The sequence below is a fragment of the Aeromonas sobria genome (assembly GCF_000820145.1).
Taxonomy (GTDB): domain Bacteria; phylum Pseudomonadota; class Gammaproteobacteria; order Enterobacterales; family Aeromonadaceae; genus Aeromonas; species Aeromonas sobria.
Genome location: NZ_CDBW01000022.1, coordinates 1 through 57,671, shown reverse-complemented (window position 1 = coordinate 57,671; position 57,671 = coordinate 1). Strand labels below are relative to the sequence as shown.

At 58.7% G+C, this 57,671-nt stretch carries 48 protein-coding genes, 2 pseudogenes and 1 riboswitch (1 of these 51 running past the window's edge); of the genes and pseudogenes, 23 read left to right on the top strand and 27 right to left on the bottom strand.

Annotated elements, in window-relative coordinates; translation table 11 throughout:
• Nucleotides 1-25, bottom strand: a riboswitch (cyclic di-GMP riboswitch); it reaches 60 nt to the left of the window's first position.
• Nucleotides 26-484: 459 nt separating this feature from the next.
• From prlC to BN1135_RS11255, 3 genes are all read left to right on the top strand, one after another.
• On the top strand, nt 485-2,527 hold the full coding sequence (gene prlC / locus BN1135_RS11265; RefSeq protein WP_042021122.1) for an oligopeptidase A: 2,043 nt from the start codon (nt 485-487) through the stop codon (nt 2,525-2,527).
• Nucleotides 2,528-2,733: 206 nt separating this feature from the next.
• Nucleotides 2,734-5,283: a putative bifunctional diguanylate cyclase/phosphodiesterase gene (locus tag BN1135_RS11260; RefSeq protein WP_042021119.1), complete on the top strand. Its 2,550-nt coding sequence runs from the start codon at nt 2,734-2,736 to the stop codon at nt 5,281-5,283.
• Between the two features lie 54 nt (nt 5,284-5,337).
• Entirely contained in the window at nt 5,338-6,099 is a 762-nt protein-coding gene (locus BN1135_RS11255) for a class I SAM-dependent methyltransferase (RefSeq protein WP_244830759.1), read from the top strand.
• Between the two features lie 67 nt (nt 6,100-6,166).
• On the opposite strand, the gene BN1135_RS11250 is transcribed toward BN1135_RS11255, so the two are convergent.
• From BN1135_RS11250 to rhlB, 3 genes are read right to left on the bottom strand one after another with little or no spacing between them, the layout of a single operon-like run.
• Nucleotides 6,167-6,421, bottom strand: a complete 255-nt coding sequence (locus tag BN1135_RS11250) for a Rho-binding antiterminator (RefSeq protein ID WP_042021118.1) — start codon at nt 6,419-6,421, stop codon at nt 6,167-6,169.
• Between the two features lie 30 nt (nt 6,422-6,451).
• Complete coding sequence (gene gppA, locus BN1135_RS11245; protein WP_042021116.1) at nt 6,452-7,942, bottom strand: guanosine-5'-triphosphate,3'-diphosphate diphosphatase; 1,491 nt, start codon at nt 7,940-7,942, stop codon at nt 6,452-6,454.
• Nucleotides 7,943-7,955: 13 nt separating this feature from the next.
• Nucleotides 7,956-9,248 (bottom strand): ATP-dependent RNA helicase RhlB, encoded by a 1,293-nt coding sequence (gene rhlB / locus BN1135_RS11240; RefSeq protein ID WP_042021114.1) that lies wholly within the window; start codon nt 9,246-9,248, stop codon nt 7,956-7,958.
• A gap of 113 nt (nt 9,249-9,361) precedes the next feature.
• Between rhlB and trxA the strand changes: the two genes are divergently transcribed.
• The 6 genes from trxA (at nt 9,362) to BN1135_RS11210 (ending at nt 15,864) form a co-directional block, all read left to right on the top strand.
• Nucleotides 9,362-9,688, top strand: coding sequence for a thioredoxin TrxA (trxA, locus tag BN1135_RS11235; RefSeq protein ID WP_005339416.1), 327 nt, complete (start codon nt 9,362-9,364; stop codon nt 9,686-9,688).
• A 209-nt stretch (nt 9,689-9,897) separates the two neighbouring features.
• On the top strand, nt 9,898-11,163 hold the full coding sequence (gene rho, locus BN1135_RS11230) for a transcription termination factor Rho (protein WP_042021112.1): 1,266 nt from the start codon (nt 9,898-9,900) through the stop codon (nt 11,161-11,163).
• A gap of 108 nt (nt 11,164-11,271) precedes the next feature.
• Nucleotides 11,272-12,270, top strand: a complete 999-nt coding sequence (locus BN1135_RS11225) for a hypothetical protein (protein ID WP_042021111.1) — start codon at nt 11,272-11,274, stop codon at nt 12,268-12,270.
• Between the two features lie 33 nt (nt 12,271-12,303).
• A complete protein-coding gene (ubiD, locus tag BN1135_RS11220) occupies nt 12,304-13,773 on the top strand; it encodes a 4-hydroxy-3-polyprenylbenzoate decarboxylase (RefSeq protein ID WP_042021108.1) in 1,470 nt (489 codons plus the stop codon).
• Nucleotides 13,774-13,928: 155 nt separating this feature from the next.
• Nucleotides 13,929-14,627, top strand: coding sequence for an NAD(P)H-flavin reductase (gene fre, locus BN1135_RS11215; RefSeq protein WP_033135871.1), 699 nt, complete (start codon nt 13,929-13,931; stop codon nt 14,625-14,627).
• Between the two features lie 205 nt (nt 14,628-14,832).
• Nucleotides 14,833-15,864, top strand: a complete 1,032-nt coding sequence (locus BN1135_RS11210) for a sensor domain-containing diguanylate cyclase (RefSeq protein ID WP_223290125.1) — start codon at nt 14,833-14,835, stop codon at nt 15,862-15,864.
• A gap of 57 nt (nt 15,865-15,921) precedes the next feature.
• Here BN1135_RS11210 and ubiK read toward each other — a convergent pair whose 3' ends face one another.
• A complete protein-coding gene (gene ubiK, locus BN1135_RS11205) occupies nt 15,922-16,179 on the bottom strand; it encodes a ubiquinone biosynthesis accessory factor UbiK (RefSeq protein WP_042021104.1) in 258 nt (85 codons plus the stop codon).
• A gap of 297 nt (nt 16,180-16,476) precedes the next feature.
• Between ubiK and BN1135_RS11200 the strand changes: the two genes are divergently transcribed.
• Nucleotides 16,477-18,912, top strand: a complete 2,436-nt coding sequence (locus tag BN1135_RS11200; RefSeq protein WP_042021102.1) for a VolA/Pla-1 family phospholipase — start codon at nt 16,477-16,479, stop codon at nt 18,910-18,912.
• 69 nt (nt 18,913-18,981) lie between these two features.
• Here the strand turns inward: BN1135_RS11200 and glpG are convergent, their stop codons facing one another.
• From glpG to BN1135_RS11165, 7 genes are all read right to left on the bottom strand, one after another.
• Complete coding sequence (gene glpG / locus BN1135_RS11195; RefSeq protein ID WP_042021100.1) at nt 18,982-19,827, bottom strand: rhomboid family intramembrane serine protease GlpG; 846 nt, start codon at nt 19,825-19,827, stop codon at nt 18,982-18,984.
• Nucleotides 19,824-20,147, bottom strand: a complete 324-nt coding sequence (gene glpE / locus BN1135_RS11190) for a thiosulfate sulfurtransferase GlpE (RefSeq protein ID WP_042021099.1) — start codon at nt 20,145-20,147, stop codon at nt 19,824-19,826. The genes glpG and glpE overlap by 4 nt, the downstream gene beginning before the upstream one ends.
• 122 nt (nt 20,148-20,269) lie before the next feature.
• A complete protein-coding gene (locus BN1135_RS11185) occupies nt 20,270-20,971 on the bottom strand; it encodes an ABC transporter ATP-binding protein (protein WP_042021096.1) in 702 nt (233 codons plus the stop codon).
• A 21-nt stretch (nt 20,972-20,992) separates the two neighbouring features.
• On the bottom strand, nt 20,993-21,766 hold the full coding sequence (gene livG / locus BN1135_RS11180) for a high-affinity branched-chain amino acid ABC transporter ATP-binding protein LivG (RefSeq protein ID WP_042021094.1): 774 nt from the start codon (nt 21,764-21,766) through the stop codon (nt 20,993-20,995).
• Nucleotides 21,767-21,866: 100 nt separating this feature from the next.
• Complete coding sequence (locus BN1135_RS11175) at nt 21,867-23,135, bottom strand: high-affinity branched-chain amino acid ABC transporter permease LivM (protein ID WP_042021092.1); 1,269 nt, start codon at nt 23,133-23,135, stop codon at nt 21,867-21,869.
• A gap of 100 nt (nt 23,136-23,235) precedes the next feature.
• Nucleotides 23,236-24,162 (bottom strand): high-affinity branched-chain amino acid ABC transporter permease LivH, encoded by a 927-nt coding sequence (gene livH, locus BN1135_RS11170; RefSeq protein ID WP_042021090.1) that lies wholly within the window; start codon nt 24,160-24,162, stop codon nt 23,236-23,238.
• Nucleotides 24,163-24,230: 68 nt separating this feature from the next.
• Nucleotides 24,231-25,352 (bottom strand): branched-chain amino acid ABC transporter substrate-binding protein, encoded by a 1,122-nt coding sequence (locus tag BN1135_RS11165; RefSeq protein ID WP_042021088.1) that lies wholly within the window; start codon nt 25,350-25,352, stop codon nt 24,231-24,233.
• A 434-nt stretch (nt 25,353-25,786) separates the two neighbouring features.
• Here BN1135_RS11165 and BN1135_RS11160 point away from each other — a divergent pair, with 434 nt between their 5' ends.
• Nucleotides 25,787-26,791, top strand: a complete 1,005-nt coding sequence (locus BN1135_RS11160; RefSeq protein ID WP_042021087.1) for a substrate-binding domain-containing protein — start codon at nt 25,787-25,789, stop codon at nt 26,789-26,791.
• Between the two features lie 65 nt (nt 26,792-26,856).
• Here the strand turns inward: BN1135_RS11160 and BN1135_RS11155 are convergent, their stop codons facing one another.
• Nucleotides 26,857-28,182 (bottom strand): 6-phospho-alpha-glucosidase, encoded by a 1,326-nt coding sequence (locus BN1135_RS11155; RefSeq protein ID WP_213391093.1) that lies wholly within the window; start codon nt 28,180-28,182, stop codon nt 26,857-26,859.
• Nucleotides 28,179-29,768 carry an alpha-glucoside-specific PTS transporter subunit IIBC gene (locus tag BN1135_RS11150; RefSeq protein ID WP_042021084.1) on the bottom strand — a complete coding sequence of 530 codons (1,590 nt, stop codon included), beginning with the start codon at nt 29,766-29,768 and terminating at the stop codon, nt 28,179-28,181. Before BN1135_RS11150 ends, BN1135_RS11155 begins: the two co-directional genes overlap by 4 nt.
• 282 nt (nt 29,769-30,050) lie before the next feature.
• Between BN1135_RS11150 and BN1135_RS11145 the strand changes: the two genes are divergently transcribed.
• From BN1135_RS11145 to BN1135_RS11140, 3 genes and pseudogenes are all read left to right on the top strand, one after another.
• Nucleotides 30,051-30,755, top strand: coding sequence for a GntR family transcriptional regulator (locus BN1135_RS11145; protein WP_042021082.1), 705 nt, complete (start codon nt 30,051-30,053; stop codon nt 30,753-30,755).
• Between the two features lie 109 nt (nt 30,756-30,864).
• Nucleotides 30,865-31,296: pseudogene (locus tag BN1135_RS22555) on the top strand (cache domain-containing protein); the annotation flags it as partial.
• A gap of 54 nt (nt 31,297-31,350) precedes the next feature.
• Complete coding sequence (locus tag BN1135_RS11140) at nt 31,351-32,775, top strand: methyl-accepting chemotaxis protein (protein ID WP_317624013.1); 1,425 nt, start codon at nt 31,351-31,353, stop codon at nt 32,773-32,775.
• Between the two features lie 76 nt (nt 32,776-32,851).
• On the opposite strand, the gene BN1135_RS11135 is transcribed toward BN1135_RS11140, so the two are convergent.
• Nucleotides 32,852-33,346 (bottom strand): DM13 domain-containing protein, encoded by a 495-nt coding sequence (locus BN1135_RS11135; protein WP_042021081.1) that lies wholly within the window; start codon nt 33,344-33,346, stop codon nt 32,852-32,854.
• A gap of 241 nt (nt 33,347-33,587) precedes the next feature.
• On the opposite strand from BN1135_RS11135, the gene BN1135_RS11130 reads away from it, so the two are divergent.
• Nucleotides 33,588-34,301 carry a hypothetical protein gene (locus BN1135_RS11130; protein ID WP_042021080.1) on the top strand — a complete coding sequence of 238 codons (714 nt, stop codon included), beginning with the start codon at nt 33,588-33,590 and terminating at the stop codon, nt 34,299-34,301.
• 296 nt (nt 34,302-34,597) lie between these two features.
• Here the strand turns inward: BN1135_RS11130 and BN1135_RS11125 are convergent, their stop codons facing one another.
• From BN1135_RS11125 to glyQ, 3 genes are all read right to left on the bottom strand, one after another.
• Nucleotides 34,598-35,458 carry a restriction endonuclease gene (locus BN1135_RS11125; RefSeq protein ID WP_042021146.1) on the bottom strand — a complete coding sequence of 287 codons (861 nt, stop codon included), beginning with the start codon at nt 35,456-35,458 and terminating at the stop codon, nt 34,598-34,600.
• A gap of 107 nt (nt 35,459-35,565) precedes the next feature.
• On the bottom strand, nt 35,566-37,635 hold the full coding sequence (glyS, locus tag BN1135_RS11120) for a glycine--tRNA ligase subunit beta (RefSeq protein ID WP_042021078.1): 2,070 nt from the start codon (nt 37,633-37,635) through the stop codon (nt 35,566-35,568).
• A gap of 9 nt (nt 37,636-37,644) precedes the next feature.
• Nucleotides 37,645-38,595 carry a glycine--tRNA ligase subunit alpha gene (gene glyQ, locus BN1135_RS11115; RefSeq protein WP_042021076.1) on the bottom strand — a complete coding sequence of 317 codons (951 nt, stop codon included), beginning with the start codon at nt 38,593-38,595 and terminating at the stop codon, nt 37,645-37,647.
• 236 nt (nt 38,596-38,831) lie between these two features.
• Here glyQ and BN1135_RS11110 point away from each other — a divergent pair, with 236 nt between their 5' ends.
• Both BN1135_RS11110 and BN1135_RS11105 read left to right on the top strand, forming a co-directional pair.
• Nucleotides 38,832-39,407: a DNA-3-methyladenine glycosylase I gene (locus BN1135_RS11110; protein ID WP_042021144.1), complete on the top strand. Its 576-nt coding sequence runs from the start codon at nt 38,832-38,834 to the stop codon at nt 39,405-39,407.
• A gap of 78 nt (nt 39,408-39,485) precedes the next feature.
• Nucleotides 39,486-39,824: a hypothetical protein gene (locus BN1135_RS11105; protein ID WP_042021073.1), complete on the top strand. Its 339-nt coding sequence runs from the start codon at nt 39,486-39,488 to the stop codon at nt 39,822-39,824.
• A gap of 116 nt (nt 39,825-39,940) precedes the next feature.
• On the opposite strand, the gene BN1135_RS11100 is transcribed toward BN1135_RS11105, so the two are convergent.
• A complete protein-coding gene (locus tag BN1135_RS11100; RefSeq protein WP_042021072.1) occupies nt 39,941-41,977 on the bottom strand; it encodes a bacteriohemerythrin in 2,037 nt (678 codons plus the stop codon).
• Between the two features lie 254 nt (nt 41,978-42,231).
• Between BN1135_RS11100 and BN1135_RS11095 the strand changes: the two genes are divergently transcribed.
• On the top strand, nt 42,232-42,888 hold the full coding sequence (locus tag BN1135_RS11095) for an OmpA family lipoprotein (protein ID WP_042021071.1): 657 nt from the start codon (nt 42,232-42,234) through the stop codon (nt 42,886-42,888).
• Between the two features lie 141 nt (nt 42,889-43,029).
• Here BN1135_RS11095 and BN1135_RS11090 read toward each other — a convergent pair.
• The 3 genes and pseudogenes from BN1135_RS11090 to tusA form a co-directional block, all read right to left on the bottom strand.
• A pseudogene (locus tag BN1135_RS11090) lies at nt 43,030-43,119 on the bottom strand (endoribonuclease L-PSP); the annotation flags it as partial.
• Between the two features lie 28 nt (nt 43,120-43,147).
• Complete coding sequence (locus tag BN1135_RS11085; RefSeq protein ID WP_042021067.1) at nt 43,148-43,495, bottom strand: RidA family protein; 348 nt, start codon at nt 43,493-43,495, stop codon at nt 43,148-43,150.
• A 21-nt stretch (nt 43,496-43,516) separates the two neighbouring features.
• Entirely contained in the window at nt 43,517-43,762 is a 246-nt protein-coding gene (tusA, locus tag BN1135_RS11080) for a sulfurtransferase TusA (RefSeq protein WP_042021065.1), read from the bottom strand.
• A gap of 169 nt (nt 43,763-43,931) precedes the next feature.
• On the opposite strand from tusA, the gene BN1135_RS11075 reads away from it, so the two are divergent.
• On the top strand, nt 43,932-44,123 hold the full coding sequence (locus tag BN1135_RS11075) for a hypothetical protein (RefSeq protein WP_005339471.1): 192 nt from the start codon (nt 43,932-43,934) through the stop codon (nt 44,121-44,123).
• A gap of 75 nt (nt 44,124-44,198) precedes the next feature.
• Here the strand turns inward: BN1135_RS11075 and BN1135_RS11070 are convergent, their stop codons facing one another.
• The 6 genes from BN1135_RS11070 to BN1135_RS11045 form a co-directional block, all read right to left on the bottom strand.
• On the bottom strand, nt 44,199-45,437 hold the full coding sequence (locus tag BN1135_RS11070; protein ID WP_042021063.1) for an ABC transporter substrate-binding protein: 1,239 nt from the start codon (nt 45,435-45,437) through the stop codon (nt 44,199-44,201).
• Nucleotides 45,438-45,443: 6 nt separating this feature from the next.
• Entirely contained in the window at nt 45,444-46,886 is a 1,443-nt protein-coding gene (locus tag BN1135_RS11065) for an ATP-binding protein (protein ID WP_042021062.1), read from the bottom strand.
• Complete coding sequence (locus BN1135_RS11060; protein ID WP_042021059.1) at nt 46,883-47,605, bottom strand: response regulator; 723 nt, start codon at nt 47,603-47,605, stop codon at nt 46,883-46,885. Before BN1135_RS11060 ends, BN1135_RS11065 begins: the two co-directional genes overlap by 4 nt.
• Before the next feature lie 278 nt (nt 47,606-47,883).
• Entirely contained in the window at nt 47,884-49,047 is a 1,164-nt protein-coding gene (fadA, locus tag BN1135_RS11055; RefSeq protein ID WP_042021058.1) for an acetyl-CoA C-acyltransferase FadA, read from the bottom strand.
• Between the two features lie 21 nt (nt 49,048-49,068).
• A complete protein-coding gene (fadB, locus tag BN1135_RS11050) occupies nt 49,069-51,216 on the bottom strand; it encodes a fatty acid oxidation complex subunit alpha FadB (RefSeq protein WP_042021057.1) in 2,148 nt (715 codons plus the stop codon).
• 204 nt (nt 51,217-51,420) lie between these two features.
• The gene (locus tag BN1135_RS11045; RefSeq protein WP_042021056.1) at nt 51,421-53,358 is read right to left on the bottom strand and encodes an acetoacetate--CoA ligase; all 1,938 of its coding nucleotides are present in this window, start codon (nt 53,356-53,358) and stop codon (nt 51,421-51,423) included.
• A gap of 190 nt (nt 53,359-53,548) precedes the next feature.
• On the opposite strand from BN1135_RS11045, the gene pepQ reads away from it, so the two are divergent.
• Genes pepQ through hemG form a run of 4 tightly spaced genes read left to right on the top strand, consistent with a single transcriptional unit; the run spans nt 53,549 to nt 57,514 of the window.
• A complete protein-coding gene (gene pepQ, locus BN1135_RS11040) occupies nt 53,549-54,871 on the top strand; it encodes a Xaa-Pro dipeptidase (RefSeq protein ID WP_042021055.1) in 1,323 nt (440 codons plus the stop codon).
• Nucleotides 54,871-55,488: a YigZ family protein gene (locus BN1135_RS11035; protein WP_042021054.1), complete on the top strand. Its 618-nt coding sequence runs from the start codon at nt 54,871-54,873 to the stop codon at nt 55,486-55,488. Before pepQ ends, BN1135_RS11035 begins: the two co-directional genes overlap by 1 nt.
• 36 nt (nt 55,489-55,524) lie before the next feature.
• The gene (locus BN1135_RS11030; protein ID WP_042021053.1) at nt 55,525-56,982 is read left to right on the top strand and encodes a TrkH family potassium uptake protein; all 1,458 of its coding nucleotides are present in this window, start codon (nt 55,525-55,527) and stop codon (nt 56,980-56,982) included.
• A 7-nt stretch (nt 56,983-56,989) separates the two neighbouring features.
• On the top strand, nt 56,990-57,514 hold the full coding sequence (gene hemG, locus BN1135_RS11025; RefSeq protein WP_042021052.1) for a menaquinone-dependent protoporphyrinogen IX dehydrogenase: 525 nt from the start codon (nt 56,990-56,992) through the stop codon (nt 57,512-57,514).
• Nucleotides 57,515-57,671: the final 157 nt, after the last annotated feature.

Genomic DNA, 57,671 nt, shown 5'->3' with positions numbered 1-57,671 from the left:
TCGAGCCACTTTGCCTTTTTCACCCGACCTCTGTGTGGCACAGACAATCAAGTGGCCCCCTAAATTAGCCGCATATGGTAGGAGGGGGAAGATAAATTAATCAACGCGCTCTCCTGTATGTCACATTTTGGAAAAAGTTAATAATTCAAAGTGTTCCAGAGGGTCTTTGTTTAAATAACAGGATGTTCGAAGAGGAGGAAAGCCTGATGGCCACAGGGTTGGTGAGGAATTTACCCTGAGGATCGCCACGGGGGGCATGCCTAGCAGTAGCACGGGAATGATGGGGAACAAGGGCTGCGACCTGTGTCATTAGCTGACGCGAGGTGGCCCCGGCTGGCTGGCGGCACTCCGGTTGTGAGACGGATGGCAAAAAGGGGGCTGGAGTGTGATTCCAGCTTGATTATTGCATGGGTTGCCCACATGTTAGAAAACCATACAGAGCTGATAAAGCGGTCTGTTCAAGACCTAACAAGAGGTAACCGGGATGAATAACCCTTTGCTGACAATGGATGCACTGCCCCCTTTCAGCCAGATCCAGCCAGAGCAGGTGCAACCTGCCGTGGTACAGGCGATCGCTGACTGCAAGCAGAAGATCAGCGATGTGCTGGCCCAGAATGAAACCCACACCTGGGATAGCCTGATTGCCCCGCTGGAAGAGGTCAATGACCGTCTGGCTCGGATCTGGTCACCGGTCAGCCACCTTAATTCCGTCCTTAACAGCGAAGCGCTACGAGTGGCACATGATGCCTGCCTGCCGCTGCTCTCTGAGTTCCAGACTTATGTCGGCCAGCATGAAGGGCTCTATCAAGCCTATCTTGGCCTCTCCCAAAGCGATGACTTCCCGCTGCTGAGCGGTGCCCAGCGCAAGGAAATCCTCAACACCCTGCGCGACTTCCGCCTCTCCGGTATCGGTCTGCCTGCCGAGGCGCAGCAGCGTTACGGCGAAATTCAGGCCCGCCTCTCCGAGCTGGCCTCCCGCTTCAGCAACAATGTGCTGGATGCCACCCAGGGCTGGCACAAGCCGGTGACCGAGGAAGTCGAACTGGCCGGTCTGCCCGATAGCGTGCGGGCCGCTGCCCGCCAGATGGCCGAGCTCAAGGGCAAGGAGGGGTGGCTGTTCACCCTGGATATCCCTTCCTATTTGCCGGTGATGATGTACTCGGACAACCGCGAACTGCGTGCGGAGATGTATCAGGCCTTCACCACTCGTGCCTCGGATCAGGGCCCCAATGCGGGCAAGTGGGATAACTCCGCCATCATGAGCGAGCTGCTCACCCTGCGCCGCGAACTGGCCCAGTTGCTTGGTTTTGCCAACTATGCCGAGCTGTCGCTGGCGACCAAGATGGCGGACAAGACCGAACAGGTGGTGAGCTTCCTCACCGATCTGGCGGCCAAATCCCTGCCGCAAGGCAAAGCCGAGCTGGAGGAGATCCGCGCCTTCGCCACCGAACAACATGGTCAGGGCGAGCTGGCCGCCTGGGATCTCGCTTATTACGCCGAGAAGCTCAAGCAGCACAAATTCTCCATCTCCGACGAGCAATTGCGCCCCTACTTCCCCGCCAGCAAGGTGGTGAAGGGGCTGTTTGAAGTGGTTAAGCGGGTGTTTGGCATGAAGGTGCGCGAGCGCCTTGGTATCGACACCTGGCACCCAGACGTGCGCTTCTACGACATCTTCGATGCCGAAGACGAGCTGCGTGGCAGCTTCTACCTCGATCTCTACGCCCGCGAACACAAGCAGGGCGGCGCCTGGATGGATGTGTGCCTGGGTCGTCGTTACCGTCAGGATGGCTCGCTGCAAAAGCCGGTGGCCTACCTGACCTGCAACTTCAACGGCCCGGTGGATGGCAAGCCAGCGCTGTTTACCCACAACGAAGTGGTCACCCTGTTCCACGAGTTCGGTCACGGTATTCATCATATGCTGACCCGCATCGACGTGGCCGGTGTCGCCGGTATCAATGGCGTGGCCTGGGATGCGGTGGAGCTGCCGAGCCAGTTCCTCGAGAACTGGTGCTGGGAGTCCGAGGCGCTGGCCTTTATCTCTGGCCATCATGAGACCGGCGAGCCGCTGCCTGCCGATCTGCTGGAGAAGATGCTGACGGCCCGCAACTTCCAGGCGGCGATGCAGATGCTGCGCCAGCTGGAGTTTTCTCTGTTCGACTTCCGGTTGCATCAGACATTTGACCCGGCCAACCCGGATCAGATCCCGAGCCTGCTGGCCGAAGTGCGCAGTCAGGTGGCCGTGATGACGCCACCAGAGTTCAACCGCTTCCAGCACAGCTTCTCCCACATTTTTGCAGGTGGCTATGCGGCGGGTTACTACAGCTACAAGTGGGCTGAAGTGCTCTCTGCTGACGCCTTCTCCCGCTTCGAGGAGGAGGGGATTTTCAATCCGGTCACCGGCCAATCCTTCCTGAAGCACATTCTGGAGAAGGGCGGCTCGAAAGAGCCAATGGAGCTGTTCCGTGCCTTCCGTGGCCGCGAGCCCAAGGTGGATGCCCTGCTGCGCCACAGCGGGATCGCTGCGTGATATCTCCCCTCCAGCGGCGGGGTGAGCTTCAAGCAGGTACATATTTGTGACCTTGCAGGGTCAACTTGTGACGGGTGCGACAAAAAGGGACCTTATGGTCCCTTTTTTCAAGGCTTTTTAATATCTTGCTGATTGCATATTTGCACTGCCTGCGGCTCTTCAGTAGAGTCGTGTTCTAATCAGTCAAGGTGAGAAAGCCACTTGCCATGAGGCGAGCTCTCGATTCCGTCTATCAAATCATCTCCAGTCTGGCTCATTCGAGCGGGCGGGGATATTTCGATACTTTTGTGAGTGAAATCGCCGCTGCTGTGATGGCTGATGTCGTCCTGATCTCCAGCGGGGCGCTCAATGACACCTACTTGACGGTGCAGGCGGCCTACCCCTCCTCCCTTGACCCGGATATCCTGACGCTGCCACTGACTGACTCTCCTGATGCCATTACCTGGCAGGAGGGGGAAGCCTGGTTCAGCGATCGTCTGCTACAGCTCTTCCCCGAGATGCCACTTGCCCGGCAGTGGCAAGCCCGGGCGTATGTCGGGATTGCCCTCAAGAATGCTGACGGCGAGACCATAGGTGTCTGCAGTTTGCTCTATCGCCAGCCCCAGGCTGATATGGGTCGGGTGATGGGCTTGCTCAGGTTGCTGGGGCCACTGGCGGGTCGCGAGCTGGCGTTGCTGTTGCAGCGACAGCTGCCGCAGCCTGTGCCTGATGCACCCCATGTTTTGCAGAGCATGCTTTTTGAGGTTCCGGTGGGGATCGGCAAGCTCGATCTCACTGGCCGGATCCTCTGGGCCAATCCGGCCATTGAAAAGATGTTGGGTTATTCCCTCGACGAGCTGCTGCAGCGATCCATCTCTGACATCAATCACCCCGAGGATTGGCAACGCAGTCTCGAGTGCTACCAGCAAATTCACCGCGGTGAGTGCAGTCGTTTTACGCTGGAGAAGCGCTACCTGCGCAAAGGGGGGGAAATCCTGTGGGGGCGGGTCACGGTTACCCTCATCAATGACGAGCAACAACAGCCGGACTACCTGATGGTGCTGCTGGAGAATATCGATCCCCTCAAGCGTCATGCCGAACAGCTTAAACTTTCGCACCGGGTCTATGACAACCTCTCTGAGGCCATTCTGGTGTGTGATGCCGATAGCCGCATCATCTCGGTCAACCCGGCATTCGAGCAGATCACCGGTTACAGTGGTGACGAGGCCCGTGGCCAGCGTCCCAGCCTCCTCAAATCCGGGCTACACGATCAGACCTTCTATGCCGACATGTACCATGCGCTGGAGCGGGTGGGGGTGTGGCGCGGCGAGGTGTGGAACAAACGCAAGAACGGCAAACTCTATCCCCAGCAGCTGATGATAAGTACCCTGCGTGAAGCGGGGAAAATACAGCAATATATCGCCATTTTCAGCGATCTTTCCCAAACCAAGCAGGCTGAGCAGAAGATCGCCGCCCAGGCAAACTATGACACTCTCACCAGCCTGCCCAACCGCTGGTTGTTTAGCCGCTGCTTGACCCGTTTTTGCGAGCGGGGCGAACGCTTTTCCCTGATGGTGCTCGATCTTAATAACTTCAAGGCGGTCAACAACAGCATGGATCACCAGGCCGGTGATGCCCTGTTGCGGGAAGTATCGGATCGACTGGTGAGCCGGGTGCGTACCGAAGATATGGTGGCCCGTATCGGCGGCGACGAGTTTGCTTTTCTGGTGCCCGGTATCGTCACCCGCCGTCAGGCAGAGGTGTTTGCCAAGCAGGTGATCGGCAGCTTTGCTCGCCCCTTCATGCTGGCCAACCAGCAGCTCTATGTCACCGCGACCATCGGCATGACCCTTTGTCCGGTAGATGGCAGCGAGAGCGACGAGCTGCTGCGCAACGCCGAGCAGGCGCTGTTTGCGGCCAAGCGGCAGGGACGGTTGCTCGGCACCTACTGTGCGACCATGCGGGAAGAGGTGCGTCAGCGCCACCAGATGCAGCAGGATCTGGCCGAAGCGATCAAGCTGGAGCAGTTGACCATGGCTTACCAGCCCATCTGGGATAACCGCAGTGGACGGGTCGCCAAGCTGGAAGCGCTGGTGCGCTGGTATCACCCCCAATGGGGACAGGTCTCCCCCGCCGAGTTCATTCCGCTGGCGGAAGAGGCGGGCCTGATTCAGGGGCTGGGGGCGCTGGTGTTGTGGCAGTCGTGCCGGGATCTGGCGCGCTTGCAGCAATCCGGTTTCCCGCAGATGCAGATGTCGATCAACCGCTCGACTCTGGAGTTCCAGACCATAGATCCGGAGGCGAGTGAGTGGCTCAAGGTGATTGAGCACTACGGGCTTGATCCTGCCGACATCGTCATCGAAATTACCGAATCCTTGCTGATGGAGAGTAGCGATCAGCACAGGGTGCGGATCGATGCGTTGCGTGCAGCGGGATGCCTGCTGGCTATCGATGATTTCGGCACCGGCTACTCGGCGCTCAACTACTTGCGTACCTTCCCGGTGGATCTGGTCAAGATCGACCGCTCTTTCGTGCGCCATATCCCCTTCAACGAGCAGGATAGACTGCTGCTGGATGGCATCATCAACATAGTGCACAACCTCGGCATGGAGGTGGTGATCGAAGGGGTGGAAACCCGTGAGCAGCTCAACTTCCTCTGTCAGAAGGGGTGTGCCTTCACTCAGGGCTACCTGCTCAGCCGCCCGCTGGCCTATGACGACCTGACCGATTACCTCGCCCTCAACCGTCAGGGGATGAACCTCACTGTCGTGAGCTGATCCACCGCTTCTGTTATCATGGCCGCTTCTGTACGTGCCATGAGTCTGCCTCCTATGCCCCATATTCAGGTTTTCAGTGAAGTACCCGCCCGTGATGGCGAGCTCGACGCCCTGCGTTTACGCCTTGCCGACGTGGAGTTTGTGGCCCCGTTTGCGCTGGTACTGACTGAAGAGAGACTGGAGCTGCGCAAGCTGGATGAACCCAAGCTGGGTGCCGTCTATGTGGATTTTGTGGAAGGGGCGGTGGCTCACCGGCGCAAGTTTGGCGGCGGCCGTGGCCAGTCTATCGCCAAGGCGGTGGGGCTCAAGGCTGGAGCCACTCCGACCGTGGTGGATGCCACCGCGGGACTGGGGCGTGATGCCTTCGTGCTCGCTTCCCTCGGTTGCAAGGTGACCCTGATCGAGCGTAGCCCTGTGGTGGCAGCCCTGTTACAGGATGGGTTGGCGCGGGCGGCGCAGGATCCCGAGATTGGCCCCTGGGTCAGCGAGCGGATGCAACTGCTGCAAGGCCCGGCGGTGGATAACCTGCTGGCGTTGACCGAGCGGCCTGATGTCATCTATCTCGATCCCATGTTCCCCCACAAGCAGAAGTCGGCGCTGGTGAAAAAAGAGATGCGGGTGTTCCAGTCGCTGGTGGGGCCGGATCTCGATGCGGATGCCCTGCTGCCGGCGGCGCTCAAGATGGCGAACAAGCGGGTGGTGGTAAAGCGCCCGGCCTATGCTGGCTGGCTCAATGAACACAAACCCAGCATGGCCATCGAGACCAAGGGTAACCGCTTCGATGTCTATGTGATGGCGGCGCTGGCGACGGGTTAACTGTCGCTTTGAATGCTGGATGAAAAAAAGAGGGCCAACCTGGGTTGGCCCTCTTTTTTTAATTGATTCAGTTGGTTGAAGCGAAGCGGATCAGCTTATCTTCCCCTTGCCAGTTCAGGCGCAGGGTCGCCAGCTCTGCCAGACTGAGCCGTTCTCCACTGTGTAGCAGCAGATATTCGACCCCTTCACAGGCCTCTATGGTGCGGATCTTGTCATCCCGCTGACGACCATCGCGACTGGTGAGCGTCACCGGCAGTTGCCAGCTGGCGGCAATTTCGAGCCAGTCGTAGAGATCGCAGCTGATGGGTTGATAATCCGGCATGATCGACTCCAAAGCAGGCAGGTTGCTGAGTCAGGCTTCCCGCAGGCGGGTTGGCCAGCCCATCTTTTGCTGGCGTTCCACTTCCAGACGCAGCTCGCTGGCGCGCAGGTAGTGTTCATCCATCCAGCCCTTGGGCAGGGTCAGGGTCAGTGACTCTTCTTCGGCCTGCAGGGTGAAGCTGGGCACCGTGCCCTGGGTGCGGCGCATGCAGAGGATCAGCGATATGCGCAGGATGCGGGCCAGCCGGATCGCCTGACGAGCGGTGACTGCGCCCTGTTTTTCCAGGGTTTCCAGCTTGAATTCGTCCCGCTGGTTGAACAGCAGGGCCGACAACAGCTTCTTTTGTGCAGGGGTAAAACCCGGCATATCGATGTTGTCGATGATGTAGGCAGCGTGTTGCGGTGCTTTCTTGTACTCGATACAGAGACCCAGTTCGTGCAGCAAAGCGGCATAACGAAGGATGGGGCGACCATAACGTTTGGATAGACGCCAGCTTGGTTGCAGCTGGGTGAATGCTTCGACGGCGGTATCGCGCACCCGCTCGGCGTGCTCTTTATCCAGCTGATAGCGGCTGATCAGGCTGTCGGCGGTGCGATCCCTAGCATCACAGTCGTGATTGTTGCCCAGCAGACCGTAGATCAAGCCTTCACGCAGAGCACCACCCGCCAGGGTCATGCTCTCGATATTCAGGGTTTCAAAGATGGCGATCAGGATGGCGAGGCCGGAGGGGAACACAGTCAGCCGTTCGGCCGCCAGCCCTTCCAGCTGCAACCGATCCAGCTTGCCACAGGCGATGGCCTGACCCATCAGCTCCTGCAATTTCGGCAGGGTAACCCGCTCGCTCTTTCCTTGTGCCAGCATGATCTCTTGCAGCGCCTGCACCGTGCCAGAGGCGCCGACGCAGGTGCGCCAGCCGAGGGTGCGGTAATCTTCCGCCACCTTCTCCAGCACCGCTTTGGCGGCGGCAATCGCCTGCTCGAAACGCGTGGCACTCAGCTCGCCATCACCGAAGTGGTTGTTGAGCCAGGTGACACAGCCCATGTGCAGGCTGTTGAGCAGTTTCGCTTCACTATGCTCGCCAATCACCAGTTCGGTACTGGCTCCGCCAATGTCGATCACCAGCCGATTGCCCTCTCCGGCAGAGGTCCAGGAGACCCCTTCGTAGATGGTTTTGGCCTCTTCCTCACCCGAGATAATCTCGATGTTGTGGTTGAGTAACCGTTCCGCTTCGCTGAGGAACTCGTCGACGTTGGTGGCAAGGCGCAGGGTTGCGGTGCCTACCACCCGGATGTTGTCGGCCGGAATATCCTGCAACTGCTCGGAGAACAGTCGCAGACAGTCCCAGCCCCGCTCCATGGCGGCACGGCTGAGGTGAAATTCCGGATCGAGCCCGGCAGCGAGGCGAACCTTGCGCTTGACCTTGGTGACGGTGCGCAGGGCACCGGCGACCTCGCGCACCACCAGCATATGAAAGCTGTTGGAGCCGAGGTCGATGGCGGCATAGAGCGGCGAGTTGTGCAACTGGGCCTGTCCTTTAGCTCTTGCGCGGCGGACGACGACGGTTGTTGCTGTTGTTGCTGCCACCCTGACGGTCACGCATGTTGCGGTTGACCGGCTGGCGGTTGCGAACAACACGTTTCGGCGCAGTCACATCATCCAGCAGTGCTTCACGATCATATTTGCTGACCGGGATAGCGTGGTGGATGTACTCCTCGATGGCTGGCAGGTTGAAGGCATAGTCTTCACAGGCCAGGCTGATGGAGTGGCCGCTCTTGCCGGCACGACCGGTACGACCGATACGGTGCACATAGTCTTCGGCGTCGTCGGGCAGGTCATAGTTGAAGACGTGGGTCACGTCAGGGATGTGCAGACCACGGGCAGCCACGTCGGTAGCGACCAGGATGTCCAGCGTCCCTTTGGTGAAGTCTTCCAGGATCTTCATCCGCTTCTTCTGCGGCACGTCGCCAGTCAACAGACCTGCGCGGTGGCCGTCATTCTCCAGCCACGCCTGCACGTCTTCACAGATATGCTTGGTGTTGGCGAACACGATGGCTTTTTCTGGCCACTCCTCTTCCATCAGAGAGAGCAATAGCAGCATCTTGTCTTCATTGGAGGGGTAGAACAGCTCTTCCTGAATGCGTACGCCGGTCATCTGCTCCGGCTCTACCTGCACGTGTTCCGGGTGGTTCATGTGCTCGTAGGCCAGCTCCTGCACGCGCAGGGAGAGGGTCGCGGAGAACAGCATGCTCAGGCGCTCGGTCGGGGCAGGCATGCGACGAAACAGGAAGCGGATGTCCTTGATGAAGCCCAGATCGAACATGCGATCGGCCTCATCCAGTACCACGACCTGAATATTGCTCAGATCGATCACCTTGGACTTGAAGTAGTCGATGATGCGACCTGTGGTGCCGATCAGGATGTCGACACCCTGCTCCAGCACAGCCAACTGCTTGTCGTAACCTTCGCCACCGTAGGCGAGGCCGAGTTTCAGGCCGGTAGAGGCAGCGATGCTGTCGGCATCGTTGTAAATCTGTACTGCCAGTTCCCGGGTGGGCGCCATGATGATGGCTCTGGGTTGATTAACCAGACGGGGAGTGGTCAGTGGGTGAGTCAGCAAATAGTTGAAGGTGGCGGCCAGGAAGGCGATGGTCTTGCCGGTTCCTGTCTGAGCCTGACCAGCGAGGTCATGACCTTCTACCAGCAGTGGCAGAGACAGTGCCTGGATGGGGGTGCAATAGTGAAATCCCTTTGATTCCAGACCAGCCAGAACTTCGGGTTCGAGGCCCATTTGGGCGAATTTTTCGGTCGTTAAGTGTGTTTTGCTCATGGCGGTAGGTTATCAGGTTAGGCTTGCATTAATAAACAGGATCATTTCAAATAGGGCAACTATTGCCTTTGTTGACGTATCAATAAAGCCTTATTTACTGACTGGAGTTGGAGATGAGTGACAAGATTGTTCAGCTGAGCGATGCCAGCTTCGAGGCAGATGTAATCAAAGCCGATGGCGCCGTCCTGGTCGACTTCTGGGCCGAATGGTGTGGTCCGTGCAAGATGATTGCCCCGATCCTGGAAGAAGTTGCCCAAGAGTACGAAGGTCGCGTGACCGTGGCCAAACTGAACATCGACCATAACTCTGATACTCCGCCCAAGTACGGCATTCGTGGTATCCCGACCCTCTTGCTGTTCAAGAATGGCGAAGTGGCAGCGACCAAGGTCGGTGCACTGTCCAAGACTCAGTTGAAAGAGTTTCTGGACGGCAACCTGTAATAACCTAAGGGGAGCGCATTGCAATAATGCGCTCCTTCTGTTTTATCACCTAGACGCTCATCCCGATTAGTGCTAATTTATCGCTCGTTTGCTAACCTTTTTGTCAGACCCGCTTTTGCAAAAGTCGGCTGGCAAGTCAAATCTGAACAGCACCAATCCAGCAGACTGTCTCCTCCCATTTCAATCCTTGCTTACAGACTTTCACCACTATGAATCTGACTGAATTAAAGAACACTCCTGTGTCCGAGCTGGTCAAGCTTGGCGAATCCATGGGGTTGGAAAATCTGGCTCGGGCGCACAAGAAAGATATTATTTTCGCGATCCTCAAGGCGCACGCCAAGGGTGGTGAGGATATCTTTGGCGACGGTGTGCTGGAAATCCTGACCGATGGTTTTGGCTTCCTGCGTAGTGCAGATGGCTCCTATCTGGCTGGCCCGGACGATATCTACGTCTCCCCGAGCCAAATTCGCCGCTTCAACCTGCGTACTGGCGATACCGTTTCCGGCAAAATCCGACCACCGAAAGAGGGCGAACGTTATTTCGCACTGCTCAAGGTCAACGAGGTCAACTATGACCGTCCGGAAAACGTCCGCAACAAGATCCTGTTTGAAAACCTGACTCCGCTGCATGCCAACGAACGTCTGCGCATGGAACGGGGTAACGGTTCTACCGAAGACATCACTGCCCGTGTACTGGATTTGGCATCCCCCATCGGTAAAGGCCAGCGTGGTCTGATCGTGGCACCGCCCAAGGCCGGTAAGACCATGCTGCTGCAGAACATCGCCCAGAGCATCGCCTACAACCACCCGGACTGTGAACTGATCGTCCTGCTGATCGACGAGCGTCCGGAAGAAGTGACCGAGATGCAGCGCATGGTGAAAGGTGAAGTGATCGCTTCTACCTTTGACGAGCCTGCTTCCCGCCACGTTCAGGTTGCCGATATGGTGATCGAAAAGGCCAAGCGTCTGGTCGAGCACAAGAAGGACGTGGTGATCCTGCTGGACTCCATCACCCGTCTGGCGCGCGCCTACAACACCGTCATCCCGTCATCGGGCAAAGTACTGACCGGTGGTGTGGATGCCAACGCCCTGCACCGTCCCAAGCGCTTCTTCGGCGCCGCGCGTAATGTGGAAGAGGGCGGTAGCCTGACCATCATCGCGACCGCGCTGGTGGATACCGGATCCAAAATGGACGAGGTTATCTACGAAGAGTTCAAGGGTACCGGTAACATGGAACTGCACCTCTCGCGCAAGATTGCCGAGAAGCGCATCTACCCGGCCATCGACATCACCCGTTCTGGCACCCGTAAGGAAGAGCTGCTGACAGCGCCTGACGAGCTGCAGAAGATGTGGATCCTGCGCAAGATCATTCACCCCATGGGCGAGATCGATAGCATCGAGTTCCTGATCGACAAGTTGGCAGGCACCAAGACCAACGACGAGTTCTTTGACGCCATGCGGCGCCAGCAGAAGTAAGTCCGGTCACAAAATGACGAAACCGCGGCCCTGGTCGCGGTTTTTGTTTATCTGTTTTCCGGTCGCCCTAGTAGTATGAAATCCCGATGTCACAAGGATAGAGACGTCATGAAACCCATTTTTTGGTTCTGGCTTGGGTTGCTGTTCGCAATGCCGCTCCATGCCCAAGTGGCATCAGCCTCATTGCCGGTGACCGTTGAGACTCTGCAAACGCACCAGCGCTATCTGGCGAGCCGTCTGCAACAGGGGCAATTTGCTGCCATCGACACCCTGCTGGCAACCCTGAGCCGTGAGCAGCGGGAGTTCCTACTGTTGCAACTGCTGCGAGATATTCCTGTTACCGCCCCTGTGTCCCCCGAGTTGCAACAGTGGGTCGAGGCTCAGGCCGATAAGGCCCCCGAGTGGCTACTGGAGCAGCAGGTAGACGGTTTTCTGGTGCAGCAACCTGCCTACGATTTTTCCGCCCGCGCCCGCCAGTTGCTTGGTCAATGGCAACTCCAGCGGCTGGTGGTGAGCTATCACCAGCAGCTTGCCCAGGGGAGCTTTGCGCTAAAATCCATTTACTACAGCCGTAACCCCGACCTTGCCATGCAGCAGCAAGCCCTGTTGCTGGCCCTTGCCCAAGTGCCGCCGTCGATCTGGGGTCGGGAGGCCCGCCAGCTGGCGGGCCAGAATATCTATCTGCCCGACAACCAGTTGTTGCGCTATCTGCTGGAACGTACCGGCGAGCTAGCACTCTATGCCCGATTGTGGCGCCAGCCGGCGGATCAGGATGCGTTGATGGCGCTGTCCACCATCAGTCACTTCCATCAAGGCGCGGCGGCCAGTGATCTATTGATTGCGGCCAGTGTTAACCCGGATTTGAAAGAGCCCGCCCTGCGCCAGTTGAGCGCGCTATCTCCCTTGCCGCAGCAGGCCCAAAGCTATCTGCTGGCGGAACTCTCCAACCGCCAATACGGTGCGCTGGTGGCGGGTTTATTGATGGAAGTGGACGAGCCGCTGTTGCTCTCTGCACTGGTCAGGCGTCTGGGACAGCGTGACCCCCCTCCCATCGCCCCGAGTCTGTTACCCGATACGGGTACAACCGATGTGCGGCCAGGGTTATAATGCACAACCTCCTGAACCCGGTTGGGAACTTGCATGAAATACAAGGATTTGCGTGATTTCATCGCGCAGCTGGAACAAAACGGACAACTCAAGCGCATCACTCGCGAGATAGATCCCTATCTGGAGATGACCGAGATCAGCGATCGCACCCTGCGTGCAGGTGGCCCGGCTCTGCTGTTCGAAAATCCCAAAGGCTACACCATGCCGGTGCTGACCAACCTGTTCGGTACCCCGGATCGGGTGGCCATGGGCATGGGCCAGCCGAATGTGGGTGCCCTGCGTCAGGTCGGGGTTTGGCTCTCTTATCTCAAGGAGCCTGAGCCGCCCCGTGGTCTCAAGGAGCTGATGGAGAAGCTGCCGATCTTCAAGCAGGTTCTCAACATGCCGACCAAGCGGCTCTCTTCTGCCCCCTGCCAGCAGGTGGTGCAGGAGGGGGATGCGGTCGATCTCGACCAGATCCCGATCCAGCATTGCTGGCCTGGCGATGTGGCGCCGCTGGTTACCTGGGGCCTTACCATTACCCGTGGCCCCTACAAGAAGCGACAGAACCTCGGTATCTACCGCCAGCAGAAGATCGGCAAGAACAAGCTGATCATGCGTTGGCTCGATCACCGCGGCGGCGCCATCGATTTTCGCGAATGGCAAGAGGCCCATCCGGGTGAGCGATTCCCGGTGGTGGTGGCGCTCGGTGCCGATCCGGCAACCATTCTCGGCGCTGTGACGCCGGTGCCGGATACCCTCTCCGAGTATGCCTTTGCCGGTCTGCTGCGCGGTAGCCGTACCGAAGTGGTGAAAGCGATAAGCTGTGATCTGGAGGTGCCCTCCAGCGCCGAGATCGTGCTGGAAGGCTATCTGGAACCGGGTGAAATGGCGCCGGAAGGGCCTTATGGCGACCACACCGGCTACTACAACGAGGTGGACGAGTTCCCGGTCTTTACCATTACCCATATGACCAAGCGGCGGGATGCCATCTACCACAGCACCTACACCGGTCGTCCGCCCGATGAGCCCGCAGTGCTGGGGCTGGCGCTGAACGAGGTGTTCGTACCGCTGCTGCAAAAACAGTTCCCCGAGATTGTGGACTTCTATCTGCCACCGGAAGGGTGCTCCTACCGGATGGCGGTGGTGACCATCAAGAAGCGCTACCCGGGCCATGCCAAGCGCGTCATGCTGGGGGTCTGGTCCTTCCTGCGCCAGTTCATGTATACCAAGTTCGTGATTGTCTGCGATGACGACATCAATGCCCGCGACTGGAACGATGTGATTTGGGCCATCACCACCCGAATGGACCCGGCACGGGACACCACCCTGATCGAAAACACCCCGATCGACTACCTGGATTTCGCCTCACCGGTCTCCGGGCTCGGCTCCAAAATGGGGCTGGATGCCACCAATAAGTGGCCGGGTGAGACCAGTCGTGAGTGGGGTCAGCCCATCGTGCAGGACGAGGCGGTGAAGCAGAAGATCGATACCATTTGGGATGAGCTAAATATCCTCAGCTGAGCCAAAGATGGCCACTTTGCGGCATTTGCTGCAAAAAGTGATGCGATCCGCACTGATTTGAGTATTCTCGACTGACGGGACCAGGGCTGCTGGTCGTCATTCCATAGTGAAACAATGAGCGAAGCGGGCCGAGCGAGCCCGCCACAAGGACAAGAATGCAACGTATCAAATGCCGCGTAGAGGAACTGCGCGAATATGTCGACACCATCTGGCATGTGGCCCTGACGCCGCAGCAAGAGATCAGCTTCAAGCCGGGCCAGTATCTGCTGGTGGTGATGAGCGATTCGGACAAGCGCCCCTTCTCCATCGCCAACTCGCCGACCCGCCCGGGTGTGCTGGAGCTGCAAATTGGTGCCACTCCCGAAAATGCCTACGCCGGTCAGGTGCTGGCCCGGATGCGCGAGCAGGGTGAGATCGAGGTCGAATTGCCGGCTGGCAAGGCGTTCCTGCGTGATGAGTCCCCCCGTCCGCTGATCCTGATGGCGGGTGGCACCGGCTTCTCTTACGCCCGCTCCATTCTGGAATATCTGATCGACACAGGCAGCAAGCGCCCGGTGTTCTTCTACTGGGGGGTGCGTCAGGCTCATTGGCTCTACGAGCTGGAGCAGATGCAGCAGTGGGAGCGTGACTACGCACCGCTCACCTTCATCCCGGTGGTGCAGGAGCCGGAGGCTGATTGGACTGGCAAGAGTGGGCTGGTGCACAAGGCGATCATGGATGACTTCGTCAGTCTGCACGACTACGACATCTATGTCGCCGGTCGTTTCGAGATGGCGGGTGCGGCGCGGGAGGAGTTCAAGATCCTCGGTGCCGAGCCGGAGCGCATCTTCGGTGATGCCTACGAATTTATCTGACCAACAGCAGGGTTGGCTGATGCAGCCCCCGGTGTGACCGGGGGCTGTTGTGTTTTCGGGGTTGTTATCGTGAGCGGGCGTGGCGCGACGAACGCGGTGTTATCCCATGATTTTTCGTCATTTTTGAGATGAATGGCTACTAATTAGCCGTGGCTGGTGGCATCTTGGTCGGTGATGATCAGCAGGCTGGATAAGGATATCCGAAGTGATAGCACAAGGAGGGGTAGCGTTGAGTGAAGAGGGCCGGGTATCGGCAGAGGATGTCGCGGGTGAGGCCCGTCGTGCTGAATGGGCCGCGACGCCAAACCCGCCTCTTCATGGTGGTGAACGTGCCCGTTTGCAGGCTGAAATAGCTGCCCTGAAGCGTGACAATAACCTGCTGCAAGAGAAGCTCAATGCCGCCCTCGATGGCACCGGTATCTGCCTCTGGCAGGGCTCCATTCCCACCGGTGAGCTGCGGGTATTCAATCTGCAGAACTTCCAGGCCGGAGATATGGCCCCTCATTTCGATCTGTGGAGCGCCAAGCTCCATCCTGATGATCGTAGCCACACCCTGACCCACTACCATAACCACCTGCAGGGGCTGACTCCCTGCTATGAAGCCGAATATCGCACCGTCAGCCCGGAGGGCGAGATTACCTGGCTGTGGGATCGGGGGCGAGTCGTCGATTGGGATGGTGACGGCAAGCCGCTGCGGATCATGGGTTCCCACATCGATATCACCCAGCGCAAGGCGTATGAGCTACAGCTGGCAGAGCGAGCCAACAGCGATGCCCTGACCGGGTTGCTCAACCGGCAGGGATTTGGCAAGGCCTTCAAGCAGTTAAAGCCGCAGGGGCCAAGGGCTTTGCTGTTTATCGATCTGGATGATTTTAAAGGGATCAATGACCAGCTGGGTCACGCCTGTGGCGACCGGGTGCTGCAGCAGATCGCGCAGTGGTTGCGGCGCATCATGCCGACGTCGGCACTGTGTGGCCGCTACGGTGGCGATGAATTTGTGGTCCATCTGCATCATGAGGTATCGAGTCACACCTCGGCCCAGTTGGCCGATGTCCTGATCAGCGAGATACAGCGTTATGTGCCGCAACCCGACTGTCCGCTCCGGGTCGGGATGAGCATCGGCATTGCTCTATGGGAGGCCGAATTGTCGTTAAGAGAGGTGCTGGATGTGGCGGACAGGGCCATGTATGAAGCCAAGGCACGGGGAAAACGGGCCTGGCATCTGCTACATGCTTGATTGAGCCATTCGGCTGACCATCACATAACAAAAACCCCAGCCGAGCTGGGGTTTTTGTTATTCGCCTTTGGCGCCGAACTGCTGTTCGAGCTGAGCCAGCTTGGTTTCGAGGGCGGCCAGTTTTTCCCGGGTACGCAGCAGCACCTTGGTCTGCACGTCGAACTCTTCGCGGCTGACCAGATCCAGCTTGCCCAGCTGGGCTTGCAGTACCTGACGCATCTTCTTCTCGGCCTCTTCACCCATGCTACGAATGCCGGGCGGCAGGGAGTTGTGTACCTGCTTGGCGATCTCTTCCAGTTTCTTCGGGTCGATCATGACGTTCTCCTTAAGCGTTGGCTGACATTCTACCGACAATTCCCTCACTTTGCCGAGATCGCGGCGGCTTTTTAGTCGTGAAGGCGAGCGCTGTCTGGTCGGGTCTGGTTAATCCTCCGCTGTTGTTACCCTTGCGCCCCTTTGTTGACGTAAAACCTTGATTCTCGCCACAAACCTGAGCAGAAGATGACCAACGCGAGTCTCGTTGGTTGTTGGTTTTATGTTAACTTCTTGCAGTCGAAGTGGTGAATGCTTCGTTGGCTTGTGATGGACAACAACCTATAAAGAGAACAAAAAATGAAGAAGAAGCTAATTTATGCAGCCGTTGTCAGCGCCCTGCTGGCCGGATGTGGGGGAGATGAAAACAAGGGCGATACCACCAGCTCCCTCGACTATGCCCTGAGTGGCGCCAGCGGCCTCCGCCCGAGTGTGCTGGCCCCCCGAGCCAGCGACGGCACCCTGAAGTTTGCAACAGAGACGCAGGATCTCTCCAACCCAGTGTCTGCGCTCTCCACCCTGGATGGCTGGTCTACAACGCAACCTATCCAGCTGGTACCGGCGACCGTGACCGGTGTATCTGTGCCGGCACCGGCGGCCAGCGAGTATGCCTCTGCCGTTGCGCCACTCTATCTGCTCGAGCTGGTGTTGGATCCGGTGACTCAGCGACCCGTCGGGGTGAAGAACAACAAGCCTCTGACCTATGGCACCGACTTTGTGGTGAGCGATGGCGGCGGCAAACTCAATCTGGTACCGCTCAAGCCGCTCAATCCCTCTTCTTATTACATGATCGTGGCGACCGACTCCCTTAAGGACAGTCTGGGGACACCGCTGAAAGCCGGTGGTGATTACAGCAGCTTCAAATCGACAGCAGGCAGCAGCGCGCAGGATCAGGCCATCAACGGTCTGATTACGCTGCAGGAGGGGCTGTTCAAGGAGGCCACCGGGATCACCAGCGATCGGGTGATCTTCTCCGACTGGTTTGCCACCCAATCTGGTCCTGATGTGCTGCTGGCGGTGAAGAGTGCCGCCGCTGCCGTGCTGAAGAGCCTGAGTCTGGACGCCGCATCGCTGTGGAAACAGGATGCCAAAGGCAATACCAGCTTGCCGGCAACCTATACCATCAGCGGCCTTAATGGCGGCGTGGATTTCCTGACCCAATTGGCCGGTGAGCCGTTCCTGCCTTCAGATCAGAAGAGCTTGTTGGCAACCACTATTGCCAACAGTACGCAGCTTACCGCTGTCGCCAACCAAACCAAGGTTTACACCGGCACCGTCAAGCTCCCTTACTTCCTCTCAACCCCAGCGATAGCCGGTTCCTGGGACAAGGCCAAGACCCAATCCTGGCACGGTGCTATTCCCAGCCTCTATGCCATCGCCAACGCCCTGAAAGCGGGCGATACCGAGGTGATCGGTGGACTGGTCGGGGCGGGTGTGGATCCGGCGCTGCTGGGTGAGATGATGGCCGACCCGAGCCGTCAGAGTGCACTGCTGACCGAGGCGAGCAAACTGATCGGAGTGACTATCACCTCTGGCGGCAAGCCGCTGGATGCCGAGCGCAATATCGGCCGCTTCAACCCGCTGCCGACCCTGACCGAAGTGCAATCGGTACCGCTGCGGATCTTTGCCGCCACACCGCTCAATACCATTACCGATGTGATCATCTATCAGCACGGGGTCACCTCCATCAAGGAGAACGCCTATGCGCTGGCGCTGGGGCAGATTGGCGCAGGTTTGAGTGCCAGTAAAAGTGTCGCAGTGGTGGTGATCGATCATCCGCTGCACGGTGAGCGTGGTTATGCCCTGAGTGGCAGCAAAGATACCGTCACCACCTCCGAAAACCCGACTCCTTACCTGAATCTGGGCTATCTGACGGTGGCGCGGGACAACCTGAAACAGAGCGTGGCCGATTTGCTGGGGCTGCGACTGGCAGTCGGTCTGGCCAATGCCAGGGGGCTGGGTGGCCAACTGGGCGGTGCCGGTCTGAAGGTGCATTTCCTCGGCCACTCGCTGGGGGCCATTGCCGGAGCCAATCTGCTGGCGGTAGCCAATCAGACCACCGGCAGTGCCCAGGCTGATGCCCTGTTCAAGTTTGATACCGGTGGTCTGGCGATGCCGGGTGGCGGTATCGCGCCGCTGCTGCTCAACTCGCCGAGCTTCGGGCCGACCATCAAGATGAGCGTACTCACCTCGGGCAGTCCGGAGCTGAAAGCGGGCTTTACCGCCTATGCACCGAACTGCAAAACGGCTGCCGCTAACTGCTTCGTCAACGAGTTCCTGCCCAGTCTGGATGCGGCCACGCAGGCGGGTGCGGCGAGCACCTTGCAGAGCTATACCTTTGCCGCCCAGTCAGTGCTGGACTCTGCCGACCCGATCAATCTGGGCAGTGGCGTCGCCAAGAGCTTCCCGCTGTTCGCCACCGAAATTGTTGGCGATGGTGCGCTCAGCTTGCCGGATCAGGTGATCCCCAACAGCATCGCCTCCGCGCCGCTGGGTGGCACCGAGCCGCTGTTCCGGGTGCTGGGTTTGCAAGAGCTGAAGGGTTCCGGCGTGCTCCCGGCAGGTCACCATGCTGCACGCTTCCTGAAAGGGGGCCATAGCTCGCTGCTGGCCCCTGACGAGAACTTCGATCAGGCTGGCGCGGTCACCACCGAGATCCAGACCCAGTTCGCCAGCTTCTTTATGAGTGGCGGTGCGGTGGTTAAGGTGAGCGACGACACCCTGATCAAGCAGTAACTGCCTGGCGTGTAAAAAAACGCCGCCCTTCGGGGCGGCGTTCTCGTTTATGCAGGCGGCTTGCACATCTCAGGCAGGTTGGTGATTTCTATCCAGCCAGCCTTGCAGCAGGCCGACCAGCAGGCCGACCAGCAGGCCGACCAGATGAGCCATATTGGCGGTTTTGGCACCGAGCATGTCGAAGAAACCGAGCACCAGCCAGAACAGCATAAAGCCCATCAATGCCGGTGGCAGGGTCAGGCCACAGGTCGGTTTCAGCTTGCTGCGCAGCCAGCAGTAGCCGAGCAGGGCATAGACCACACCAGAGAGGCCGCCAAACAGCGGGCCGCTGACGAAGAACTCGGCGATATTGGGCAAGGCCGCCCCGATCAGCAGCAAGATCAGCAGCTTGCCGCTGCCAAGACGTTGTTCGATCTGGCCCCCCAGATACCACCACCACAGCAAGTTGAACACCAGATGGAGCACCGAGAAGTGGATAAGGGCGGGGGTGAAATAGCGCCATGCCTGCCAGTCGGTGAACTGGGTCAAGGTCGGGTGGAACGCCAGCTCATCGTAGATGGGCAGGCCGATGGCATCGATCCCGTAGATGGCCAGACAAGCGATGATCACCACCAGGGTCAGTGGCCCTGCTTGATGGAGAAAATCGGTGACCGGATCCATCATCCCCTTGCTGTAGTCAATGCGGGCATTGGCTTGGCCAGACTGCCAGGAGGCTTCCAGATAGCGCGGGTGGTTTGGTTCAGTCAGGAAGCGCTTCACCTCCAGCTGGGCTTGGGCGAGGCGCTGCTCGTCCGCCAGCCAGATGGTGACCCCCAGCTCTGACTGGGTCAGTTCGCAGGAGATGCCCAGGGTCGCCAGATAGTCCACCAGCGCCTGCGCCATGCGGGCGTTGTCGAGCACCAGCAGCTGGATCATGCCTCGCCTGCCTCGATGGGAAACTCCCGGCGCCACGCCTCGAAGCCGCCATCCATGCTGTAGACCTCGTCATAGCCCTGTTGCAGCAGATACTGGGCCGCCCCCTGACTGCTGTTGCCGTGATAGCACATCACTATGACCGGGGTATCGAAATCCACTTCATTCATAAAGTGCACCAGGGAGCCGTTGGTGAGGTGATAAGCGCCGACCGCATGGGCCGTTTCGAACGATTGCGGGTCGCGAATATCCACCAGTCGAGCATCACCGGCGCTCAGTTTCTGGTGAGCATCATGGGCACTGATATGGGCAAACTGGTCCATTGAAATGTCCTGCGAATAGGTTGATTGCCGGTCAGTGTACCGCAAGCCGGGGCGCAAACTAACCCCACAAAAGATAAGGGAGCCAGCGGCTCCCTTGTCGTTATGTCAGCGCCGTTCCAGGCTCAGCCACCGAGATAAGCCTGCCGTACGGCCGGGTTGGCCAGCAGGGCGGCGCCCGTGTCTTGCAGCACCACGTGGCCGTTCTCCAGTACATAGCCGCGGTCGGCCAGTTTGAGCGCCTGGTTGGCGTTCTGCTCCACCAGAAAGATGGTCATCCCCTTCTGGCGCAGCTGCTCTATGGTGTCGAAGATCTGCTGGATGATGATGGGGGCCAGCCCCAGCGAGGGTTCATCCAGCAGCAGCAGGCGCGGTTTGCTCATCAGGGCGCGGCCGATGGCCAGCATCTGCTGCTCGCCGCCGGACATGGTGCCCGCCCGCTGTTGCAGCCGTTCGTGCAGCCGCGGGAACAGGGTGAACACCTGATCCAGCAGGGCGGGCTGTTCGGCCTTGTCGACAAAGAAGGCCCCCATCAACAGGTTCTCCTCCACCGTCAGGCGGGCGAAGATGCGGCGCCCTTCCGGCACCACGGCGATATCCTTGCGCATGATGCGGGCGGTGGTGAGGGAGCTGATCTGTTCACCTTCAAACCAGATGGAGCCGCTGCTGGGCTTGGGTTCACCACAGAGGGTCATCAGCAAGGTAGTCTTGCCAGCGCCGTTGGCACCGATCAGGGTGACGATCTCCCCCTCTTTTACCTCGACGCTGACATCGTGCAGCGCCTGAATTTTGCCGTAGTGGGTCGATACGTTGCGAAGTTCTAACATCGTGACTCCTAATGCCTATGCCTACGATTCGCCCAGATAGGCTTTGATCACTGCCGGATTGTTGCGGATCTCATCCGGCTTGCCGTGGGCCAGCGGTGTGCCCTGATTGACCACGAAGATGCGGTTGGAGATGCCCATCACCAGCTTCATATCGTGCTCGATCAGCAGCACAGAGACGCCGAATTCGTCCCGCAAAGAGGTGATCAATTCATCCAGCTCGTCGGTCTCTTTCGGGTTGAGGCCTGCAGCCGGTTCATCCAGCATCAGCAGCTCGGGCCGGGCTGCCATGCAGCGGGCGATCTCGAGGCGGCGCTGCTGGCCGTAGGCCAGATTGCCTGCGGCGCGGTTGGCAAGATCCGTGAGCCCCACCTTCTCCAGCCAGAATGCGGCTCGCTCCAGCCCCTCTTGCTCCGCCCGGCGAAAGGCCGGGGTCTTGAACAGACCGGCGATAAAGTTGGTGTTGAGGTGCTGGTGCTGGGCGACCAGCAGGTTCTCCACCGCCGTCATCTCCTTGAACAGCCGCACATGCTGGAAGGTTCGCACTATTCCCTTGCGGGCGATAAGGTGGCCGGGCAGCCCCTGGATCTCTTCACCCTTGTAGCGGATGGTGCCGCCACTCGGGCTGTAGAAGCCGGTCAGGCAGTTGAAGATGGTGGTCTTGCCCGCGCCGTTAGGGCCGATGATGGAGATCACCTCGCCCTTGTCGATATCCAGTTTGACCCCGTTGACTGCCAGCAGACCCCCAAAGCGCATCGACAGATCAGAGACTTCCAATAACTTCTGATTGGCACTCATTTTTTCAGCTCCCTATTCGATGTGGAGCAAGCCACTGCCAGCCATTCGGCCACATAGCGCATCGACAGATCAGAGACATCTATGAACTTCTGATGTGTACTCATTTCTTCAACTCCAGATGCGGACGGGTCATCGGCAGCAATCCTTGTGGCCGCCAGATCATCATGAACACCATCAACAGGCCGAACATCAGCATGCGGTACTCGTTGAATTCACGGGCCAGCTCCGGCAGCACCGTCATCACGATGGCGGCCAGCACCACCCCGATCTGGGAGCCCATGCCCCCGAGCACGACGATAGCGAGCACTATGGCCGACTCGATAAAGACGAAGGATTCCGGGCTGATAAAGCCCTGCCGCGAGGCAAAGAAACTACCGGCGAAACCGGCAAAGGTGGCACCTATGGTGAAGGCGGTCAGCTTGATGATGGTGGGGTTGAGCCCCAACGACTTGCAGGCGATCTCGTCTTCCCGCAGCGCTTCCCAGGCGCGGCCGAGCGGCATCCGCAGCAGACGGTTGATGACGAACAGGGTCGCCACTACCAGCAGCAGCGCCATCAGGTAGAGGAAGATCACCTTGTGGTTGGCGTTATAGGTGATGCCAAAAAATTCGTGGAAAGTCTCCCAGCCGCCATCCTTGACGGTGCGGTTGAACTCCAGCCCGGCCAGAGTCGGTTTCGGGATGCCGGAGATCCCGTTCGGGCCGCCGGTCAGGGAGGTCATATTGTTGAGCAGGATACGGATGATCTCGCCAAAGCCCAGGGTGACGATGGCCAGATAATCCCCCCGTAGCCGCAGCACCGGAAAGCCGAGCAGGAAGCCAAAGGTGGCGGCCATCATCCCGGCGATAGGCAGGCACTCCCAAAAGCTCAGACCGAAATAGGTGTTGAGCAGGGCATAGCTGTAAGCGCCGACCGCATAGAAGCCGACATAGCCGAGATCGAGCAGCCCCGCCAGACCCACCACCACGTTCAAGCCCAGCCCCAGCATGATGTAAATCAGGGTGAGGGTAGCCAGATCGATGGCACCGCGCGAGGCCATAAAGGGCCAGAGTACCGCAAACAGCAGCACCAGCACGGCAGTGGTGTTATAGAGCCGAGGCGCCTCTTCCTGACTTGGCAGCACCAGCTTGGTGAAGCCGACCGAGAAGCCACTGATGGAGGAGTGGAACAGCCGACTGATCTGGCCGCGCATCAGCTGGAACCAGAACACCAGGGTGGCGCCGCCCAGCAACCAGGCCAGCGACACATCGAGACGACTGACGATCAGTAATTGACCCCCCTCAGACTCAAAACGAAAGCCGAGCAGCCAGAAGGAGAGCACCAGTAACACCAGACTGGCGATGCTGGCGTGGATGAATTGGCTTTTCATGCCTTCACCTCCGAACGTTGCGGGCGGCCCCGGGTGCCGCTGCTGGGCAGAGAGATCCCTATCAGAGTGGTGATATCTGCATGAGTGAATGGATGTTTCATCATACTTTTTCTACCTCCGGGCGGCCCAGAATGCCGGTGGGCATAAACAGCAGCACAAAGATAAGCAGGGCAAACGCCATCACATCCTTGTATTCGGTGCTGAGATAACCGGCGGTGAGCGCTTCAACCACCCCCAGCAGCAGGCCGCCAAGCACGGCGCCCGGAATGCTGCCGATGCCACCCAATACCGCCGCCGTGAAGGCTTTCAGACCGGCCATAAAGCCGAGGTAGGGGTTGATGACGCCGTAATACATGCCGAGCAGCACCCCGGCGATGGCGGCCAGCGCGGCCCCCAGCACGAAGGTGATGGAGATGACCACGTGGGTGTCGATCCCCAGCAGGTTGGCCATCTTGATATCTTCCGAGCAGGCGCGGCAGGCGCGGCCCATGCGGGAGCGGTTGATGAACTGGGTCAGCGCCAGCATGGTGATAAAAGTCACCACGAAGATGATCAGCTGCATATAGGAGAGGCTGGCCTGAAAACCATCCTCGCCCCCCAGGGTCCAGCCACCGGAGATCAAGGTGGGCATGGCGATATCCCGCGAGCCCTGTGCCATCCGCATCATGTTCTGCAAGAAGATCGACATGCCGATAGCGGAGATGAGGGGGATCAGCCGGTTACCACCGCGCAGCGGCCGGTAGGCGACCCGCTCGATGCTCCAGCCATAGGTGCCGGTGATGACGATACTGACCAGGAAGGCGCCCCCCAGCAGTAGAAAGGTGCTGTCGATGCCCATCATCATGAGCCCCGCCATCACCATGAAAGCGACATAGGATCCGATCATGTAAACCTCGCCGTGGGCGAAGTTGATCATGCCGATGATGCCATAGACCATGGTGTAGCCGATGGCGATCAACGCATAGGTGCTGCCTATGGTTAATCCGTTCAGCAGCTGCTGAACCAGATAAAGGAGGTGTTCGGACATACTGCGTTCCCTGTACTTGCCCGCAAAGAGAGGAGGGGGTGAGTGAGGCTCACCCCCAAATCGGCAGATTATTTGACTTGGCTGGAGGTACCGTCAGCGTGCCACTGGAACACCCCGAATTCGAAGCCTTTCAGGTCACCGTTCGGTGCCCAGTTCAGGTTGCCCATCACGGTATCGATAGGGGTTGCCTTGATGGCGGCTGCAACGGCGGCCGGGTCATCTTCACCCGCTTTGGCGATACCGGCTGCCAGGGTTTGCACCGCAGCATAGGTAGTCCAGACGAACGGACCGGAAGAGTCCTGACCCTTGGCCTTGAATGCCGCAACCAGCGGGGCGTTGGCAGGGACCAGATCGTACTTGTTCGGCAGGGTGACCAGCAGTCCTTCGGACGCTGGGCCGCCGATGGCGGAGATATCCTTGTTACCCACCCCTTCCGGGCCCATAAACTTGGCTTTCAACCCTTTCTCGGCAGATTGGCGCAGGATCAGCCCCAACTCCGGGTGATAGCCGCCGTAGTAGACGAAATCGACGTTCTCTTTCTGCAGCTTGGCGATCAGGGCGGAGAAGTCCTTGTCACCGGCGGTGATCCCTTCAAAGGCCACCACTTTGACGCCCGCCTTGTCGAGCGAGGCCTTGACGCTGGAGGCGATCCCTTCGCCGTACTGCTTCTTGTCGTGGATAACAGCGACGCGCTGGGGTTTGACCTGCTCGATGATGTACTTGGCGGCAGTCGGGCCCTGATCGCTATCCAGACCTATGGTACGCAGGGTCAGCTGGTAACCGCGCTCGGTGATCTTGGGGTTGGTGGAAGCCGGGGTAATCATCAGGATCCCCTCGTCTTCATAGATGTCGGAGGCGGGCAGGGTGTTGTCGGAACAGAGGTGACCGACCACGAACTTGACGCCGTCGTTCACCACTTTGTTCGCTACTGCCACCGCTTGCTTGGGGTCGCAGGCGTCGTCATAGACGATCGCCTCAATCTGCTTGCCAGCGATGCCGCCAGCCTTGTTGATCTGCTCTACCGCCATCTTGCCGCCGGTGAACTGCATGTCGCCGTATTGAGCGACCGGACCAGTGACCGGACCGGCGATACCGATCTTGATGGTGTCTGCTGCATTGGCGATGGAAATCGATCCAAACAGAGCCAAAGAAACCGCTGCGCTTACTGTTATTTTGCTCAACTTATGCATTGATTCGTCCCTTAATCAGTGAATTATTTCATTTCCGTACCTTGTTCCGGATCTTGATCCCACATGTCCGGCAGTAGATAAGGTTCTATCATTCCTCACGGGACAATAACAAGCTGTTAAAGATACTAACCAGAGGGGGTTGGATGGGGGTATTTTGAAACTAATGACCCGTTATTTTTGTTGGTTTAGAATTTAATATTGATTTTGTCTCTTAACATCTTGGCAACGAGTTGCTGGTTGGTGAAATGCCAGAGGATTAATCTGGTGATAATTTACCCTGATGGCGCTCCCATTTTGACCACAATTAATTTGCGCAAATACAAATGGGCGCATAGATTAGCCAGCATTGACAATTCCGTGGCCGAGCCCGTTAAAACCAAGCCTTTATTCGGGAAATCTGCTAATGTTCCGCCTTTGACAGTCAGGAGACTGAGATGGCCACTATCAAGGATGTCGCCTCTCGCGCAGGCGTATCCATCTCCACCGTCTCACATGTGCTCAACCACACTCGGCGGGTCAGCGAAGACGCGACCCAGAAAGTGATTGAGGCGGTGGCAGAACTCAACTACGCGCCCAACTCGGTAGCGCGCAGTCTAAAAATCAATTCGACCAAGACCATTGGCATGCTGGTGACCACCAGCGTAAACCCCTTCTTTGCCGAAGTGGTGCAAGGGGTCGAAGCGTACTGCTTCGAACAAGGCTACAGCCTGATCCTCTGCAACACCGAAAACCAGCCGCCCCGCCAGCAGCATTACTTGAGAATGCTGATGGAAAAACGGGTGGATGGCCTGCTGGTATTGGGTACTGATATCGATACTCCGTTGCGCGATATGTTGCGCATCCACAAACATGTGCCACAGGTGGTGCTGGATTGGGGTACGGAGTGCGATTTCGCCAACGTGATCAACGATAACGCTCGCATCGGTGCCGGCATGGCTGTTCGCCATCTGCTGGAACTGGGGCACACCGATATCGTCTGTATCACTGGTCAGGTCTCTAAAGAGACCACCCAGCAGCGACTGGACGGGGTGCGCGACGCCTTGGGCGAGCACGGTCTGACCCTCAAAGATGAACAGATCTTTGAAGGGGATTACGAGAGCCAGAGCGGCTTCGATGCCATGCAGCGTATCCTGGCCTTGCAGCCCCGGCCGACCGCGGTGTTCGCGTTCGACGATCCGATGGCAATCGGGGCTATCTGTGCCGCTTGGGAAGCCGGGGTCAAGGTGCCTGATGACATCTCTGTGATCGGCTACGACGATGTGGCGATGGCCCGCTTCTCCAGCCCGCCGCTGACCACCATCCGCCATCCCAAGGCCGAACTCGGTCTGCTGGCGGTCAAGCATTTGGTCAGCCGGATCCGCAACAAAGAGCTGGATGTCGAGTCAATGACGGTACAGCCCGAGTTGATCATCCGTCGCTCGGTCAAAGCGCTGGGTTAATCACACCTCTATTGCCCCAATGAAAAACCCCCTCTGTCACGAGGGGGTTTTTGTTTATGGGCGGTTTACTTCAGTTCCGGCCAGTAGGCTTTGTTGGCCTCAATCAAGTCATCGAGAATGGACTTGGCCACCGAGGCACTGGGCACTGTCTTGGAGAGGGTGATGGCTTGCCACAGCTTCTGGTAAGAGTGCTCGGTCCAGGCTTCGACCACCAGTTTCTCGACCGCTACCTGCTGGCCCATCAGGCCTTGCTGGAACAGCGGGATGCTGCCCACCTGCAACGGCTCAGGCCCGCTACTGCCGACCAGACAGGGGATCTCGACCATGGCTTCCGGGTCGAAGTTGGGGATGGCGCCTCGATTGGGAACGATCAGCAGCATCCGCTCCTGGGTGTTGAAGGCGATAGCGGTTGCCAGGTCAACGATATAGGAGGCGTGCTCATCGATCTCCAGCTCGCCAGCCGCTGAATTGCCTGCCTTGACGATCTCGGTACAGGCAGTGAAGACCTGCTTCTCGCGGTGCTCCATCACCTCGTTGGCGCGGGTGTGCTCCGGGTTGGAGTGGGCCACCACATAGTCCGGGTAGAGGTAGTACTTCAGATAGGTGTTGGGCAGGGTATCCGGGTCGAGCGCCCACACATCCTTGGCCTTGGCGAAGGTATCGTTCCAGCTTGCTTCGGCATGGCTGGCGCTGTTGGGCACATAGCCGTGGCGGGCGACGTGCTCCTTGATCTTCGGCATCAGGTCGTTGCCTTCCAGATCTTCGATGCGGGTCCACCAGCCGAAGTGGTTGAGGCCGTAGTAGCGTACCCGCATCTCTTTACGGGATTTGAGGCCGGCAATCTGGGCCATGCGCCCCTCGATCCCGATCGGCATGTCACAGATGTTGAGAATTTTGGCATTGGGGCGCAGGCGACGGGTCGCTTCCGCCACAATGGCTGCCGGGTTGGAGTAGTTGAGCATCCAGGCATTGGGGGAGTACTGCTCCATATAGTCGACCAGTTCCAGTACACCGCCGATGGAGCGCATGCCGTAGGCGATACCGCCCGGGCCGCAGGTCTCCTGACCGACCACACCATGACGCAGCGGGATCTTCTCGTCCAGCTCGCGCATCGGATATTTGCCAACCCGGATATGAGCCATGACGAAATCCACATCGCTAAACGCTGCTTTGGGATCGGTGCCATAGCTGAAGGCGATCTCGGGAGCCTTCTCTTTCAGCAGGATTTTGCAGGCTTCGGCGATGATCTCCTGACGGGCACCATCGTTGTCGTAGAATTTGATCTCCTTGAGCGGGAAGCGATGCTGATTTTCCAGCAACATCAGAACGATACCAGGAGTAAAAGTGCTGCCACCACCGGCAATGACTACAGAGAATTTTTTCATGATCATGACTCCATTACTAAAGACGATTGTTGATGACTGTTGTTCATAATCGATTCCATATTTTCACGTACCTGAGGTACATGCAGACCGATAATTACCTGGATACTATCGCCATGGCGGACGACCCCATGGGCACCCAATTTAATAAATTCCTCATCTGCAGCAGCCAGCTTGCTGTTAACCAGCGATATTCTTAACCGGGTGGCGCAATTATTCAGGCTGTGTATATTGTTGGCACCGCCAAGCGCTTCAATAATTTGTACTGCACTATCACTGCCACGTTGTTTTTTGGCTGCCTGATAATCTGACTTGGAATAAAGCTTTATTTCACTGTCTTCCCGCCCCGGTGTTTTCAGATTGAGCCGGATAATCAGCGCACGGAATACCAGGAACCAGATTCCGGTAAAGACCAATCCGATAGCGATCTGGGTGAACATCATTCCCGCATGGTTGTGGAACATGGGTATCCAGTTCTGCGGCAGGAACTGGTCGAGCAGACCACCGCCCATGTTGCCGACTACACCAAACAGGTACATCACAGTCGACATGGTGGCTGCCAGCAGGGCGTGGATGGCAAACAGCAGCGGCGAGATGAAGAGGAAGGTGAACTCCAGCGGCTCTGTGATGCCGACCAGAATGGCGGTCAGGGTGGCCGGGATAAGCAGGCCTGCCACCTTGGTCTTGTTCTCTTTGGCTGCCGTTGCATAGATGGCAAGGGCAATCCCCATGGCACCGAAAATCTTCGAGTTGCCATGCAGGGCAAAGCCACCCTGGGGGAACTGCTCAATCAGTGGGCGGGTGTTCTGGCTGAACTCCAGCATGTGCTGTGCCCAGTAGAGCTGAATGCCACCTTCCACTGCCGCAGGGCCGAAGATGAAGGGGCCGTAGATAAAGTGATGCAGGCCGGTCGGGATCAAAATCCGCTCGAGGAAGGTGTATACCCATACCCCGACCGGCCCCGAGACCAGCATGAAATTCTGCAGGGAGGCGATACCCATCTGCACTTTTGGCCAGCCGAGCAGGGTCAGCCAGGCGCAGGGGATCATCACGAAGAAGGCGACGATAGCGACAAAGGAGCTGCCCTGAAAGATACCGAGAAAGACTGGCAATTGGCGGTCAAACAGCCGGTTGTGCAGCGCGGTCACTAAGCCGGAGATGACGATGGCGCCTATGATGCTGGTATCCAGGGTCTTGATCCCCGCCACCATGGCTAGGCCGCTTTCACCGCCCACATCCTGACTGAAGTCGACCCCAAAATAACTGCCCCAGGTCATCCCCATGGCGTTGATGAAATAATTCCAGGTCATGAAACTGACCAATACTGCCAGACAGGCTCTGGCAGGTGCCTTATTTGCCAGACCAATAGGAAGACCAATCGCAAATATTAGCGGCATATTTCTGAATACAGTCCAGCCACCTTCTTCAATAATATGAATGATCTGGAAAAATAATCCTTGCGGGTTTGCCAGTGCTTCACCGACAAACATCGGGTTTTTCAGCATAATTGCAATGCCTACTACCATACCTGCAAAAGGAAAAAGCAGGACTGGAGTGAACATTGCACCGCCAAAACGTTGAATTTGACTGAGCATATATTGTCCCTTGGTTTAAATGGCTAATCGAATCCTTGCCGGTGTTGCCAGATGCAAATTAGCAGCGATAAAAAGAGACCTTATGAAATATCTTGGAATTATGTGATCTGACGCATGCAGTTATTTATACAAAGATGTCTAACTTTTGAGATATTGTTGTACCTCTTCATTCTGTGATGTTATTGCAGCTTTTGTTGAAAGGTAAGTTATTGTTTTTAAGCTTTTTTACCACTTTTTTCAGAATGAGTTGGCTGGCGTTGTGACAACAGGAGATGTCTAGCAGTGATCTATAAATCGGTAGCTGATCGACTCAGGATCAGGGTAAATGGTGCCGAGTGTCGGGTGGGGGATGTGTTGCCGGGCGAAAAAGCGCTGGCAGAACAGTATGGCGTGTCCCGCATGACCATCCGCAAAGCGGTAGACATGTTGATCGAGTGGGGACTGGTCGAGCGGCGCCACGGCAGCGGCACCTATGTGACGAAAAAGGATGTCCAGCATGAGACCAAAGGGCTGAGCGGGTTTACCGAACTGATGCGTGAGCAGGGACGCACATTGACCAGCCAGGTACTGGAATTTCGCACCATGCCCGCGCCACCAGCCATCGCCAGTCAGCTGAGGGTGAAGGTCAATGAACCCGTCTACTACTCCAGCCGGATCCGCTCGGTGGATGGTCGGGCGCTGCTGCTGGAGGAGAGCTACATGCCGGTCAGGTTGTTTCGCAATCTGTCGGTCGCCCATCTGGAAGGGTCCAAATTCGACTACATCGAACGGGAGTGCGGGATCGCGATTGCGGGTAACTATGAGTGTTTCAGCGCTGTGCTGGCGGATCGGGCCACTGCCGAGCTGCTCCATATCGAGCAGGGGGCGCCAATCTTGCGCCTGACCTCCCTCTCCTATAGCGAAGATGGCGAGTTTCTCAACTACTCCATCATGTTCCGCAATGGCAACGACTACCATGTCGACTACCACCTGCACCGGTTTCGTTAATCCGCTCGCCAGCCTGCTGGCTGGTTATTGCCGGGATGCCGGGCCTCTCGCGAAGCAGGACATAGCCCCTTATCCGGTGAATATTCCACCTGTTTGAGCCACCTCCCTTTATCGGGTGCATAAACCCGCGAACCATGGCGACGACCTCTCTACCACCCGGCTGGCGGTGGTCGAGGTGAACCGCAACCATCAACCGGTCGGCGGGCTGGAGACCGGTCAGGGCGGCACCGGGATCCGCGGTGTGGTGCCGGTCACCTTCAACGGTCAGCCGGTCGGCTCGGTGGAGTTTGGCCGCGTCCTCGATGCTTCGCTGTTTGCCGATCTGCTGGGCAAGGACAGTCGGCTCGCCATCTATCTGTTTGAACAGGGAAAACCCGTGATGCTGACCGGCACATCCATGCTCGGCGAGTCGGCGGACTGGTATCAGGGGGTACTGGCGGGAGAGAGCCGCTTCACCACCATCAAGCAGCAGGGGAGCGATTTTCTGGTGATGGCGGCGCCGCTGCACGACTTCTCCGGCAAGGCGGTCGGGGTGATCGAGCTGGCACGGGATCACAGCGTGGTTGCCGCTGCGTTGGCGCGTCAGAGTTGGCAGATGGTGATGATCGCGCTGCTCGGCACCGCCCTGATTGCAGTTGCGCTGGTGCTGCTGCTGGCGCGTCTTAGCCGCCCGCTGCTCGACAGCGTCAAGGCGCTGGAGGCGCTGGCCAACGGCTCCGGCGATCTTGGCAGCAAGCTGCCGGTGGCGGGGCCGGAGGAGATCCGCCGCCTCGGGTCGGCGTTCAATGTCTTCGTTGCCAAGATCCGCGACACCATCAGCCAGCTCACCACCACCTTGGGCGAACTGGCTGGCGAGAGCGAGCGGCTGTCGCGCAGCGCGGCGGGTAACCTCAGCAGCATGACGCGCCAGCAGGAGCAGACCACCCAGCTCGCCACTGCCATGACCGAGATGACCAGCACGGTGCACGAAGTGGCCCACAACACGGTGCAGGCGGCCGAGGCGGCCAGCGAAGCGGACAATCAGGCAGTCACTGGCGATGAGGTGGTGCAGCAGAGTGTCAGCATGATCGAACAGCTGGCCGAGGAGATCGCCAGCGCGGGCAACACGGTGAGAGAGGTCGCCAAGGCCAGCGAGCAGATTGGCTCGGTGCTGGCGGTGATCCAGTCCATCGCCGAGCAGACCAACCTGCTGGCACTCAACGCCGCCATCGAGGCGGCCCGGGCCGGTGAACAGGGGCGCGGTTTTGCGGTGGTGGCCGACGAGGTGCGCTCGCTGGCGGGCCGCACCCAGCACTCCACTGCCGAGATCCGCGGCACCATCGAGCAGCTACAACGGGCGGTGGGCGCGACGGTGACCATGATCGAGCACAGCGTCTCGCAGGCGGGGGAATCAGTGGAGCGGGCCAATCAGGCGGGGGATGCCCTCAGCCGGATCAAGGGGGCGGTCAACAGTATTCGCGACATGAACGCCCAGATCGCCACCGCCTCGGAGGAGCAATCCTCGGTGAGCGACGAGATAACCCGCAATATCGTCAGCGTCCACGAGATCTCTCAGGCCACCACTCTGGTGGCGCGGGACACCGCCCAGATTGCCACCCATGTGGCGACGCTGGTGGACAAGCTGGGGGAGCTGGCCGGGCAGTTTCAGGATGGTTCCAACGTGCAGATGGTGCTGACCCGCGCCCGCGCCGCCCATCTGGGCTGGAAGACCCGGGTGCGCGCCTATCTGGATGGGCAGGAGGGGTTGTCGCGCAGCGAAGCGGTCAGTGACAAGGAGTGCCGTCTCGGCCGCTGGTACTTCAGCGAAGGGGCATCCTGCTGCAGTTCACAACCGGCCTTCAAGGCGATCGCCACCCCCCACGCCAGGCTGCATCAGGTGATCCAGCAGGTCATCGAGCTGAAAAATCAGCACAAGCACGCAGAGGCGGAGGCCCTCTACCGGGAGATCGAGCACAACTCCGAGAAAGTGGTCGGTTGCATCGATCAGCTGTTGCGGGAGATGACCCAGCCGGAGCGTTAATCACGCTCGGGCCGGATAGCCAAAGGGCTGACAGCGATGTCAGCCCTTTTTGATGGTGCTGGTCAGGGGCGCGAGGTTACTGCACCGGGTGCTGATCCTGATAACGGGCGGCAGTGATGAACTGGCCGAAGGTTTCACACCAGACGATCACGCTGCTGTAGCGGGCCGGATCGACCGTGGCGGGCAGCGGCACGATAAAGTTGTCGAAGGTCTTCACCGGCCCGACCCGCACCATCTGATCCTTGAGGCGGGCAAAATCGGCTTCGGTCTCGACAAACTCGGGGGAGAGGTAGAGCTGGTAGTCGGGTCCGGGGGCCAGCTTGCCCATCAGACTGATGGCATCCGGCCCTATGCTCACCTTGCCTTCCCCCCAGTGCAGCCGATCGCTGTCTTGCAGATCCCGGCGAAAGGTGCCGTGGAATCTGGCTTGCTGCTGGCTGGCCGCCACCAGCTCACTGCCGGGGGCAGAGGGCGCGATCAGGATTGGCAGGGTATAGACACCGGCGGCAAAGCCTGCCGCCGCGACCAGCAGATGGGTGCCCAGCAGCAGGGCCATGGTTTTGCGTTTCATGATATCTCGGTCGTTGATGAACAGGAGTCAGCATCATAGCAGTGGCACCGATGGGCCCGCTTGTCGTCCGGCGCAATGGAGCAGGATGTTTGCGCAGCACTGGCCGCGCGAAAATCGACCGCTCCTTAAGCTCCGGTACAAGGGGGGGGCGGGATAATGGCTGCCAGCGCCGAGCTGGTGGCCGGATTTGGCTCCCGCCGCTGACAACCCTGCGCCAGTTGCCGAACGTGGAATCGAAAGAGTGAAACCGACCAATAAATCCCTGCTGTCCATGCCTGAACGCCAGATCCCGCAGATGCCGTCTGACGAACCCGAGGCCATGCCGCCCGCCGAGCCAGCGCGTGAGGCACCCTGCGAGCCGCCCATCGCGCCTGCGCTTGCTGAGCTGCCGCTCCCCTCGTTTCCATCAGGCACCACTTCACTGTCAGCTCCGCCGATTGTGGTGGTGCCGGTTACGCAGCCACTGCCTGCTCGCGCCAGCAACAAGCTGGTTGGGGCGCTGATCTGTACCAGCCTGGCGCTGGTGGCCTCGCTGGTTTTTATTGCCCGCTTGCACCTTGCGGCACTTCCTCTGGTGGTCAACGAACCGCAGCCATTGGCTGAGTTTGGCGTGGCCGCCATTGATCAGCCCGCCCCTCTCTATGCCATGGAGCTGGCCTTTCCGCCGCGGGAGACCACCATCCCGCTGCCGGTAGCAGTTCCTAGCCAGAAGCCAGCCAAGCTGAAGATCGGCGTCTACAAACAGGCGGATAACGTCGAGAAGTGGCGCCGCTGGGCGCGCCAGCAGAACGTCACCTTCGAGGCGGTGAAAAAGAACCGCGATGGCGAGCCCCACTACGTCCTTTATTTGTGCGAACAGGACCCGGCACGGGTCGATCAGCTCAAGCTCGACGTGGCCCGCATCAGCGGCGAAACCCCGCTGCTGGTACGGCGGGCATCCTCCGCCAGTATCTAGCGAGCAATGAACCCCGGTTGAGTGGGTTGGTGACGATGTCAGTCATCAGCCAGATGATTATTTGTGTAGAAAGGTGGGCGCCCCGGATTTCCGACCGGCATGCACCATATTTCACCGCCTTATGTAGGTTCGATTAGCGCAGCGTAATCGGACGATCGAGAGGCGTTGATTGCGGTTGTTGCCGTGAGTCAGGGTTGGCCAGCCGGAGGGGAAATGCGGGTGGCCGTTATAGCGGGAGAGTTGATTTACGCGAATGTCCGATTACGCCTATCGGCTAATCGAACCTACGATATATGTCACCTCCAGTCAGGAGTTACTCTGTCTTTATATACAGCTGTTTTTTTACCACTTCTTAAATACTCAATAACTCCAATGAGTTCTTTTGAAAAATCTATTGATGTCTCTAAAGAAAATGGAAGGCTATGCCTAAACCCTATATCTAAGCTGATTAGTTTTAACTTATAACCATCGACTTCTAAATAAGCATCATCATAATGATATGTTTTAGTGAAATCACCATATACCTCTTTATATTCAGCGGTTAGGTCGGTTTCTAATTGATGGATAGATGTTCTAGTTAGTGCTCTTTTATCATTAATATATATTTGATCATTTCTAGAGTGGTGAACTAATGGTTTAGTCACATCAATATCAGTGTTTGCTAATATCCATTGTCCATCTAACTGTGGGATGATTTGGTATATCTTGACAGGAGTATTTATCTGAATGTTAAAGCCTATCTCTCGGAGGTATGGAGTTCCATCGTCAGCAACCCAATCATTTTCACATTGCTCCCTTACGATAAGAAGCTCAACACCTTTACGTTCTGCTTTTATCTTAGCTCCGGACTGATATCCAATCTTAGTTGCAAATATAGGGTATATGTTTGGAATGTCAGAAATCTTACCAATTAAAGCATCAATTTTTTCGATACTGATTTTTTTGTTGTAATCTTTACATTCAATAACGCTTTTGTATTTTATTCCACCTAGGTCATATTCCCAGTAAAGATCAAATTCACGTTCGATGCCATTGTTGTCCGTGATGATTCTATTCTTCTCTATAGTGATATTTTTAATTTTCAAATATTCTTCTGAATTCAAAATGGCCTGCTGAAGTCGCCCTACAAATTCCTCATATTGCTTTCCATTGCCCATAATTAAACCCATAAAGATAATGAATGATATTAATGTACAATCAGGGTTGGTAAGTGTAAATAAAAAAGGGGGCCCCAAGGGCCCCTTTAGTATAATCGTGGTCAAAATCACTGCAGTAGGGAGATATCCGCGACTTGCAGGAACAGGTTGCGCAGGTTGTTCAGCAGCGCCAGACGGTTGGCCTTGAGGGCTTCGTCGTCGGCCATCACCATGACTTCGTTGAAGAAGGTATCGACCGGCTCGCGCAGGGCGGCCAGACGGGTGAGGGCAGCCTGATAGTCACCGGCAGCGAACAGCGGGGCCAGTTCGGCTTGCAGTTCGGCAACCTGGGTGGCCAGCGCCTTCTCGGCGGCATCGACCAGCAGTTCCGGTTTGACGGCAGTCGGCAGTTCGCCTTCAACCTTGGCCAGAATGTTGCTCACCCGCTTGTTGGCGGCAGCCAGAGCCAGTGCGGCATCCAGAGTGCGGAAGTGGCTGACGGCCTTGACGCGACGATCGAAGTCGAGGGGACGGGTCGGGCGGCGGGCCAGTACGGCCAGCACCACGTCGGCACCGATACCTTCGTCCTGATAGGCGGCGCGGAAGCGGCCCAGCATAAAGTCGACCACGTCGGTGACGACGGTTTGGTTGGTCAGCTTGTCGCCGTAGACACGTACCGCTTCTTCCACCAGTTCAACCAGATCCAGATCCAGCTGCTTCTCGGTCATGATGCGCAGGGCACCGATGGCGGCGCGACGCAGGGCGAACGGATCTTTGTCACCCTTCGGCAGCATGCCGATGCCGAAGATACCGGCCAGGGTGTCGAACTTGTCGGCCAGCGCGACGGCACAGGCTTCCAGAGCGGACGGCAGGGCATCACCGGCAAAGCGCGGCATGTACTGCTCGTTGAGGGCCACGGCCACCACTTCGTCTTCGCCATCGTGACGGGCGTAGTGCATCCCCATGACACCCTGGGTGCTGGCGAACTCGCCGACCATGTTGGTCATCAGGTCACACTTGGAGAGCAGACCGGCACGCTTGGCCTGAGTCACGTCGGCACCGATACGCTCGGCGATAAAGCCGGCGACGGTCTCGATGCGCTCGACCTTGGCCTTGACGGTGCCCAGCTGCTGCTGGAACAACACGGTTTCAAGGCGCGGCAGGCGGGAGGCCAGGGTCTGCTTGAGGTCGGTCTTGAAGAAGAACTCGGCGTCAGAGAGACGGGGGCGAACCACCTTCTCGTTGCCGCTGATGATCTGGCTCGGGTCTTTGGACTCGATGTTGGTGACGAAGATGAACTTCGGCAGCAGTTTGCCGTTCTTGTCGTAGACCGGGAAGTACTTCTGGTCACCCTTCATGGTGTGCACCAGCGCTTCAGCGGGAACGGCCAGGAACTTCTCTTCAAAGTTGGCGGTCAGCACCACAGGCCACTCGACCAGTGCGGTCACTTCTTCCAGCAGGGCGTCGTCCAGATCGGCAACGCCACCGAAGGCGGCAGCGGCCGCTTCGGCGTCAGCCTTGATCTTGGCCTTGCGCACCATGAAGTCGGCAACCACTTTGCCTTTTTCCAGCAGGATCTGCGGGTACTGGCTGGCGTTGTCGATGGTGAACTCGGGCTCGCCCATAAAGCGGTGACCGCGAATGGTGCGGGCAGAGTCGATACCCAGAATGGTGGCGGGAACCAGATCCCCATCCAGCAGCAGGGTCACGGTGAACACCGGACGCACGAACTGGATGGTCTTGTCGCCCCAGCGCATCATTTTCGGGATGGGCAGCTTGGCCAGTGCAGCAGCGACCAGTTCGCCCAGCAGCTCTTTGGCCGGACGGCCTTCGACCTTGGCGGTGTGAACCAGCCATTCACCCTTGTCGGTGACCAGACGCTCGGCCTGAGCAACTGTGATGCCGTTGCCACGGGCCCAGCCTTCGGCAGCCTTGGTCGGCTTGCCTTCAGCATCGAACGCCTGAGAGACAGCCGGACCGCGCTTCTCGACGCTCTTGCTCGGCTGCTCGCCAGCCAGCTCGCTCACCTTGAGCGCCAGACGGCGCGGTGAGGCAAACCACTCGACACCGGCGAAGGCCAGATCGGCCTTGGTCAGTTCGTTTTTGAGGTTGTCGGCAAAGGCTTCGGCCAGGGAGCGCAGGGCTTTGGGCGGCAGCTCAGCAGTACCGATCTCTACCAGAAATGTATGTTGTGCCATGTCCGTTCCTTAACCTTGCTGCTCGTTGCTGTCACGACGCTGGCGCTCTTCGTCGCTGCGCTTGCACATGGGGAAACCCAGCGCTTCGCGGGAGGCGTAGTAGGCCTCGGCCACGGCCTTGGTCAGGGTGCGAATGCGCAGGATGTAGCGCTGACGCTCGGTGACCGAGATGGCCTTGCGGGCATCCAGCAGGTTGAAGGAGTGAGCGGCCTTGAGGATGCGCTCGTAGGCAGGCAGCGGCAGCGGTTTTTCCAGTGCCAGCAGGTGTTGGGCTTCCTTCTCGTACTGCTCGAAGCAGTGGAACAGGAAATCTACATCGGCGTGTTCGAAGTTGTAGGTGGATTGCTCCACTTCGTTCTGGTGGAACACGTCGCCGTAGGTGGTCTTGCCCAGCGGGCCGTCAGACCAGACCAGATCGTAGACGCTGTCTACGCCCTGAATGTACATGGCCAGACGCTCGAGACCGTAGGTGATCTCGCCGGTAACCGGTTTGCACTCGAGGCCGCCAACCTGCTGGAAGTAGGTGAACTGAGTCACTTCCATGCCGTTGAGCCACACTTCCCAACCCAGACCCCAGGCACCCAGCGTCGGGTTTTCCCAGTTGTCTTCCACAAAGCGGATGTCGTGGATTTGCGGATCCAGACCCAACTCTTGCAGCGAGCCGAGGTAGAGCTCTTGAATGTTGTCGGGGGAAGGCTTGATGATCACCTGAAACTGGTAGTAGTGCTGCAGGCGGTTCGGGTTTTCACCGTAGCGGCCGTCGGTAGGACGGCGGGACGGTTGCACGTAAGCGCAGGCGATGGGCTCAGGGCCCAGTGCGCGCAGACAGGTCATGGGGTGGGAAGTACCGGCACCCACTTCCATATCCAACGGCTGAATAATGGTACAGCCCTGGCGGGACCAGTAGTCCTGCAGCTGCAGGATCAGGCCCTGAAAGGTTTTGACATCGAATTTTTGCATAATTTTTTTTCGCGCGAAGTGAAAATCAGAGCAAGATTTGCTGAATGTGAACCGAGGGAGTATACCGTCTGGCATGGTCGGATAATAGGCGAAATTGCTGGGGATTCGCGAGATGGCGCCCCGTTATGGCGGGTTAGCGGCGGGTTGGCGCCGGATGTTCACGGGATGATCTGCCCACGGGGTGGGAGGATATCGGGTATCAGTGAGAAGAGAGGAGATAGCCAAAGATGAATGAGATGGAACTGCGTTGCGCCTGGGTGACCAGTGATGCGGAATATATTGCGTACCATGACCAGCAGTGGGGCCGGCCGGTTTATGACCCCCGCGAGCTGTTTGCCAAGCTCTGTCTCGACGGTCAGCAAGCGGGCTTGTCGTGGCTCACCATCCTCAAGCGCACCGGGAGCTATTACCGCGCCTATGCCGACTTTGATCCGGTGCTGATCGCCAGGTTCGACGAGCAGGATGTGGAGCGGCTGATGCAGGACACCGGCATTATCCGCAACCGGCTCAAGGTGCAGTCGATCATCAGAAATGCCCGCGCTTATCTGGCGTTGCAGGAGCAGGGCATCGACTTTGCCGATTACCTGTGGACCTTTGTCGGCGGTGCTCCCATGGTCAACCAGCGTCAGGGCAACGGCGATATTCCGGCGACATCAAAGGAGTCAGATGCCATGGCGAAGGCGCTCAAGAAGCTCGGCTTCAACTTCGTCGGCAGCACCATTTGTTACGCCTTTATGCAGGCGGTGGGAATGGTGAACGATCATCTGGTCAGCTGTCCTTGCCTCGAAGAGTGTCAAAAGACACCACACTAAGCCTCTTTGTTGCATCCGGTTCAGTCGGTATACAGTGATGGGCGTTCAGAATCTCGCTCCCAACTTAAGGAGTCATTCATGTCTTTCATCACTGTTCGCGGACGCACTTGTCGTGCCCTGATCCTGGCTTGTGCCACCCTGTTGACCTCACTGCCTGCCTTGGCTGTCAAAGAGGCGCGCGATATTCGTCAGGATGGTCGTAGCGACGCGCGTGACGTTCGTCAGGATAGCTACAACGGTCATCAGGATGCCCGCCACGATGCCCGTGATGTGCGTCAGGATGGCCGCCCGCAAGCCCGCGATACCAAGCAGGATTGCCGTCAGGAAGAGTACCTGAACAACGTCGACTGCCGTCAGGACAAGCGCCAGTTCAAGCAGGACGTACGTGAAGAGGCGCGGGATATCCGCCGCCGCTGATCCTCGCTTCATGGTAGCGGCGCCCGATGTGGCCAACCGCTGGCAGCAAAACAGTGTGACATGAAAAAGGCTCCCGATGATGGGAGCCTTTTGGCATCTGGCTGCCGGGTGGCGACTTACTCCACCCCCGCCTTGATCAGGCATTCGCTGTACTGCTTATCCACCTTGAAGATGTGGTTGAGCAGCCAGTTCTTCAGAAAGATGATCAGCTCCATGTTGAGCTCCTGCTCGTCGGTATCTTCGCGCCGGATCAGGGTATCCAGCTCGGTCAGCAGCTTGGTGTGCTCCTGCTTGTGACGCTGCAACTGGGGATAGCGGGCCTGCTCCATGCTGCGCTCTTCGTCGGCAAAGTGCTGGGTGGCCAGTTTCAGTAGCTCATCCAGCCGCTGCTTGCGCTGCTGAGCCGGGCTGTTATCCCGTACCGCGTGATAGAAGCGGTTCATCGCCTCGAACAACCCCTGATGCTGCTGATCCACGCTGGCCACCCGCACCATAAAGGCTTCGTTCCAGTGCAGCAGATCGTGCTCGTGGCCACTGAGATCCTGCCGGTTCACTTCGAACTGATCGCTGATAAGGCCGATCTCCTCGTTGGCCTGATTGAGATCCCGGGTATGGGTGCGGCTCTCACGGGCCAGATCCAGACATTCACGGGCAATATGGGCAACCTGCATGACGTTGCGGTTGGTCTCTTCGGCGACCTGCGCCTGTTGTTCGGCGGCGGTGGCGATCTGGTGGTTCATATCAGCCACCCGGGTGATGGCGGCGACGATGGCGTCGAGGGTTTCACCGGTGCCAGCAGCCTGATTGACCGCCTGCTCGCTGACGTTGCGGGTGGTGTGCATGGTGGTCACTGCATGGCGGGTGTTGTGCTGCAGCGCTTCAATCCGCTGCTGGATATCGATGGTGGCGGCTTGAGTGCGGGTGGCCAGCTTGCGTACCTCGTCGGCGACTACCGCAAAGCCGCGTCCCTGTTCGCCGGCGCGGGCGGCTTCGATGGCGGCATTGAGGGCCAGCAGGTTGGTTTGCTCCGAGATGGTGCTGATCACCTGCAGTATGTTGCCGATCTGGCTGCTCTCTTGATCCAGCCGGGTCACCTCACCGGCTGATTGCTCGATATGGGTGGCCACCTGACGGATCAGGGTGATGGTCTGGCTCACCTGCTGCTGACCATCGTGGGCTTGCTGCTGGGTGAGCAGGGTATCCTGGCTGGCCTGCTCGGTGTTGTGCTCGATATTGTGCACCGTGGCGGTCATTTCGTTGATGGCGGTCGCCAGCAGATCAGTACTTTGCTGGGCCTGCTGCATGCTGCTGAGGGTGCTGCCGGAGTGTTCCATCAGCAGCGCCATCTTGTCATGGGTCTTGTGGGAGACCTGCTGCACCGAGCCGATCAGGCTGTCGATATTGTCGAGGAAGCGGTTGAAGACGGTGGCGAGGTAGGCGAACTCGTCCTGCCCGCGGCTGCGTAGCCGGAAGGTGAGGTTGTGGCTGTGATTGGCCAGCTCGACCAGCTGGGTCATCAGTTGTTGCAGCGGGCGCACCGTCTTGAGATGGATCAGCAGCAACATCAGCATGATGATGGTCAGGCTGACCACTAACAGCAGCAGATCCTGGCTTTGCAGGGCACTGCTTTGGGTGGCGATCTCCCGCTCCTGACGCATCAGCTGTTGTTGTTGCTGCTCCAGCGCCCCTTCCACCTGAGTGGCGATGCTACCGGTTATCGCGTCAAAGCCCTCTCCCGGCTGCTTCATCAAGCGGTTGCCCGCTTCGCGCCCCCCTTTCAGGTAGGCATCGACCATCTGTTTGCCCACCTCGAGCTGGCGGGTGAGCAGAGGGGTGAGGGCGCTTTGCAGCTGTGGCAGGGTGCCGAGCAACTGGCGGGCGGCCTGCGCGTGCTGTTCCGCCTCGGCGATGGAGTCCTGCTCGCCCGAGACGGCAGCATCGGTCAGAAATTGCTGCACCTGGGTGGTGTGATAGCGCAGCTCCTGCAGGGTAATTTGCCGGTTGGCGCTGGTAATCAACTGTTCCGGCAGTTGCCCGAGCCGATCGGTCAGGGTGCTGCGCCAGATACCTCCCAGCACCATGGTAAACAGGATAACCAGGCTCGCGCCCAACAGCAGATGGCGGATCGAGAGGTTGCGAAGCAGTGCAAACATGGAGAGCCCTCAGAGACCTATTGATAGTGCTTTCAATAGTAGTCAATGGCGTCAGCCAGCTCGCTGCCGTTTGTGACAGGGAGTCGGGTTATATGGGATTGTCTGGTGTTCAGCTCATATCCAGTGCGGTTTGACATAATGGCGGTCATCCACCAGAAGAAGGTGCAATTCATCCCCTGACGTCACACCTTGGCGCGCCTCTGGGGTAGAATGCGCGCCTTCCCGTTTTGAGTCGTTTTTTCAGAGGTTCTTACATGCATTTCAAGATGATTGTTCCGGCGGTTGCATTGGCTGTGGCGCTGAGTGGTTGCACTACCAACCCGTATACCGGTGAGCAGCAAACCTCCAAGGCTGTGTGGGGCTCACTGGCGGGTGCCGCGACCGGTGCTGCAGTGGGTGCCATGTCTTCCAGCAAGGGCGATCGCAAGAAGGGTATCTGGACCGGCGTGGCCGCAGGTGCTGCATTGGGTGGTGGTATCGGTTATTACATGGATGTGCAGGAAGCCAAGCTGCGCGAGAAGTTGCAGGGCACCGGCGTCAGTGTCACCCGTAATGGTGACGAACTGATCCTCAATATGCCGAACAGCGTGACCTTCGACAGCTCCAGCTCCCAGTTGAAAGCGGCCGGTGCCAATACCCTCTCCGGCGTAGCCATGGTGGTTGCCGAGTTCGACAAGACCCGCCTGAACGTGGTTGGTCACACCGACAGCTCAGGTTCCCGCGATCTGAACATGAAGCTATCTCGCGATCGTGCCGATGCCGTTGCCGCCCAGCTGATTGGCCAGGGCGTATCAGGCAGCCGTATCTCTACCCGTGGCGTCGGCCCGGATCAGCCGATTGCTTCTAACAGCACCGCTGACGGCAAGGCGCAGAACCGCCGCGTCACCATTACCCTGACCCCGACCGCCTAAGTCGTCCGGTTTGTGGTAACGAAAAGGCCCCGCCAGTGATGGTGGGGCCTTTTCGTTTATGCCGTGGCGAGCAATGGCTGCCTGGTTGTTTGCTCCCTCCCCTTGCGGGAGAAGGGCTGGGGATGAGGGGAGAACCGCCTCTTAGACCGCCGCAGTCAGCTGCACCTCTACCTTGTAGCCTTTATGGGCGAGGCGGGCTTGTACGCAGGCGCGCACCGGTGCGGTGTTGGCGTCAGGGGAGCCAGGCATCCTGCTTCGTTTAGACAGCCGCAGTCAGCTGCACTTCCACCTTGTAGCCTTCGTGGGCGAGGCGAGCCTGTACGCAGGCGCGAACCGGTGCAGTGCCAGCCGGGATCCAGCTGTCCCACTGCTCGTTGAAGGCGGCGATATCGCCAATGTCCTTGAGATAGATGTTGGCCATCAGGATCTTGTTGACGCCGGAGCCGTTGGCTTCCAGCAGGCGCTGCAGGCTGGTCAGCACTTCGCGGGTCTGCTGGTGGATATCCGCCTCTTCACTGACAGGGACTTCTACCACATAGAGGGTGCCATTGTGGATGACCACATCTGACCAACGCTGGGTGGTGCCGATTCGGGTAATGGTTGTCATGGATTGCTCCGGTACTGGGGCTTATTGACCCTTGCGGATCAGATAGCGGTAAGGGGCCTGCTCTGTCTCGCTGGCGATCAGGGTGTGATCCATAAAGCGGCAGAAACTGGGGATGTCGCGGGTGGTTGAAGGGTCGTCGGCGCTGACCAGCAGGGTCTCGCCATCCGCCATCAGCCGCACTTTCTTGCGAACCATCATTACGGGTTCCGGGCAACGAAGCCCGATTGCGTCCAACTTATGGGTTGCGCTGCAGAATAAATCACTCATCTATTATCAACCTTCAACCTATTCGGCTGCCAATGATACTCAGGGCTAAAAAATAATCAAATAAACGCCCTGCTAACCAGCATATGTAACCAAAATGTTATTTAGCCCTATCCAGTGTGCGCCGGACGAGTAATATAAAAATTGCACCATATTCAACAAGGAGGTGAATATGCAGGTTTCCTACGGCAGATTACAGGCCTACGCAGGCATGGGTTTCTTGTCTTTCGCCATGATAGTGATGGGCAGCCCGATCGGGAATACCGGTACCTGGTTCGGCTCCATGGTGATGGTCGGATTGGGGCTCTGGATCGAGCTCAGCGATTACTATGACGAGGATGAGGACGAAAACGATCAATCCTGAATCGGATGACGATTCAACAACAAAGGCGGATAAATTCCGCCTTTGTCATTTCTGCCGTTTGGCAATTTGTCCGGATCAGCGGGTCGAACGCATGGCCCGTTCCAGTTGCAGCGCCGTCTGTTGCGGGTCGCCTTTGGTGTCATTGAAGAAGTTACCGAGCACGTCAAAGATGGCCTGACGCATATTGGTCGGGGTGGCCATCCCCTCTGCCATGCTGGGTAGCAGGTTGTCCTGCTTTTCCGCTTGCAGGAAATCCTGATAGGAGTGGATGGCGCAGCGGTCGAATTTGCTCATATCAGGGTTGGTCAGCGCCGGAATTGACCCCTTCACCCGATTGAACTCCTGCTGGAATTTCGGCGTCATCAGCAGCTGGGCCAAGTCGCCCTGGGCCTGCAGCTGGGCCGGATCACGCTGTTTGAACATGGCGATGGAGTCGAGGTTGTAGCTGAACAGCCCGGCGCTACCCGGGCTCGGCAGGCAGGCGATATCCTCGCCCGGCCGGTAGTTGCCCGCGCTCAGCTCCCCCTTCACCCAGTCCCCCATCAACTGCATGGCGGCACCACCGCTCTCCAGCAAGTTGGTGGCCTGATGCCACTTAAGACCCGCGTATTTTTGCGGAACATAGGCGCGTAGCTGGTGGAAGCGGGTCAGTACCCGCACCATGTCGGGGCCGGTCAGGGTGGCGCTGTCCTGTTCGAGGAACGCTTTACGGTAGAACTCTTTACCGCCCTCACCGAGCGCCACCGTTTCAAACAGCACCGCCAGCTGCCAGGGTTCGTTGCCGATGGCGAGCGGGGTGATGCCCCGCTGTTTGAGCTGCTCGGCGACCGTGATGAACTGGGCCCAGTCATCGGGTGGCGTCAGCTTTTGTTGCTCGAACACCTTGCGATTGAGCCACAGCCAGTTGACCCGATGGATACCGGTCGGCACCGCCATCAGGGCGTCATGCTGGCTGAGGGTCGCCCGCACCATGGGGGGCATTTTGGCATACCAGCCAAGGTGCTCAGCCATCGGGCTCAAATCGCGCAAGAAACCGAGACCGGCCCACTCCTTGAGCTCGTAACCCTTGAGGTGCGCAGCCTCCGGCGGGTTGGCTGCCAGTGCCCGGCTTTTCAGTACCGTCATGGCGCTCTTGCCGCCGCCCCCTTGCACTGCGAAATCATTCCACTGATTACCTTGGGCAGCCCATTCGGATTTGAGCTCTTCCACCGCTTTCGCTTCACCACCGGAGGTCCACCAGTGCAGCACCTCCACCTGGGAGGCGGAGGCAGAGCCACAGAGCAGGGCAAGCAGGGAGATCGGGAACCACTTCATGGGCAACTACCTTGGGAGAGAGAGGGTGGCTTGCAGGCCGCCTTGCGGACGATTTTCCAGCACCAGATCGCCGCCATGGGCGTGGGAAATATTGCGGGCGATGCCAAGGCCAAGGCCGGTTCCCGCCTGATCGGTGCTGAGTCGGTAGTAGGGTTCGAAGATGCGTTCGAACTGATCTTCCGGCAGGCCGGGACCTTCGTCCATGATGAACAGGATCAACATTTCCGCGTCATCCATGATGATGATGCGTACCCGCTGACCATATTTGATGCCGTTATCCACCAGATTGCCGATGCAGCGCTTGAGGGCCAGCAGCTTGCCGCGATAGGGCCACTTGCAGTGCCCCTCGATAGTCAGCCGCTCGTCATGGAGGTTCATCGACTCCGCCATCTGCTCCAGCAGTGCGTTGATGTCGATCTCCTCGATGTTCTCGTGGATGTCGGTCTCTTTTACCGTCTGTAGCGCCCCTTTCACCATCAGCTCCAGCTCGTCGAGATCCTTGTTGAACTTGCCGATCTGCACCTCGTCGTCGAGCAGTTCGACCCGCAGCCGCAGCCGGGTGATAGGGGTCTTGAGGTCATGTGAGATGGAGCTGAACAGCCGCTCTCTATCATCGATATAACGGCGAATGCGGTGCTGCATGATGTTGAAGGCGCGGGTGGCCGCCACGATCTCCGACGCCCCCTCCTCTTTGAGCGAAGGCTGGTCGATATCTTTGCCCAGATTCACCGCCGCCTTGGCGAGACGGCGCAGCGGGCGGGTCTGCCAGCGCACCAGCATAAAGGTGAAGAAGCAGAGGAACACCGTCATCAGGGCGATAAAGCGCACCTGATTGCTCGGCATCACGGTGTCATCCAGCGTCATGTAGGGGGCGGGCAGCAGGGCCGCCAGATAGAGCCACTCTCCCTTTTCAATCTCGATCTGGGTCACCAGCACCGGCGGATTGAGCGGTTCCAGCGACAGGGTGTAGCGAGCCCAGGAGGAGGGGAGATCCGCCAGCAGGGTGTCATTGTTGAAGACGTGAAGGTCATCAGGTCGGGAGAAGTCCACCTTGATCGCCATGGCATCGGAGAGCTTGCGGGTCAGCACCCCCTGCACCTCCTGCAGCACCAGCGTCTTGCGCTCGCTGTCGGGGATGGCGTTGATGTGGATCTCTTCCTCGTTGAGCGAGACGAAGAAGCGGCTGCCGCCCATGTTGCGCAGCTGGTCCAGCGCGATATGGCGATACTGCAGTGGCAGGGATTTGAAGAAGTTGACGGTGGAGGCGGCGGAGAGCGCCAGGTTGCGGGTGGTGCTGATCATCCCCTCCAGCTCCCGCTTCTGGATCTGCTGCATCCAGATGCCGGTCAGAATGGTCTGGGAGAGCAGGATGGCCAGCAACAGCAGCAGGATCATCCGTGACAGCAGGGAGCGGGGCACCAGCGCCCCCCAGGACCACTTGTGGCTCATGGCAGCTCGTGCACCTCGGCAATCAGCATGTAACCGCTGCCGCGAATGGTTTTGATGATGCGTGGGCTCTTGCCGTTATCACCCAGCTTCTGGCGCAGACGGCTGATCTGCACGTCGATGCCGCGCTCCATCGGCAGGCTCTCGCGGCCGCGGGTGGCATCGGAGATGGTATCCCGATCCAGCACCAGCCCAGGCTGCTGCAGGAACATGCCGAGCAGCATGGCATCGCTGCCGGAGAGATCCAGCAGGCTGCCATCGTCATGGGTCAGCTGGTGGCTCAGGGTGTCGAGGGTCCACTCGGCAAAACGCAGGCGGCGGCTCGGCTCCTTCTCTTTTTCCGGCTGGCGGAATTCGGCGCGGCGCAGCAGTGCCTTGATGCGGGCCTGCAGTTCACGGGGGCTGAACGGCTTGGCAATATAGTCGTCGGCGCCCAGTTCGAGGCCGATCACCCGATCCGCTTCGTCGGAGGCGGCGGTCAGCATGATAATGGGCACTTGGGAGTCACGCCGGATCTGCTGGCAGAGGGTAAAACCGTCCTCGCCGGGCATCATGATGTCCAGAATAATCAGGTCCGGGCTGTGCTGGGCGAGTTGCTGGCGCATCTCGTTGCCACCGGCGGCCGTCAATACCTGAAAGCCCGCCCGGGTCAGGTACTCGTTGAGCAGCTCGCGGATCTCTTGGTCGTCATCGACGATCAGCAGTTGTTTGCTCATTGACATATGTATGTGCATCCACCCATTTTTTTGTGCAGATTGAACCTGTCGGGGGAGTAAAAAGCAAGCAAGCCCCCCATCTAATGTGAGGTTTAAGGCAATAACAGGCTATTGATAACTTTAAAACGAAAAAAGGCCGACCCAAACGGGACGGCCAACAGATAACAGCTGACAACTGACGATCACCCCGTGTGGCTCTCGTCACAGACTTGAAAAGGGGCCAGTCAGACTGGCCCCGAAAAGGGACAACACTCAGTCATGCATCCCGTCGATCCGGCTGGTCATCACACCCGTTCAAACACGGTGGCGATGCCCTGACCCAGACCGATACACATGGTGGCAACCCCCAGGGTGGCGTCCTTCTCCTCCATCAGATTGATGAGGGTGGTGGAGATACGCGCACCGGAGCAGCCGAGCGGGTGGCCCAGCGCAATGGCGCCGCCGTTCAGGTTTACCTTCTCGTCCACCAGATCCTGCAGACCCAAATCCTTGACGCAGGGCAGCGACTGGGCGGCAAACGCCTCGTTCAGCTCGAACAGGTCGATATCGCCAACGGTCAGACCGGCACGCTTGAGCGCTTTCTGGGTGGCCGGTACCGGGCCGTAGCCCATGATGGCGGCATCACAACCGGCGATGGCCATGGCACGCACCTTGGCGCGGGGCGTGAGGCCAAGGGCCTTGGCGCGATCCGCACTCATCACCAGCATGGCGGCGGCGCCGTCAGACAGGGCTGAGGAGGTGCCGGCAGTGACGGTGCCGTTGACCGGGTCAAACACCGGGCGTAGCTGGCTCAGGGTTTCGACCGTGGTCTCCGGGCGGATCACTTCGTCGTAGTCGTAGAAGAAGCGGGCGCCGCTGGCGTCATGGCCTTCCAATCCGACGATCTCCTTGGCGAAACGCCCTTCCACAGTGGCAGCATAGGAACGGCGATGGGAGCGGGCGGCAAATTCGTCCTGCTGCTGGCGGCTGATGCCGTGCAGCTTGCCGAGCATTTCGGCGGTCAGCCCCATCATGCCGGAGGCTTTCGCCACCGACTTGGCCATGCCGGGGTGGAAGTCGACGCCGTGGCTCATCGGCACGTGGCCCATGTGCTCGACGCCGCCGATGATGAAGATGTCCCCATCACCCACCTGAATGGCGCGGGAAGCGTCATGCAGCGCCTGCATGCTTGATCCGCACAGACGGTTGACGGTGACCGCCCCCACTTGCTTCGGAATACCAGCCAGCAGTGAGGCATTACGGGCGATGTTGAAGCCCTGCTCCAGAGTCTGCTGCACGCAGCCCCAGTAGATATCCTCGATCTCGTTCGGGTCGAGGTTGGGGTTGCGCAGCAGGATGGATTTCATCAGGTGCGCGGACAGATCTTCTGCACGCACGTTGCGGAAGGCGCCGCCCTTGGACCGGCCCATCGGGGTCCGGATACAGTCGACAATGACTACGTCTTTCATGAATGGATCTCCTTTCCGCAATCAGTAGAAGGTTTTGCCCTGGGCGGCCATCTCACGCAGCTTGTCGCTGACGCGGTAGAGCGGGCCCAAATCGGCATACTGGTCGGCCATGGCCACGTAACGATCCAGACCAATGGTGTCCAGATAGCGGAATACGCCGCCGCGGAAGGGAGGGAAGCCCAGACCGTAGACCAGTGCGATGTCGGCTTCGGCTGGGGTGGCGACAATGCCCTCTTCCAGACAGAGCACCACTTCGTTGATCATCGGGATCATCATGCGAGCTATGATGGCTTCCTTGTCAAAGTCCTGCTTCGGCTTGGCAATGGGGGCCAGCAGCTCGTAAGCAGCGGCGTCGGCTACCTTCTTCGGCTTGCCCTTCTTGTCCTGCTCGTAAGAGTAGAAACCCTTGCCATTCTTCTGACCGAAGCGGCTCACCTCATACATCACGTCGATGGCGGTGCGACCTTCCTTGCTCATGCGTGCCGGGAAACCCTGCGCCATCACATCACCGGCATGGTGACCGGTGTCGATGCCGACCACGTCCAGCAGGTAGGCGGGGCCCATCGGCCAGCCGAACTCCTTCTCCATCACCTTGTCGACTGCCGCGAAGTCGGCGCCATCGGCGACCAGCTTGTTGAAGCCGAAGAAGTAGGGGAACAGCACGCGGTTGACGAAGAAGCCGGGGCAGTCGTTGACCACCACCGGGGACTTGCCCATGGCGGCGGCATAGGCCACCACGCGGTTGATGGTTTCATCGGAAGTCTGCTCGCCGCGGATGATCTCCACCAGTGGCATACGGTGTACCGGGTTGAAGAAGTGCATGCCGCAGAAGTTCTGCGGGCGCTTCAGCCCCTTGGCCAGCAGGGAGATGGGGATGGTGGAGGTGTTGCTGGCGAGCACGGCGTCTTCGCCAATGATCCCTTCCACTTCGCCCAGTACGGCGGCCTTCACCTTGGGATTCTCGACCACGGCTTCGACCACCAGATCCACATGCTTGACGTTGTCATAGCTGAGGGTCGGGGTGATGGCTGAGAGCACCTGGCCCATCTTGATGCCGTCGATGCGGCCCTTTTCGAGTTGGCCGTTGAGCAGCTTGGTGGCTTCGCCCATGCCAAGTGCCAGTGCCTTCTCGTTGATATCCTTCATCACCGCCGGAATGCCCTTGCTGGCAGACTGGTAGGCGATGCCGCCCCCCATGATGCCGGCACCCAGTACGGCGGCGTGGCTAGTGGCCTTAGCAGCCTGCTTGGCAGCCTTCTTGGCCAGCGCCTTGATGTGCTGATCGTTCAGGAAAATACCGACCAGTGCTTTGGCGACATCGGTCTTGGCCAGCTTGATAAAGCCCTGTGCCTCAACGGCCAGCGCCTCGTCACGGCCCATGCCAGCGGCGGCCTCGACGGTTTTCACCGCGGTCATCGGCGCCGGATAGTGTTTGCCCGCCACGGCGGCAACCATGCCGGCGGCGGTGGTGAAGCTCATCATGGCTTCCAGTTTGGAGAGGCGCAGCGGCGCTTTTTTGGCGGCGCGACGGCTCTGCCAGTCCAGTTTGCCCGCGATGGCGTCTTTCATCATCTGCAGCGCAGCGCTCTGCAGTGCGTCCGGGGCGACCACGGCATCGATGGCACCCACCTTGAGGGCGTCATCGGCACGGTAATCCTTGCCGGTGGTGATCCACTCCAGCGCGTTGTCGGCACCGATCACCCGTGGCAGACGGACGGTGCCGCCAAAGCCCGGCATGATGCCGAGTTTGGTCTCGGGCAGGCCAATCTTGGCGCTGGTGTCGGCCAGCCGGAAGTCGGTGGAGAGAATGGTCTCGCAGCCGCCGCCCAGGGCGTGGCCCTTGATGGCCGAGAGGGTCGGTACCGGCAGATCTTCGATGGCGTTGAAGATGTCGTTGGCCTTTTTCAGCCAGCCGAGCAGATCTTCTTGCGGCAGATCGAACAGTTCCAGGAATTCGGTAATATCGGCGCCGACGATAAAGGCGTCTTTGCCAGAGGTGAGGATCAGACCTTTTAGTTCACGTTCTTGTTGTAATGCGGCGATCGCTTCGCTCAGGGAGAGCAGGGTAGCGCGATCCAGCTTGTTGACTGAACCCGGGGCATCAAACCTCAGCTCGGCAATGCCGTTTTCGAGGTAGCTGACCGACAGGGTTTCGCCTTGGTAGATCATGAGAGTGTCTCCTTGTTCCCACTCAGTGGGGGGTGTTGCTCCTTTATCCCCAGCAGGGGGCGAGGCTCACTATTGATCCAAAAGGAGACATTTTCAACACCTATTTAAAACATTTGTTTAACAGTTCTCGAGTAAAAGCTCCTCATCACAAAACGGGCAAAAGAGAGGCGCCTTGCGGCGCCTCCGATGGATGTGAGTTTGTTATCAACTGGCCAGTTCCGGCCGGTTGCGATACTGGTTCAGCACCTCGGGATCTGCGAGGGCGTGGGTGTTGTTGACGGGTCTGTTGTGCACCACCTCCCGCACCGCCAGTTCGACGATCTTGCCGGACTTGGTGCGGGGGATGGCATCCACCTGCAGGATGCGGGCGGGCACGTGGCGGGCGGTGCAGTGCTGTTTTATCTGCTGGCGAATGCGCTCGCGCAGCGGTTCGTCGAGCTTGCAACCCGCCTTGAGCTTGACGAACAGCACCACCCGCTCGTCCTGCTGCCACTGCTGGCCGATGACGATGCTCTCTTCCACCTCGTCCAGTTGCTCGACATAGCGGTAGATCTCGCTGGTGCCGATGCGCACGCCCCCCGGGTTGAGGGTTGCGTCGGAGCGGCCGTAGAACAGAATGCCGCCGGTCGGGGTCAGCTCGATCCAGTCGCCGTGGCACCAGATATTGTCGAAGCGCTCGAAGTAGGCCGTGTGGTACTTGTCGCCGCTCTTATCCCCCCAGAAGCCCACCGGCTGGGCCGGGAACGGCTTGGTGCAGACCAGCTCGCCCTTCTCCCCCTGCACTGGCTGGCCAGCCTCGTTGAATACCTGTACCGCGAGACCGAGTCCGCGCCCCTGACTCTCGCCGCGATAGACCGGGCTGAGCGGGTTGCCGATGACGAAGCAGGAGCAGATATCGGTGCCGCCCGAGATGGAGCTGAGTTGCACATTCTGTTTGATCTGCTGATAGACGTAGTCGAACCCCTCCGGCGACAGCACAGATCCGGTGCTGCAGATCAGCCGCAACTGTGGCAAGTCGTGGCTGTTGATGGGGGCATAACCCTGCTTGTGCAGCGCATCGAGATACTTGGCCGAGGTGCCGAACAGGACGACCTCTTCGTCGCGGGCCAGATCCCACAGCACGTTGCCGTCCGGGTAGAAGGGGGAGCCATCGTAGAGCACCAGGGTGGCGCCGGAGGCGAGGGCGCTCACCAGCCAGTTCCACATCATCCAGCCGCAGGTGGTGAAGTAGAAGATCCGTTCCCCCGGTTTGATGTCGCAGTGCAGCTGGTGCTCTTTCAGGTGTTGCAGCAGGGTGCCGCCGATGCCGTGGACGATGCACTTGGGTTTGCCGGTGGTGCCGGAGGAGTAGAGGATATAGAGCGGATCGTTGAAGGCCATCGGTTCGAAGGCGAGCTGGGCACCGTGCTGGCTTGCCAGCAGTTGCTGCCAGTCGTGGCCAAGCTGCAGCGGGTTGCCGAGCAGGGGGATCATCACCGTCTGCTCTATGCTGCCTAACTGGCTCACCACGCTGGCGACCTTCTGCTGAATGTCGATCCCCTTGCCGTTGTAGCGATAGCCATCCACCGCGAACAGCACTCGCGGCCGGGTCTGGCCAAAGCGCTCCACCACGCTGGCTTCACCGAAGTCGGGGCTGGTGGAGGTCCAGATCGCCCCGAGGCTGCTGGTTGCCAGCATGGCAACCACGGTTTCCGGAATATTGGGCAGGTAGGCGGCAACCACGTCGCCGCGACCTATGCCCTGATGGCGCAGCCACTGAGCCAGCCGGGCCACCTGATCACTCAATTCACGCCAGCTCAGAGTGCGGCTTGGGCTCCCTTCGATGCGGGAGATGATGGCCGGGCTCTCGTCCTGACGGCGCAGCAGGTTTTCGGCGAAGTTGAGGCGGCTGTCGGGGAACCAGCGGGTGCGCTGCATATCCTGACGGTTCTCCGCCACTATGTTGCCGAGCTCGCCTTTGACGCCGCAGTGCTGCCATACCAGCGGCCAGAAACGGGTGGTTTTCTCCACCGACCATTGGTAAAGCTGCGGATAGTTCTGCAACTGCAAGCCGTGGAAACGGTTCACCTCCGCCATAAAGCGATAGAGGTTGGATTGCTGCATCCTGAGCGGATCCGGTTGCCACAGGCAGAGGTTGTCCATGAGTAATCCCTGACGTCATGTATCTAGCGGCAGTGTATTGAATTGTTTTTGATTTGTTAATGATTGGTTTTCTGTTGATAACAAACACTTTGTAACGCATGCGTTACCTCACGAAGCGGCAGCTTGACGGGTCGAGCAGCCCCGAGCTTGGTGTTATGCTGCTATCACATTCACCTCGGAGCAGGACGCCATGAGCAGCTACAGCCAACTTTTTGCCCAGCACCTCGATACCTTGCAGCAGCGTACCCGCGATATTCTGCAACAACAGGGGCTCAGCGGACTGGCCATCCACTCCGGCCAGACCCACCGCATCTTCCTCGATGATCAGGATTACCCGTTCAAGGTAAACCCGCACTTCAAGGCCTGGTTGCCGGTGCTGGACAATCCCCACTGCTGGCTGCTGGTGGACGGGGTGAACAAACCGGTACTGCTGTTCTATCGTCCGGTGGATTTCTGGCACAAGGTGGCGGATCTGCCCAATGCCTTCTGGGTCGAGTTCTTCGATATTCGTTTCCTGACCCGACCGGAGCAGGTGGCCGATCATCTGCCTGCCAACAAGCAGGAGTGGGCCTATCTGGGCGGTCATCTGGAAGTGGCCGAGCTGCTGGGGCTGACCCAGCCCAATCCGGAAGCTGTGCTCAACTACCTGCACTATCACCGCGCCTACAAGACTCCCTACGAGCTGGAGTGTCTGCGCGAGGCGACCCGCATCGGCGTGCGCGGCCATATTGCCGCCAAGGACTCCTTTATGGCGGGGGCGAGCGAGTTCGAAATCAATCTGGCCTATATGAAGGCGGTCGGGCAGGGGGCCAATGAGGCGCCCTACGGCAATATTGTCGCCATCAACCGCAACGCGGCCATTCTGCACTACACCCATCTCTCCGCCTTGCGGGTGCCGGATGCGGAGCGCCACTCCTTCCTGATCGATGCTGGCGTCGATTTTCACGGTTATGCCTCCGACATCACCCGTACCTGGGCGTGGCGGCGCGGCGAGTTTGCCGACCTGATTGCGGCCCTCGACGAGCAGCAGCAGGAGATCATCAAGGAGATCAAACCGGGTCGCCGCTACAGCGAGCTGCATCTGCAGATGCATCACAAGCTGGCACGCCTGCTGCAGGCCACCGAGCTGGTGGACATGTCGGTAGACGAGATGATCAATACCGGGGTGACCAACGTCTTCTTCCCTCACGGCCTCGGCCACTTCATCGGTCTGCAGGTGCACGATGCGGGTGGTTTCATGCAGGATGAGCGCGGCACCCACCTGGCGGCCCCCGAGCTGTTCCCCTATCTGCGCTGCACCCGGGTGATGGAGGTGGATCAGGTGTTCACCATCGAGCCGGGGCTCTACTTTATCGACAGTTTGCTGGAGCCGCTGCGTCAGGGCGAACAGGGCAAACGGGTTAACTGGAACAAGGTGGAGGCACTGCGGCCGTTTGGCGGCATCCGCATCGAGGACAACATAGTGCTGCACGCCAACGGGGTGGAGAACATGACCAGACAAGCAGGGCTCTGATGGCGGTAGCGTACTCTATTCCGGCTGCCCCGCTGGAACTGACCGAAGAGATAAAGAAGAGCCGCTTCATTACCCTGATTGCCCACACCCCGACCGTCGAGGCGGCCAAGGGGTGGGTCAACGAGATCAAGCGTCAACATCCGACCGCTCGCCATCACTGCTGGGGCTTTGTGGCGGGCGCGCCGCAAGATAGCCAGGTCTATGGCTTCAGCGATGATGGCGAACCTTCGGGCACAGCGGGCAAGCCGATCCTGGCCCAGTTGATGGGGTCTGGATTCGGTGAAATCTGCGCCGTGGTGGTGCGTTACTACGGCGGTATCCAGCTTGGCACCGGTGGACTGGTTAAAGCCTATGGGGGCGGTGTCGGTGCCGCCCTCAAGCAGCTGCCAACCCTGCTCAAGGTGCCGCGCACTCCCTCTCTCATTCACTGCGATTACGGTGACATGGGGACGGTCGAGTCGCTGATCAGCAGCCACAATGGCGAATTGCTGGCGGCCGATTACGGTCAGCAGGTCACCTTGCAGGTAGCATGGGAATCCTCGGTTTGGGCTCAGGTTGACCGTGAATTGACCGACCGGACTCATGGACGGGTATCCCTCAGTCCCTTAGATGGCTAGAATCCATCGCTCTTTAATAGGGAAAAGGGAGCTGTAATGCACATTCTGAGCATCATTCGCATTGTTGGCCTGCTGGTTGCGCTGTTCAGCTCGACCATGCTGTTGCCTGCGCTGGTGGCCTTCGGCTATCGGGATGGGGGTGGTGCCGAGTTCGTCAGCTCTTTTCTGATCGCCCTGCTTCTCGGCGTGGTGCTCTGGTTTCCCAACCGCTATCACAAGAAGGAGATGCGCTCGAAAGAGGGCTTCCTCATTGTGGTGCTGTTCTGGACCGTGCTGGGCAGTGTGGGGGCGGTGCCTTTCATCATGAGCGACGTGCCGGACATGTCGGTCTCGGAAGCCTTCTTCGAATCTTTTTCCGGCCTGACTACCACGGGGGCGACGGTACTGACCGGGCTCGATAATCTGCCCAAGGCGTTTCTGTTTTACCGCCAGCTGCTGCAGTGGCTGGGGGGGATGGGGATCATCGTACTGGCGGTGGCCATTCTGCCACTGCTGGGCATTGGTGGCATGCAGCTCTACCGTGCCGAGATCCCGGGGCCGGTGAAGGATACCAAGGTGACGCCGCGTATCGCCGAAACGGCCAAGGCGCTCTGGTTCATCTATCTGCTGCTGACCGCGCTCTGTGCGCTGGCCTATTGGCTCGCCGGGATGACGCTGTTCGATGCGGTGTGCCATTCGTTCTCGACCCTGTCGGTCGGTGGCTTCTCCACCCACGATGCCAGCATCGGTTTCTTTAACAGTCCGGTCATCAACCTGATTACTGTGGTGTTCCTGCTGCTGGCCAGCGTGAACTTTGCACTCCACTTTACCGTTTTCTCCCACCGCCCGGTTCGACTCGGGCGCTACCTCTATGATGCGGAACTCAAGGTGTTCCTGGCCATCCAGGCGACCCTGGTGATGATCTGCTTTATCGCCTTGCTGACCCATGGGCACTATGACACCTGGCAAGAGGCCCTCAATCACGGTCTATTCCAGGCGGTCTCTCTGGGCACCACCACCGGCTACAGCACCACCACCTATGCAGAATGGCCCTCGTTCCTGCCCATGCTGCTGATGTTCTCTGCCTTTATCGGTTGTTGCGCGGGCAGTACCGGCGGCGGCATCAAGGTGATGCGTTTCATGATCCTGTTCATGCAGGGGATGCGCGAGCTGAAGCGGCTGGTTCACCCCAGAGCTATCTATACCCTGAAGCTGGGAAATCGGGCGGTGCCCGAGCGCATCGTCGAGGCGGTGTGGGGCTATTTCGCCACCTATATCATTCTCTTCTTTATATTCATGCTGCTGTTGCTGATGACGGGGCTGAACGAAGTGACCGCATTCACTGCCGTGGCTGCGGCCTTCACCAACGTGGGGCCGGGGTTGGGAGAGGTATCAGCCAACTTCGGCAATATCTCGCCAGCGGCACAGTGGGTGCTGGTGGTGGCCATGTTGTTTGGTCGATTGGAAATTTTCACGCTTCTGGTACTGTTTACCCCTGCTTTCTGGCGTAGTTGAGGTCGTTATGGACAAGATTCTGGTGCTTTATTCCTCTCGGGAGGGTCAAACCCGCAAAATAGTAGATGTCATGCTGGAGCAGATGCCAGGATGCGAAGTGGTGATGCACGACCTGCACACCTTGCCGATGTGCAACTTAAGCAAGTATGCCAAGGTCTTGATCGGCGCCTCAATTCGTTATGGCAACTTCCACCCCAGCCTGTTCAGCTTTATTCATGCCCATCAGGAGCAGCTGGAGGTGGCCAATGCGGCCTTCTTCTGTGTCAACCTGACCGCCCGCAAGCCAGAGAAGCAGACGCCGCAAACCAATGCCTATATGAAGAAGTTCCTGCGCCTCTCTCCCTGGAAGCCGAAAACCCTGGGGGTGTTTGCCGGCGCACTGCAGTACTCCCGCTATAACTGGTGGCAGACTCGCATCATCCAGCTGATCATGAAGATCACCGGGGGCAGTACCGATACCAGCAAGGACCTCGAGTTTACCGACTGGGAAAAGGTGCGCAGCTTCGCTCGCGAATTCTGGTCAAAAAGGTAGCAACCTGATGTGAATTCAGGGTTTATTGCCCGAAAGAGCCTCGCCGAAGCGGGGCTTTTGTTTAATAAAGCAACGGTTGAACCGGAAAACTGCAAAAAGTGCCATTTTTTGCAGTTTTCCTCTTGTCATCCCGGCGTGGCTCCCTATAATGCGCCCC

Bases quoted from the DNA above. Each gene is read 5' to 3' on its own strand.
- ubiK (WP_042021104.1), bottom strand. From the start codon at position 16,179: ATGATCGACCCGAAGAAACTGGAAGAGATCGCCAAGCAGGTACACAAC.
- BN1135_RS11160 (WP_042021087.1), top strand. From the start codon at position 25,787: ATGGCCACTATCAAGGATGTCGCCTCTCGCGCAGGCGTATCCATCTCC.
- trxA (WP_005339416.1), top strand. From the start codon at position 9,362: ATGAGTGACAAGATTGTTCAGCTGAGCGATGCCAGCTTCGAGGCAGAT.
- BN1135_RS11065 (WP_042021062.1), bottom strand. From the start codon at position 46,886: ATGAGCCACAAGTGGTCCTGGGGGGCGCTGGTGCCCCGCTCCCTGCTG.
- BN1135_RS11155 (WP_213391093.1), bottom strand. From the start codon at position 28,182: ATGATCATGAAAAAATTCTCTGTAGTCATTGCCGGTGGTGGCAGCACT.
- rho (WP_042021112.1), top strand. From the start codon at position 9,898: ATGAATCTGACTGAATTAAAGAACACTCCTGTGTCCGAGCTGGTCAAG.
- BN1135_RS11030 (WP_042021053.1), top strand. From the start codon at position 55,525: ATGCACATTCTGAGCATCATTCGCATTGTTGGCCTGCTGGTTGCGCTG.
- BN1135_RS11110 (WP_042021144.1), top strand. From the start codon at position 38,832: ATGGAACTGCGTTGCGCCTGGGTGACCAGTGATGCGGAATATATTGCG.
- BN1135_RS11105 (WP_042021073.1), top strand. From the start codon at position 39,486: ATGTCTTTCATCACTGTTCGCGGACGCACTTGTCGTGCCCTGATCCTG.
- BN1135_RS11165 (WP_042021088.1), bottom strand. From the start codon at position 25,352: ATGCATAAGTTGAGCAAAATAACAGTAAGCGCAGCGGTTTCTTTGGCT.
- BN1135_RS11255 (WP_244830759.1), top strand. From the start codon at position 5,338: ATGCCCCATATTCAGGTTTTCAGTGAAGTACCCGCCCGTGATGGCGAG.
- BN1135_RS11185 (WP_042021096.1), bottom strand. From the start codon at position 20,971: ATGTTAGAACTTCGCAACGTATCGACCCACTACGGCAAAATTCAGGCG.
- pepQ (WP_042021055.1), top strand. From the start codon at position 53,549: ATGAGCAGCTACAGCCAACTTTTTGCCCAGCACCTCGATACCTTGCAG.
- BN1135_RS11140 (WP_317624013.1), top strand. From the start codon at position 31,351: ATGGTGATGATCGCGCTGCTCGGCACCGCCCTGATTGCAGTTGCGCTG.
- livH (WP_042021090.1), bottom strand. From the start codon at position 24,162: ATGTCCGAACACCTCCTTTATCTGGTTCAGCAGCTGCTGAACGGATTA.
- BN1135_RS11135 (WP_042021081.1), bottom strand. From the start codon at position 33,346: ATGAAACGCAAAACCATGGCCCTGCTGCTGGGCACCCATCTGCTGGTC.
- fadB (WP_042021057.1), bottom strand. From the start codon at position 51,216: ATGATCTACCAAGGCGAAACCCTGTCGGTCAGCTACCTCGAAAACGGC.
- BN1135_RS11200 (WP_042021102.1), top strand. From the start codon at position 16,477: ATGAAGAAGAAGCTAATTTATGCAGCCGTTGTCAGCGCCCTGCTGGCC.
- ubiD (WP_042021108.1), top strand. From the start codon at position 12,304: ATGAAATACAAGGATTTGCGTGATTTCATCGCGCAGCTGGAACAAAAC.
- tusA (WP_042021065.1), bottom strand. From the start codon at position 43,762: ATGAGTGATTTATTCTGCAGCGCAACCCATAAGTTGGACGCAATCGGG.
- glpE (WP_042021099.1), bottom strand. From the start codon at position 20,147: ATGGACCAGTTTGCCCATATCAGTGCCCATGATGCTCACCAGAAACTG.
- BN1135_RS11045 (WP_042021056.1), bottom strand. From the start codon at position 53,358: ATGGACAACCTCTGCCTGTGGCAACCGGATCCGCTCAGGATGCAGCAA.
- BN1135_RS11125 (WP_042021146.1), bottom strand. From the start codon at position 35,458: ATGGGCAATGGAAAGCAATATGAGGAATTTGTAGGGCGACTTCAGCAG.
- glyS (WP_042021078.1), bottom strand. From the start codon at position 37,635: ATGGCACAACATACATTTCTGGTAGAGATCGGTACTGCTGAGCTGCCG.
- BN1135_RS11260 (WP_042021119.1), top strand. From the start codon at position 2,734: ATGAGGCGAGCTCTCGATTCCGTCTATCAAATCATCTCCAGTCTGGCT.
- fadA (WP_042021058.1), bottom strand. From the start codon at position 49,047: ATGAAAGACGTAGTCATTGTCGACTGTATCCGGACCCCGATGGGCCGG.
- glyQ (WP_042021076.1), bottom strand. From the start codon at position 38,595: ATGCAAAAATTCGATGTCAAAACCTTTCAGGGCCTGATCCTGCAGCTG.
- hemG (WP_042021052.1), top strand. From the start codon at position 56,990: ATGGACAAGATTCTGGTGCTTTATTCCTCTCGGGAGGGTCAAACCCGC.
- prlC (WP_042021122.1), top strand. From the start codon at position 485: ATGAATAACCCTTTGCTGACAATGGATGCACTGCCCCCTTTCAGCCAG.
- rhlB (WP_042021114.1), bottom strand. From the start codon at position 9,248: ATGAGCAAAACACACTTAACGACCGAAAAATTCGCCCAAATGGGCCTC.
- BN1135_RS11225 (WP_042021111.1), top strand. From the start codon at position 11,272: ATGAAACCCATTTTTTGGTTCTGGCTTGGGTTGCTGTTCGCAATGCCG.
- BN1135_RS11075 (WP_005339471.1), top strand. From the start codon at position 43,932: ATGCAGGTTTCCTACGGCAGATTACAGGCCTACGCAGGCATGGGTTTC.
- BN1135_RS11035 (WP_042021054.1), top strand. From the start codon at position 54,871: ATGGCGGTAGCGTACTCTATTCCGGCTGCCCCGCTGGAACTGACCGAA.
- BN1135_RS11175 (WP_042021092.1), bottom strand. From the start codon at position 23,135: ATGAAAAGCCAATTCATCCACGCCAGCATCGCCAGTCTGGTGTTACTG.
- BN1135_RS11250 (WP_042021118.1), bottom strand. From the start codon at position 6,421: ATGCCGGATTATCAACCCATCAGCTGCGATCTCTACGACTGGCTCGAA.
- BN1135_RS11070 (WP_042021063.1), bottom strand. From the start codon at position 45,437: ATGAAGTGGTTCCCGATCTCCCTGCTTGCCCTGCTCTGTGGCTCTGCC.
- livG (WP_042021094.1), bottom strand. From the start codon at position 21,766: ATGAGTGCCAATCAGAAGTTATTGGAAGTCTCTGATCTGTCGATGCGC.
- BN1135_RS11085 (WP_042021067.1), bottom strand. From the start codon at position 43,495: ATGACAACCATTACCCGAATCGGCACCACCCAGCGTTGGTCAGATGTG.
- BN1135_RS11100 (WP_042021072.1), bottom strand. From the start codon at position 41,977: ATGTTTGCACTGCTTCGCAACCTCTCGATCCGCCATCTGCTGTTGGGC.
- BN1135_RS11095 (WP_042021071.1), top strand. From the start codon at position 42,232: ATGCATTTCAAGATGATTGTTCCGGCGGTTGCATTGGCTGTGGCGCTG.
- BN1135_RS11060 (WP_042021059.1), bottom strand. From the start codon at position 47,605: ATGTCAATGAGCAAACAACTGCTGATCGTCGATGACGACCAAGAGATC.
- fre (WP_033135871.1), top strand. From the start codon at position 13,929: ATGCAACGTATCAAATGCCGCGTAGAGGAACTGCGCGAATATGTCGAC.
- glpG (WP_042021100.1), bottom strand. From the start codon at position 19,827: ATGATCCAGCTGCTGGTGCTCGACAACGCCCGCATGGCGCAGGCGCTG.
- BN1135_RS11150 (WP_042021084.1), bottom strand. From the start codon at position 29,768: ATGCTCAGTCAAATTCAACGTTTTGGCGGTGCAATGTTCACTCCAGTC.